Annotated in this window: 54 protein-coding genes (2 of these 54 cut by a window edge); 24 read left to right on the top strand and 30 right to left on the bottom strand. The window is 70.9% G+C overall.

Going from position 1 to position 55,405, the window contains the following annotated elements; all coding sequences use genetic code 11:
* Positions 1-333, bottom strand: partial view of an FAD binding domain-containing protein gene (locus tag MPPM_RS04205; protein ID WP_096483971.1) — the 5' portion only. It extends 684 nt beyond the left edge of the window; 333 of the gene's 1,017 nt are visible here — the first part of the coding sequence; the start codon lies at positions 331-333; its stop codon lies off the left edge, out of view.
* Positions 330-854 (bottom strand): (2Fe-2S)-binding protein, encoded by a 525-nt coding sequence (locus MPPM_RS04200; RefSeq protein ID WP_096487714.1) that lies wholly within the window; start codon positions 852-854, stop codon positions 330-332. Before MPPM_RS04200 ends, MPPM_RS04205 begins: the two co-directional genes overlap by 4 nt.
* Positions 855-1,184: 330 nt before the next feature.
* Between MPPM_RS04200 and MPPM_RS04195 the strand changes: the two genes are divergently transcribed.
* The 6 genes from MPPM_RS04195 to MPPM_RS04170 all read left to right on the top strand — a co-directional run bounded on the left by MPPM_RS04195 (position 1,185) and on the right by MPPM_RS04170 (position 8,697).
* Positions 1,185-2,570 carry a dipeptidase gene (locus tag MPPM_RS04195; protein ID WP_096483970.1) on the top strand — a complete coding sequence of 462 codons (1,386 nt, stop codon included), beginning with the start codon at positions 1,185-1,187 and terminating at the stop codon, positions 2,568-2,570.
* Positions 2,571-2,784: 214 nt separating this feature from the next.
* A complete protein-coding gene (locus tag MPPM_RS04190; protein ID WP_244573466.1) occupies positions 2,785-3,456 on the top strand; it encodes a hypothetical protein in 672 nt (223 codons plus the stop codon).
* On the top strand, positions 3,456-5,498 hold the full coding sequence (locus MPPM_RS04185; RefSeq protein WP_096483968.1) for a glycosyltransferase: 2,043 nt from the start codon (positions 3,456-3,458) through the stop codon (positions 5,496-5,498). Before MPPM_RS04190 ends, MPPM_RS04185 begins: the two co-directional genes overlap by 1 nt.
* Complete coding sequence (locus tag MPPM_RS04180; protein ID WP_096483967.1) at positions 5,495-7,567, top strand: glycosyltransferase; 2,073 nt, start codon at positions 5,495-5,497, stop codon at positions 7,565-7,567. The genes MPPM_RS04185 and MPPM_RS04180 overlap by 4 nt, the downstream gene beginning before the upstream one ends.
* Positions 7,564-8,448: a hypothetical protein gene (locus tag MPPM_RS04175; protein WP_096483966.1), complete on the top strand. Its 885-nt coding sequence runs from the start codon at positions 7,564-7,566 to the stop codon at positions 8,446-8,448. Before MPPM_RS04180 ends, MPPM_RS04175 begins: the two co-directional genes overlap by 4 nt.
* A gap of 69 nt (positions 8,449-8,517) precedes the next feature.
* Positions 8,518-8,697 carry a hypothetical protein gene (locus MPPM_RS04170; protein WP_096487713.1) on the top strand — a complete coding sequence of 60 codons (180 nt, stop codon included), beginning with the start codon at positions 8,518-8,520 and terminating at the stop codon, positions 8,695-8,697.
* Between the two features lie 174 nt (positions 8,698-8,871).
* Here MPPM_RS04170 and MPPM_RS04165 read toward each other — a convergent pair whose 3' ends face one another.
* Both MPPM_RS04165 and MPPM_RS04160 read right to left on the bottom strand, forming a co-directional pair.
* Complete coding sequence (locus MPPM_RS04165; protein WP_096483965.1) at positions 8,872-10,311, bottom strand: acetamidase/formamidase family protein; 1,440 nt, start codon at positions 10,309-10,311, stop codon at positions 8,872-8,874.
* Between the two features lie 118 nt (positions 10,312-10,429).
* On the bottom strand, positions 10,430-12,763 hold the full coding sequence (locus MPPM_RS04160) for an NADP-dependent malic enzyme (protein ID WP_096483964.1): 2,334 nt from the start codon (positions 12,761-12,763) through the stop codon (positions 10,430-10,432).
* Between the two features lie 75 nt (positions 12,764-12,838).
* Here MPPM_RS04160 and MPPM_RS04155 point away from each other — a divergent pair, with 75 nt between their 5' ends.
* Genes MPPM_RS04155 through MPPM_RS04145 form a run of 3 tightly spaced genes read left to right on the top strand, consistent with a single transcriptional unit; the run spans position 12,839 to position 14,307 of the window.
* Complete coding sequence (locus tag MPPM_RS04155) at positions 12,839-13,465, top strand: CatB-related O-acetyltransferase (protein ID WP_096483963.1); 627 nt, start codon at positions 12,839-12,841, stop codon at positions 13,463-13,465.
* A gap of 45 nt (positions 13,466-13,510) precedes the next feature.
* The gene (locus tag MPPM_RS04150) at positions 13,511-13,762 is read left to right on the top strand and encodes a DUF3297 family protein (protein WP_096483962.1); all 252 of its coding nucleotides are present in this window, start codon (positions 13,511-13,513) and stop codon (positions 13,760-13,762) included.
* 44 nt (positions 13,763-13,806) lie between these two features.
* Positions 13,807-14,307: a hypothetical protein gene (locus tag MPPM_RS04145; protein WP_096483961.1), complete on the top strand. Its 501-nt coding sequence runs from the start codon at positions 13,807-13,809 to the stop codon at positions 14,305-14,307.
* Positions 14,308-14,359: 52 nt separating this feature from the next.
* On the opposite strand, the gene ctrA is transcribed toward MPPM_RS04145, so the two are convergent.
* Entirely contained in the window at positions 14,360-15,061 is a 702-nt protein-coding gene (gene ctrA, locus MPPM_RS04140) for a response regulator transcription factor CtrA (protein ID WP_026105963.1), read from the bottom strand.
* Positions 15,062-15,500: 439 nt separating this feature from the next.
* On the opposite strand from ctrA, the gene fliI reads away from it, so the two are divergent.
* From fliI to MPPM_RS28485, 5 genes are all read left to right on the top strand, one after another.
* Entirely contained in the window at positions 15,501-16,862 is a 1,362-nt protein-coding gene (fliI, locus tag MPPM_RS04135; protein WP_096483960.1) for a flagellar protein export ATPase FliI, read from the top strand.
* 92 nt (positions 16,863-16,954) lie between these two features.
* A complete protein-coding gene (gene fliJ / locus MPPM_RS04130) occupies positions 16,955-17,359 on the top strand; it encodes a flagellar export protein FliJ (protein ID WP_012452679.1) in 405 nt (134 codons plus the stop codon).
* 250 nt (positions 17,360-17,609) lie between these two features.
* On the top strand, positions 17,610-18,137 hold the full coding sequence (locus tag MPPM_RS04125) for a hypothetical protein (protein ID WP_096483959.1): 528 nt from the start codon (positions 17,610-17,612) through the stop codon (positions 18,135-18,137).
* A gap of 329 nt (positions 18,138-18,466) precedes the next feature.
* The gene (locus MPPM_RS04120; protein WP_096483958.1) at positions 18,467-19,519 is read left to right on the top strand and encodes a lysylphosphatidylglycerol synthase domain-containing protein; all 1,053 of its coding nucleotides are present in this window, start codon (positions 18,467-18,469) and stop codon (positions 19,517-19,519) included.
* 228 nt (positions 19,520-19,747) lie between these two features.
* Positions 19,748-19,888, top strand: coding sequence for a hypothetical protein (locus tag MPPM_RS28485; RefSeq protein ID WP_173807872.1), 141 nt, complete (start codon positions 19,748-19,750; stop codon positions 19,886-19,888).
* Positions 19,889-20,080: 192 nt separating this feature from the next.
* Here MPPM_RS28485 and flhA read toward each other — a convergent pair whose 3' ends face one another.
* On the bottom strand, positions 20,081-22,225 hold the full coding sequence (flhA, locus tag MPPM_RS04115) for a flagellar biosynthesis protein FlhA (protein WP_096483957.1): 2,145 nt from the start codon (positions 22,223-22,225) through the stop codon (positions 20,081-20,083).
* Between the two features lie 181 nt (positions 22,226-22,406).
* Here flhA and MPPM_RS04110 point away from each other — a divergent pair, with 181 nt between their 5' ends.
* Together MPPM_RS04110 and MPPM_RS04105 are read left to right on the top strand one after the other, a co-directional pair.
* The gene (locus MPPM_RS04110; RefSeq protein WP_096483956.1) at positions 22,407-22,712 is read left to right on the top strand and encodes a hypothetical protein; all 306 of its coding nucleotides are present in this window, start codon (positions 22,407-22,409) and stop codon (positions 22,710-22,712) included.
* A gap of 53 nt (positions 22,713-22,765) precedes the next feature.
* Positions 22,766-23,482, top strand: coding sequence for a hypothetical protein (locus tag MPPM_RS04105; RefSeq protein WP_096483955.1), 717 nt, complete (start codon positions 22,766-22,768; stop codon positions 23,480-23,482).
* 10 nt (positions 23,483-23,492) lie between these two features.
* Here the strand turns inward: MPPM_RS04105 and MPPM_RS04100 are convergent, their stop codons facing one another.
* The 9 genes from MPPM_RS04100 to MPPM_RS04060 form a co-directional block, all read right to left on the bottom strand.
* Positions 23,493-24,737: a KpsE/RkpR family capsule polysaccharide export protein gene (locus tag MPPM_RS04100; RefSeq protein ID WP_096483954.1), complete on the bottom strand. Its 1,245-nt coding sequence runs from the start codon at positions 24,735-24,737 to the stop codon at positions 23,493-23,495.
* A 149-nt stretch (positions 24,738-24,886) separates the two neighbouring features.
* On the bottom strand, positions 24,887-25,540 hold the full coding sequence (locus MPPM_RS04095) for an ABC transporter ATP-binding protein (protein ID WP_017487273.1): 654 nt from the start codon (positions 25,538-25,540) through the stop codon (positions 24,887-24,889).
* A 218-nt stretch (positions 25,541-25,758) separates the two neighbouring features.
* Complete coding sequence (locus MPPM_RS04090) at positions 25,759-28,080, bottom strand: Tex family protein (RefSeq protein WP_096483953.1); 2,322 nt, start codon at positions 28,078-28,080, stop codon at positions 25,759-25,761.
* Positions 28,081-28,181: 101 nt separating this feature from the next.
* Positions 28,182-29,765 (bottom strand): hypothetical protein, encoded by a 1,584-nt coding sequence (locus tag MPPM_RS04085; RefSeq protein ID WP_096487712.1) that lies wholly within the window; start codon positions 29,763-29,765, stop codon positions 28,182-28,184.
* Between the two features lie 14 nt (positions 29,766-29,779).
* Complete coding sequence (locus MPPM_RS04080; protein WP_244573465.1) at positions 29,780-30,379, bottom strand: hypothetical protein; 600 nt, start codon at positions 30,377-30,379, stop codon at positions 29,780-29,782.
* Between the two features lie 41 nt (positions 30,380-30,420).
* Positions 30,421-30,735 (bottom strand): hypothetical protein, encoded by a 315-nt coding sequence (locus MPPM_RS04075; RefSeq protein ID WP_244573464.1) that lies wholly within the window; start codon positions 30,733-30,735, stop codon positions 30,421-30,423.
* 19 nt (positions 30,736-30,754) lie between these two features.
* Positions 30,755-31,180, bottom strand: coding sequence for a hypothetical protein (locus MPPM_RS04070; RefSeq protein WP_096483951.1), 426 nt, complete (start codon positions 31,178-31,180; stop codon positions 30,755-30,757).
* Positions 31,177-31,551, bottom strand: coding sequence for a hypothetical protein (locus tag MPPM_RS04065; protein WP_157914109.1), 375 nt, complete (start codon positions 31,549-31,551; stop codon positions 31,177-31,179). The genes MPPM_RS04070 and MPPM_RS04065 overlap by 4 nt, the downstream gene beginning before the upstream one ends.
* Positions 31,552-31,648: 97 nt before the next feature.
* The gene (locus MPPM_RS04060) at positions 31,649-32,413 is read right to left on the bottom strand and encodes a hypothetical protein (protein ID WP_244573463.1); all 765 of its coding nucleotides are present in this window, start codon (positions 32,411-32,413) and stop codon (positions 31,649-31,651) included.
* A gap of 18 nt (positions 32,414-32,431) precedes the next feature.
* Between MPPM_RS04060 and MPPM_RS27805 the strand changes: the two genes are divergently transcribed.
* On the top strand, positions 32,432-32,581 hold the full coding sequence (locus MPPM_RS27805) for a hypothetical protein (RefSeq protein WP_157914108.1): 150 nt from the start codon (positions 32,432-32,434) through the stop codon (positions 32,579-32,581).
* Between the two features lie 43 nt (positions 32,582-32,624).
* Here MPPM_RS27805 and MPPM_RS27800 read toward each other — a convergent pair whose 3' ends face one another.
* The 14 genes from MPPM_RS27800 to MPPM_RS03995 form a co-directional block, all read right to left on the bottom strand.
* Positions 32,625-32,780: a hypothetical protein gene (locus MPPM_RS27800; protein ID WP_157914107.1), complete on the bottom strand. Its 156-nt coding sequence runs from the start codon at positions 32,778-32,780 to the stop codon at positions 32,625-32,627.
* Positions 32,777-33,766: a hypothetical protein gene (locus MPPM_RS04055; protein WP_096483949.1), complete on the bottom strand. Its 990-nt coding sequence runs from the start codon at positions 33,764-33,766 to the stop codon at positions 32,777-32,779. The genes MPPM_RS27800 and MPPM_RS04055 overlap by 4 nt, the downstream gene beginning before the upstream one ends.
* A 56-nt stretch (positions 33,767-33,822) precedes the next feature.
* Positions 33,823-34,785, bottom strand: a complete 963-nt coding sequence (locus MPPM_RS04050; RefSeq protein WP_244573462.1) for a hypothetical protein — start codon at positions 34,783-34,785, stop codon at positions 33,823-33,825.
* 62 nt (positions 34,786-34,847) lie between these two features.
* Positions 34,848-35,702: an OmpA family protein gene (locus MPPM_RS04045; RefSeq protein ID WP_096483947.1), complete on the bottom strand. Its 855-nt coding sequence runs from the start codon at positions 35,700-35,702 to the stop codon at positions 34,848-34,850.
* Between the two features lie 100 nt (positions 35,703-35,802).
* Complete coding sequence (locus MPPM_RS04040; RefSeq protein WP_096483946.1) at positions 35,803-36,831, bottom strand: trypsin-like serine peptidase; 1,029 nt, start codon at positions 36,829-36,831, stop codon at positions 35,803-35,805.
* An 81-nt stretch (positions 36,832-36,912) separates the two neighbouring features.
* Entirely contained in the window at positions 36,913-38,127 is a 1,215-nt protein-coding gene (locus MPPM_RS04035) for a hypothetical protein (protein WP_096483945.1), read from the bottom strand.
* A 49-nt stretch (positions 38,128-38,176) separates the two neighbouring features.
* Complete coding sequence (locus tag MPPM_RS04030) at positions 38,177-38,680, bottom strand: hypothetical protein (RefSeq protein WP_096483944.1); 504 nt, start codon at positions 38,678-38,680, stop codon at positions 38,177-38,179.
* The gene (locus MPPM_RS04025) at positions 38,677-40,068 is read right to left on the bottom strand and encodes a hypothetical protein (RefSeq protein ID WP_096483943.1); all 1,392 of its coding nucleotides are present in this window, start codon (positions 40,066-40,068) and stop codon (positions 38,677-38,679) included. The genes MPPM_RS04030 and MPPM_RS04025 overlap by 4 nt, the downstream gene beginning before the upstream one ends.
* Before the next feature lie 172 nt (positions 40,069-40,240).
* A complete protein-coding gene (locus MPPM_RS04020; protein WP_096483942.1) occupies positions 40,241-41,329 on the bottom strand; it encodes a DMP19 family protein in 1,089 nt (362 codons plus the stop codon).
* 4 nt (positions 41,330-41,333) lie between these two features.
* A complete protein-coding gene (locus tag MPPM_RS04015; protein WP_096483941.1) occupies positions 41,334-41,627 on the bottom strand; it encodes a hypothetical protein in 294 nt (97 codons plus the stop codon).
* A gap of 46 nt (positions 41,628-41,673) precedes the next feature.
* Complete coding sequence (locus MPPM_RS04010; protein WP_096483940.1) at positions 41,674-43,008, bottom strand: hypothetical protein; 1,335 nt, start codon at positions 43,006-43,008, stop codon at positions 41,674-41,676.
* Positions 43,005-45,095 (bottom strand): caspase family protein, encoded by a 2,091-nt coding sequence (locus tag MPPM_RS04005; RefSeq protein WP_096487709.1) that lies wholly within the window; start codon positions 45,093-45,095, stop codon positions 43,005-43,007. Before MPPM_RS04005 ends, MPPM_RS04010 begins: the two co-directional genes overlap by 4 nt.
* A gap of 245 nt (positions 45,096-45,340) precedes the next feature.
* Positions 45,341-45,601, bottom strand: coding sequence for a hypothetical protein (locus MPPM_RS04000; protein WP_096483939.1), 261 nt, complete (start codon positions 45,599-45,601; stop codon positions 45,341-45,343).
* A gap of 110 nt (positions 45,602-45,711) precedes the next feature.
* Entirely contained in the window at positions 45,712-46,668 is a 957-nt protein-coding gene (locus tag MPPM_RS03995; protein ID WP_096483938.1) for a GlxA family transcriptional regulator, read from the bottom strand.
* A 133-nt stretch (positions 46,669-46,801) separates the two neighbouring features.
* On the opposite strand from MPPM_RS03995, the gene MPPM_RS03990 reads away from it, so the two are divergent.
* Entirely contained in the window at positions 46,802-47,593 is a 792-nt protein-coding gene (locus MPPM_RS03990; protein ID WP_096483937.1) for an SDR family NAD(P)-dependent oxidoreductase, read from the top strand.
* 113 nt (positions 47,594-47,706) lie between these two features.
* On the opposite strand, the gene MPPM_RS03985 is transcribed toward MPPM_RS03990, so the two are convergent.
* Positions 47,707-48,585, bottom strand: coding sequence for a LysR substrate-binding domain-containing protein (locus MPPM_RS03985; RefSeq protein ID WP_096483936.1), 879 nt, complete (start codon positions 48,583-48,585; stop codon positions 47,707-47,709).
* A gap of 226 nt (positions 48,586-48,811) precedes the next feature.
* Here MPPM_RS03985 and MPPM_RS03980 point away from each other — a divergent pair, with 226 nt between their 5' ends.
* From MPPM_RS03980 to MPPM_RS28480, 6 genes are all read left to right on the top strand, one after another.
* Complete coding sequence (locus MPPM_RS03980) at positions 48,812-49,840, top strand: DMT family transporter (RefSeq protein WP_096483935.1); 1,029 nt, start codon at positions 48,812-48,814, stop codon at positions 49,838-49,840.
* 30 nt (positions 49,841-49,870) lie between these two features.
* Positions 49,871-50,887, top strand: a complete 1,017-nt coding sequence (locus tag MPPM_RS03975) for a zinc-binding alcohol dehydrogenase family protein (protein WP_096483934.1) — start codon at positions 49,871-49,873, stop codon at positions 50,885-50,887.
* Positions 50,888-51,062: 175 nt separating this feature from the next.
* Complete coding sequence (locus MPPM_RS03970) at positions 51,063-51,509, top strand: (2Fe-2S)-binding protein (protein WP_096483933.1); 447 nt, start codon at positions 51,063-51,065, stop codon at positions 51,507-51,509.
* A gap of 10 nt (positions 51,510-51,519) precedes the next feature.
* Positions 51,520-53,772, top strand: coding sequence for a xanthine dehydrogenase family protein molybdopterin-binding subunit (locus MPPM_RS03965; RefSeq protein WP_096483932.1), 2,253 nt, complete (start codon positions 51,520-51,522; stop codon positions 53,770-53,772).
* A gap of 30 nt (positions 53,773-53,802) precedes the next feature.
* Positions 53,803-54,810: an SLAC1 anion channel family protein gene (locus MPPM_RS03960; protein ID WP_096483931.1), complete on the top strand. Its 1,008-nt coding sequence runs from the start codon at positions 53,803-53,805 to the stop codon at positions 54,808-54,810.
* A gap of 119 nt (positions 54,811-54,929) precedes the next feature.
* A protein-coding gene (locus MPPM_RS28480; RefSeq protein WP_173807871.1) for a hypothetical protein crosses the window boundary here: on the top strand, positions 54,930-55,405 show its 5' portion. It continues 397 nt past the right edge of the window; the window shows 476 of its 873 coding nt (coding positions 1-476); its start codon is at positions 54,930-54,932; its stop codon lies off the right edge, out of view.

Genomic DNA, 55,405 nt, shown 5'->3' with positions numbered 1-55,405 from the left:
GTTGCCGCCGGTGGAGGCCGCGTTGCGCAGCTGCGCCGAGGCGCCGGCCAGGATTGCGTCCGCCAGCAGCGGGTAGCGCTCGCGGATGCGGGCGTCGTAGGCCAGCGTCGCGTTGGTCACGAGCGCGCCGATACGCAGACCCCCGTCATGCTCCTCGATCTGGTCCAGCGGCAGGCGGGTGATGTCGATGAGCTTGCCCGGCCGCTCGACATCGTACTTCATCAGGTCGATGAGGTTGGTGCCGCCGGCGATTAAGCGGGCCGCCGGGTCGCTGCCCAGCGCCTGCACCGCCTCCGCCACCGTGCTGGGGCGGACGTAATCGAAGCGGTTCATCGGGCGTCTCCCTGCTGCATCACCTCTTCGATGGCATCGACGATGTTGGTGTAGGCGCCGCAGCGGCAGATATTGCCGCTCATCGCCTCGCGGATCTCGTCGCGGGTCTTGGCGTGGCCCTCGTTCATCAGGCCGACCGAGGAGCAGAGCTGGCCCGGGGTGCAGTAGCCGCACTGGAAGGCGTCGTGCTCGACGAAAGCTTCCTGGATCGGGTGAAGGCTGTTCTTGCCCTCGCGCTGGGCGAGGCCGGCGAGACCCTCGACGGTGGTGATCTCGGCGCCGTCCTTCATCACGGCGAGGGTCAGGCAGGAATTGATGCGCGTGCCGTTCACCAGCACGGTGCAGGCGCCGCACTGGCCGTGGTCGCAGCCCTTCTTGGTGCCGGTGAGGTCGAGGCGCTCGCGCAGGAGGTCGAGCAGCGTGGTCCAGGGCGCCACCTGAAGCTCGCGCCGCTCGCCGTTGATGGTGAGTGTGATGCCGATTGTCCCGACGGCTCCGGGCGAACCGCTGTCGATGAGCATGGTTGCATCCGTGATGAGGTGCGCGCCCGACACGGACGAACCGCGAGGCGAGAGGCTTCGCGAGGCCGAACAGGGAGCGCGCCTTGAAAGGGCGCGGGCGTGAGCGCCCGCGCCGGGTCGTGTCGATAACCATTCCAAGGTGGCCCTGTTCCGCTCAGCCCGTGAAGCGGACGGACCATCCCCATCACGGGCCGGCGAGGTTCGGGGGCGCTTCCCGCTCGAGCAGGCGCGAAGGGCAAGGCGGGAAGAGCAGGCGGGGTTACGCGGGGCGAGAAGCTCGGCTAACGCTTGCGCCGCACGCCGACTTCGAGCCGATTTCGAGGAGCCGCCATGGCCGACGCACTCGACCCCGTCCTCAACGACATCGATCGCGATCTGGACAACAGCCTGGAGCGGCTGTTCGCGTGGCTGCGCATCCCCTCGATCTCGACCGACTCGGCCTATGCCGGCCATTGCCGCGAGGCGGCGCAGTGGCTCCAGGGAAACCTGACCGCGCTCGGCTTCGAGACCAGCGTGGAGGAGACCTCGCTCCATCCCGTGGTGCTGGCGCACCGCCCGAAGCCGGGGGCGCCGCACGTGCTGTTCTACGGCCATTACGACGTGCAGCCGGTCGATCCGGAAAACCTCTGGAAGACGCCGCCCTTCGAGCCGCGCATCGAGGAGACGGAGGGCACGAAGCGGATCGTCGCCCGCGGCGCCTCGGACGACAAGGGTCAGGTGATGACCTTCGTCGAGGCCTGCCGGGCGCATCTCGCCATGAACGGCGACCTGCCGGTCGGCGTCACCATTCTGATCGAGGGCGCCGAGGAGAACGGCTCGCAGGGTCTGCCGGAATGGGTCGAGGCCAACCGCGACCGGCTGAAGGCCGACGTGGTGCTCGTCTGCGACACCGGCATGTGGGATCGTGAGACGCCGCAGATCACCACCTCCCTGCGTGGCCTTGCCTATTACGAGGTGAAGGTCACCTGCGCCGACCGCGACCTCCATTCCGGCTTCTTCGGCGGCGCCGCGGCCAACCCGATCCACGTCCTGTCGCGGATCATCGCCGACCTGCACGACGCGGAGGGCCGCGTGACCCTGCCGGGCTTCTACGACGGCGTGCGCGAACCGCCGCCCGAGCTGCTGGAGCAGTGGCGCGGGCTCGGTCTCACCGCGGAGAAGTTTCTCGGCCCGATCGGCCTGAAGGAGCCGGCGGGCGAGCGCGGGCGCCTGCCGATCGAGTTGATCCAGTCGCGCCCGGCCTGCGACGTGAACGGCATCATCGGCGGCTATACGGGCGAGGGGACCAAGACCGTCATCGCGTCCCAGGCCTCCGCGAAGGTCTCGTTCCGCCTCGTCGACGACCAGGACCCGGAGCAGCTCTCGAAGACCTTCGAGGCCTTCGTGCGCGAGCGCGTGCCCGCCGACTGCTCGGTGGAGGTGATCTGCTACAAGGGCTCGCGGGCGGTGGCTCTGCCCTACGACATGCCGCAGCTCGCTGCCGCGCAGGCGGCCCTCTCGGCCGAGTGGGGCCGCGCGGCGGTGGCGGTGGGCGCTGGCGGCTCGATCCCGATCGTCGGCGACTTCAAGCGCATCCTCGGCCTCGACACCCTGCTGATCGGCTTCGGCCTCGACGACGACCGCATCCATTCGCCCAACGAGAAGTACGAGCTGACGAGCTTCCACAAGGGCACGCGCTCCTGGGCGCGGATCCTCTCGGCGCTGGCGCAGGCGTAAGCGCGCCGATGAATGGGACGATTCCCAACCTCTGTCCTCATCCTGAGGTGTCCGCGTCAGCGGGCCTCGAAGGACTCTCCAGATCCCGCGCGATCCCTGGAGGATCCTTCGAGGTCGCTTCGCGGCACCTCAGGATGAGGCTGTGGGCGGGAAGCCCGGAGAGCAGTGCCGCGGATGGCGTGACGGTATGAGCGGCGCTGCCGTTTCCCGGCCGATGAGAGAAGAGACGGCGCCCGTCTCCGGGCAGCTCGTGGAGGCCGCGCCCGGCGCCTATCTGCTGCGCTTCCCCCTGCCGCCCTCGCTGCCGATCCCGCTCCATGTCGCGTCGCCCGAGGGCGTACGGCTGGTGACCTGGGCCCTCGCCGGCCTCGACGCGGACGCTGCGGACGGGCCTGTCTGCCTGCTGGCGCTCGAAGCCGACGGTGCCGCCCTGCGCGGCGGCGTGAGCGTCGCCACGCATTTCCGCGATCTCGCCTTGCGGCCCGAACCCGCGCCGGCCGACGCCCTGAGCGCGGCCGAGCGGGCGCTGCTCGCGCGGGCCTTGCTCTCCGCCGGCACCTCCGGCCTTGGGACGCTCGGAGCGCTGTTCGGCCTCGTCGAGAGATCGGTCGCTGCGCTGCCGGTCGCCGACGATGCACCGGACCTCGCCGACGAGGCCGGCGGCTGGTCGCTCGGCGGCACAGCGATTCCGCTCGGCCTGCTGTTCCGGACCGGCGCGGGCTGGGGCTGCGCCCGGGTCACCCGGTCGGCCCTCCGCTTTGCGGGGCACCCGCGCCAGCACCTCACGCTGGAACCCGTCTGGGGCGCGGCGCCCGCGGGCCTGCCCGAGCGCTCCTTCGCGCTCTACGCCCACGGCTTCACGGCGCTGACGACAAGGACTTCGTGATGTCGTCCGACCCCGCGGAAAAGCCCACGATCCTCGTCCTCGCGCCGATGCCGGCGGCGCCGGTGAGCGCCGGCAACCGGCGCCGGCTCGCCGCCACCTGCGAGGCGCTGACCCGCGGCGGCTTCGCCATCGATCTCGCCTATTACGCCCACGAGGATCAGATCTACCGCCGCTTCGGCCAGCACCCGCCGACCGATCTTTCGGCGATGGAGCGGACGTTCAGACACGTCTTCCTGATCGAGGCGCGGACGGTGATCCCGCTCAAGACGCGTTCCAACGCGTTCGGCATCGACGAATGGTGTCCCGACGAGGTTGGCGACTTCGTCGCGTGGTATTTTTCTGCCTATCCGGCGACCGGCGCCGTTCTTCTGAACTACGTCTTCCTCTCGCGCGCTCTGGAGCGGGTGCCGCCGGGCGTCTTGAAGCTGATCGACACCCACGACCGCTTCGCCGGCCGCCAGACACAGTACCGGCCGTTCCGCGCCGAGCCGAATTTCTTCTACACCGACGCACCCGGCGAGGCGGCGGGGCTGTCACGAGCCGACATCGTATTGGCGATCCAGGCGGCGGAAGCCGGATATTTCGCGGGTCTGACCGAGAGCCGCGTCCTGCTGCTGCCGCCGCATTTTCCCGCGCAGACGACCTTCACGGTACCGGAGCGGGTGGCACGCATCGGCTTCCTCGGCCACGGCAACGATCCGAACCTGTTCTCCATCGGCCGCTTCATCCGCGTCTGGCGCGAGGGCTGGACGCCGGATCGGCCCGAACTCGTCATCGCCGGCGAGATCTGCCGCAGCCTGCCCGGCGTCGAGGGGCCGGGTGTGCGGCTGCTCGGCTATCTCGACCGGCTCGAGGATTTCTACGCGCAGGCCGATGTCGTCGTGGCGCCGATGCTGATGGGCTCGGGGCTGAAGATGAAGGTCGGCGAGGCGCTGTCCTTCGGTCGGCCGGTGATCGGCACCGAGATCGGTCTCGAAGGCTTCGAGCCGGTCGAGCCGGCCCATCGCTGCCGCGACGTGGAGGCGGTGAAGGCGGCGGTGCTCACGGTCGCCCATGATGCCGAGGCCCTGGCGCGGCTGACGCAAGCGAGCGAGGCGCTGTTCAACCGCTACGCCGAGACGGCCTTGGCGGCGGAGGCGGAGCTAATTGAGCTTCTGGAAGAGCACGAACGCGAACGCACGTCCCCCTCTCCCCGCGCGCGGGGAGAGGGTCGCGACGATCTTGTCGTCGTCGCGACGAGCGGTAGCGATGGTGAGGGGGCGGCTCGGAATGAGGCTCCTCCGGCTAAGCCCCCTCACCATCGCCTGCCGGCTCGCTCTGCCGACGACGAGGTCGGCAGAGCCCTCTCCCCGCGTGCGGGGAGAGGGGCCCCAGATCCGGAGGCGGACGAAGCGAACGTTTTCCGAGGCGGCGGCCTCCTGCTCACCTGCGAAACCTCCGCCCGCTCCCTGCCCGCCGCTGACCCCGATCTCGGCGTGCTGGTCGCCACCGAGCGGCGTCCCGGCCACGGCACGGCGGCGGTCTACACCCCGCTGAGGCAGCGCTGGTTCGCCCGTGCGGAGGCGTCCGCCCTCGGTGATCCCCCCGATCTCGGCGCCCTCGACCTCTCCCTCGCGCCCGAATGGGTGCGCGACCGAACCCTGCCGCCGGCCGCGCGCGGGGCGCTTGCCCGCGCGTTCGTCCGCGTCCAGGCGGATTGGGAGACGGAAGGGCATGTCGTCGGCTGCGCGAGGGATCGCATCGAGATCGAGACCCTGTTGCCCGGTGTGCTCGTCAACGGCACCCATCCGGCGGCCGCCTTCCTGATCGGAGGTGAGGGCGCCTGCGAACTGCGCCTGGAGCGAGTTACGCCGCTCCACCGCCGCGTGGCATCGGCCTATGCCGACCGGACCGGGCGCCTGCCCGCACCGCTGCCGGTGAGCCTGTCCTTGCGCGCGGAGGCGACGCCCCCGACGGCCGGGCAGCTCCTGTTCCTCACCGATGACGGGATCGGCCGGATCATCCTGCCGGAGGACGCGGCCCAACCCGTGACCGAGCCATGAGCGAGACTCCCGCCGTTCGCCTTCTCGATACCGTCGATCCCGGCACCGGCCGCCGCGCCGCGCTGGCCGAGGCCGCGCTGATCTTCGACGCGATTCAGCGCAACGGCGTGCGTCTCGCCTTCGCGCCCCATCCCGAGCCGGACGTCTCCATCGTCATCGTCGCCCACGATGCGCGCCACCTCCTGGCCCTCACCCTGACCCGCCTCTGCGCGGGCCAGGTTCTGGCGGGCGTGAGCTTCGAGGTCGTGCTGGTCGACAACGCCTCGGCACCGGAGACCCGCGCGCTCTACCGGCATCTCGACGGTGTGACGCTGATCGAGAACGCTACCAACGCCGGCTTCGGGCCCGCCTGCAACGCGGGCGCGGCGAGGGCCCGGGGGCGCTACATCCTGTTCCTCAATCCCGATGTCGATCTCCTGCCCGGCGCGCTGGCGGCGATGGTCGCAGCCTTCCGCGATCACGAAGGCACCGGCATCGTCGGCGCCCGCCTCGTCTTCCCCGGCGGCGTGCTGCAGGAATCCGGCGCGGGCTTCCGCGACGACGCGCAGCTCACCCATCCGTTCGGCCGCGGCAACGCCGACCCCTTCGCCCCCGAACATGCCGCGACCCGCGATGTCGGCTACGTCTCGGGCGCCGTGCTGATGATCGAGCGGACCCTGTTCGAAAGTCTCGGCGGCTTCGATCCGCTCTTCGCCCCGGCCTATTTCGAGGACACCGACCTGTGCCTGCGCTGCCATCAGGCCGGGCGTCGCGTCATCGTGCAGCCGCGGGCCACCGCGATCCACTACGAGAATGCCACCAGCGCCCGCCGCGAGGAGGTCGAGGCGCTGCTCGATCGCAACCGCGCCCACTTCCTTGACCGTCATCGGGCGAGCCTGTTCGAGCAGGGGCCGCAGCCGCGGGGCGGCTTCCTCGATCACGATCCCTGGCGCCTGCGCGTGCTCTACGTTGACGACCGGGTGCCGCATCTCGATCTCGGCGCCGGCCTGCCGCGGGCCAACGCCATCCTCAACGCCATGGCGCGCCTCGGCTACGCGGTGACCTTCTTCCCGAACTACGAGGCGGATGCGGAGGAGGCGCAGCGCTACCGCGATCTCGATGAGCGCATCGAGATCGCCTATGCCAGCGGCGACGACGGTTTCGCCCGCCTGATCGCCGAGCGGCGCGACCATTTCGACGTGCTCTGGGTCAGCCGGCCGCACAACATCCTGTTCGTCACCCAGGCGCTCCACGCCGCCGGGCTCGACCCGCGGGGCTTCGTGCGATCGAAAGTGATCTTCGACTCCGAAGCCCTGTTCGCGCTGCGCGACTTCGTTACTGGAGCCGCGACCTCCGGGAGCGCGGTCGCCGCCGACTTGGCGTGGCAGGCCGAGCGTGAGACGCGCCTGTTCGGCCTCGCCGACGCCGTGGTCTGCGTCTCGCCGGCCGAGGCGCGGGTGCTCGCCCGATACAGCGCCTGCAACGCCACCGTGCTCGGCCACGCCCTGGCTCCGCCCGAGGCGCCGACGCCGGGCATTTCCGCGCGGTCCGGTTTCGTCTTCGTCGGCGCGCTCGCCCGCGAGGGCCAGCCCAACGTCGATTCCCTCGATTGGTTTTTCGAGAATGTCTGGCCCCTCGTGCGCGCCGCGCTGCCGGAGGCGGCGCTGACGATTGTCGGCGGGATCGCACCGGAAATCCGGGAGCGCTACGCGGGGCAGCCGGGCGTGGCGGTGACCGGCCGGGTGCCGCGGACCGAGCCGTTCCTCGACGCCGCCCGGGTCTTCCTGGCGCCGACGCGCTTCGCCGCCGGCATCCCGCACAAGGTCCACGAGGCGGTGGCACGGGGGCTGCCCTGCGTCATCACGCCGATCCTCGCCGATCAGATCGGCTGGGAGGACGGCGCCGGTTTCCTCGTCCGCGACTGGCGCGATCCAAAACCCTTTGCCGAGGCGCTGGTGGCGCTCCACGAGGACGCCGCCCTGTGGGATCGCGTCCGGGACGAAGGGAGGCGGAGGATCGCCGAGGATTGCGACGCCGAGGCCTTCGCCGCGGCGATCCGGGCTTTGTGCGAGGCGCAGGTCGTCGCATGAGCGCCTCTCCCGTCGCCCGCTTTGTCGGCCTCACCACCGGGCTCCTGCGCCGCGCCGTGGTTGGCCGCGTGCCGAAGCTGTTCGACGCCGCGTACTACCGTGAGCGCAATCCGGGCGTGGCGCGCAGCGGCCTCGACCCGTTCCTGCACTACGCGTGGTTCGGCGCCCGCCGGGACCGCAATCCGAATGCCGATTTCGACACCGCCTTTTACCGCCGCCAGAGCGGCCGCACCCGGCTCGATCCGGTCCGCCACTACCTGCGGGTCGGTGCGCTGCAGGGGCTCGACCCGAGCCCCGCCTTCAGCACCAGCCTCTATCTCGCCCGCTACCCGGATGTGGTCGCGGCCGGGATCAACCCGCTGCTGCATTTTCGCACCGACGGCCGAGCGGAGGGGCGCGAGGCCGCGCCCTCGCCGATCGAGCCCGACCGGCTGCGGGCGCTCGACGGCGTGGCGGAGGACCACATCCTCACCCTGCCCGAGACGGAGGGCGGGCGCTTCGCCCTGACGCTGCTGCGGGAGAGCCCCCTCGACCGCAAGGCCGAGTTCGCCCCGCGCTTCTGCCTCCAGCTCTGCGTCGACGGTGTCGAGTACGACGCCCTGCTCGACGCGTTCCGCGCCTTCGAGACAGGGGGACAGGAGGCCGTGGCGCTGGAGATCGACACCGGCGCCGGTCCGCACCCGCCGATGCCGACGCAACTCTTCGCCTTCGAGCGCTGCTTCGTCACCCGCTCGGGCGACGGCCGGGCGCTGCACCTGCGCTACGCCGAGCTGCGGGCATGGGATCTGCGCCTCAAGCGGCCCGGCGTCGCGGCGGTGTTCCCCGGCGGCCATTTCTCCGCGCGGCGTCTCGCGAAAGGGGAGGGGTGGCCGGCAGCCTGACCCGCATTCGGGGAAACGGAGGCGGCGACGGGGGTTCCTCGGGTGAAGAGCACCAGCAGGATCGCCGCCATGAGCACCGACGACCGCGAGACGCGCGAGGAGCGCCCCGACTCGACCGGGACCAATTCGAGGCCGCGCGACACCACCATCGGCCAGACCGGCGAGGGCATCCCGGACGATAGCGGGCGGCCCGTGCAGGTTGACGAGGCGGAGGCCAAGCGGATCGAGGAGAAGATCCGGCAGTTGTGATCGAGGCTCAGCCCCTGGGTCTTCCCACCCATGGCCTCGTCCTGAGGTGCGCAGCGAAGCGGAGCCTCGAAGGATCTTCCAGGGCTTGCGCGGCATCTGGAGGATCCTTCGAGGTCGCTTTCGCGGCACCTCAGGATGCGGGCGGCAGGTTGGAGGATCGGCCGCTCGACGTCGTTAGACACCGCGCTCCGAAAAGATCGCCTTCTTGACGATGGCGTGGACGCCCCAGTTGCCGTCGACCACCTGGGTGATGCCGAAATCCACCGCCACCGACATCAGCGAGATCGCCTCGTCCTCGGTCAGCCCCTTCGCTTGCATCAGGAACTGACGCATCTTGCGGAAGGCGTCGCGCATGGCGAGATCGATGGAGGATTTCTGGAAGATCGCGTTCTGCGCGTCCGGCCCGAGATCCTTGAGGTAGTTCGGGTAGCTGAAACCCGAGAGCACCCAGTCCTCGCTCGTCTCGATCATCGGAAAGTCGAGGGCCTCGAGCGAGGTGCCGGCGAGATCCGCCCGCTTGTGCAGGATGAACTGGAAGGTGCCGGTGAGCGAACACTCGATCGCCGTGCCGCACAGCTCCGAATCGCCCTGGCTCGCATGGGGGTCGCCCACGGAGAACAGCGCGCCCGGCACCGCGACCGGGTAGTACAGCGTCGCGCCCTTGCCGATGCGCCAGTTGTCGATGTTGCCGCCGGTGTAGCTCGGCGGGATCGAGTTCACCATGTCGGCCTCGGACGGCGCCAGACCCATCGTGCCGAAATGCGGGCGGATCGGCACGCGGATGCCCTTCAGCACGTCGAAGCGGCGCTTGGTTTTGGTGTGATCGACCGGCAGGCCGGGATAATCGATCGTCGGGTGGTCACGTCCGTCCGGATCGGTCACGCCGGGCCAGGGGAAGCTGTAGACGGCCTTGGCCCAGTCGCGCTCGCCGCTGGCATCGACCTCGTAGATCGTGACGACCTCGCGCTTCTTTCCCTCCAGCATGTCGTTGTAGTGGTAGCCCCACCACGCCGCGGCGTTGCTGCCGAAGGTCCGGCCTCTGAACTTCGGGTTGGCGGAGGGGCGCGGTGCCACGTCGAGGATGCGCACCTCCAGCACGTCGCCCGGCTCCGCCCCGCGGATCGCCACCGGGCCGGTGCAGATATGGACGCCGAGCCCGCCCCCGGGGCCGAGCTTGGAATCCTCCGGCCCCGCGCCGCGGCGGGCGACGCCCTTCCGCTCCTTGGTCCAGAGGAACACGCTCTCGGCGCCGGGATCACCCGTCACCATGCGCTCGGCATCGTCGTTGGCGTGGTGGGTCAGGGTCTCGATGGTGACGAAATCGCCCGAGTCGATCTCGACCTGAGGCTTCAGGTTCTTCGAGAAGTAGCCCCAGTGGACGGTCTCGGCATTGGCCGGCAGGTGGTAATGCGCCGTCTGCTTCAGCCGGCCCGCGCTGCTCTGCGCCAGCGCCGGGCTCACCAGGGTCAGCCCGCCCGCAGCCAGGGCCGCGGCCCCGCCGGTGGCGACGAAGCCGCTCTTCAGGAAGGCGCGCCGCTCCGGCTCCATGTCGCGCCGGTAGCGCAGCCGATGTTCGGCAAAGGCGGCACAGGTCGGATCGTCACCAAGGCACATTGCAGACTCCAAGCGTGTTCAACGCCCGAACCTGAATGCAAAATCACAGCCAAGCTTGAGCCCCCCTACCCGGATCGGGAAGCGGGGCTCAAGGCACCGGAGGCTGCTTCGGACGCCGCTACTCCGAGACGGGCCCGACGCCCGGTTCGGCCTCCGGCGCGGTGTCCTGCTCGGCTCCGGCTTGAGCTTCCACCACCGCGGCGGCGGTGACGTTGACGATGCCGCGCGCCGTCACGGAGGGCGTGAGGATGTGCGCCGGCTTGGCCGGTCCGATCAGCAGGGGACCGACCGGCAGGGCGTCGGCGAGCACCTTGGCGAATTGGAAGGCGATGTTGGCCGCATCCAGGTTCGGGAAGACGAGGATGTTGGCCGCGCCCTTCCAGTTCGAGCCCGGCAGAACCCGGTCGCGCACGAGTTCGGACAGGGCCGAATCCGCCTGCATCTCGCCGTCGGCCTGGACGTCCGGCGCGCGGGCCTGGATCAGTTCGAGGGCGCGACGCATCTTCTTGGCCGAGTCCGAGTCCGACTGACCGAAATCGGAGTGGCTCAGGAGAGCGATCTTCGGGGTGAGGCCGAAGCGGCCGACATGGCCGGCGCAGGCGATGGCGACGTCGGCGATCTCCTCCGCGCTCGGATTCTGGCGCACATGCGTGTCGGCCAGGAAGTAGGCGCCCTTCTTCGTGACGATCAGGCTCATCGCGGCGAAATCGAGGAGATCCGGCGAGAGCCCGATGATGTCGCGGATGACCCGGAGCCGGGTCTCGAACCGGCCCTCCAGGCCGCAGATCAGGGCATCGGCCTCGCCGCGGCGCACGGCCAGGGCGCCGATCACCGTGCTGTTGGTGCGCACCAGCGTCCGGGCGAGATCCGGCGTGATGCCGCGCCGCCCGGCGACCTCAAGGTAGGTCGAGACATAGGCGCGGTAGCGCGGATCGTCTTCCGGGTCGATCAGGTCGAAATGCTCGCCGTGGCGAAGGTCGAGGCCGAAGCGCTTAATGCGGGTCTCGATCACCCGCGGACGACCGACCAGGATGGGGCGGGCCACCTTGTCCTCGACGACGACCTGGGCCGCGCGCAGCACCCGCTCGTCCTCGCCCTCGGCGTAGATGACGCGCTTGGGGTTGTCCTTCGCCTTGGAGAAGATCGGCTTCATGATGAAACCGGAGCGGTGCACGAACCGGTCGAGCGATTCCGCGTAGGCCTGGATGTTCTCGACCGGCCGCCCTGCGACGCCCGAATCCATCGCCGCCTTGGCCACCGCGGGCGCGATGCGCAGGATCAGCCGGGGATCGAATGGGCTCGGGATCAGCGAGTGGGGCCCGAACGGCCGGGCCTCGCCGCCATAGGCGCGGGCCACGACGTCGGAGGGCGCCTCGCGGGCCAACGCGGCGATCGCCTTCACCGCCGCCTTCTTCATCTCCTCGTTGATCGCGTGCGCGCCGACATCGAGGGCGCCGCGGAAGATGTAGGGGAAGCAGAGAACGTTGTTGACCTGGTTGGGGAAATCCGAGCGCCCGGTGCAGATCATCGCGTCGGGCCGCCGCTCCTGGGCGAGGTCCGGCATGATCTCGGGATACGGATTGGCGAGCGCCATGATCAGCGGCTTCTCGGCCATCTTCTCGAGATATTCGGGCTTGAGCACGCCGCCGGCCGAGAGGCCGATGAAGACGTCGGCGCCGGGGATCACCTCGGCCAGGGTGCGCGCCTGCGTCTCCTGCGCGTAGACCTCCTTCCACCGGTCCATCAACTCGGACCGGCCCTTGTAGACCACGCCCTTGATGTCGGTGACCGTGATGTTCTCGCGCTGGGCGCCGAGGGAGACCAGCAGGTTGAGACAGGCGAGCGCCGCCGCTCCCGCGCCCGAGGTGACGATCTTGGCGTCGGAGAGCTGCTTGCCGGCGAGTTCCAGGGCGTTGAGGACGGCCGCCGCGACGATGATCGCCGTGCCGTGCTGGTCGTCGTGGAAGACCGGAATGTTCATCCGCTCCCGGCAGCGCTCCTCGACCTCGAAGCACTCGGGCGCCTTGATGTCCTCGAGGTTGATGCCGCCGAAGGTCGGCTCCAGCGAGCAGACCACGTCGACGAGCTTGTCGACGTCCTTCTCATTCACCTCGACGTCGAACACGTCGATCCCGGCGAACTTCTTGAACAGGACCGCCTTGCCCTCCATCACCGGCTTCGATGCGAGCGGGCCGATATCGCCGAGACCGAGGACCGCGGTGCCGTTCGAGAGCACGGCGACGAGATTCTGGCGGATGGTGAGGGTGGCGGCCTCCTGCGGGTCGTCGTGGATCGCCATGCAGGCGGCGGCGACGCCGGGGGAATAGGCGAGGGCGAGGTCGCGCTGGTTTCCGAGCGGCTTGGTGGCCTGGATCTCGAGCTTTCCGGGTTTCGGCAGTCGATGGTAGACGAGCGCCCCGGACTTCAGATCCTCGGACATATTGTCGGCCATGGCGATGCCGTCCTCTTCCGCTCGTTTTTGCGCGCCCGCACCCTCGTCGTTCGGGGGGCGCTGTTGAGGCATCTGTTGCAACGGCTGAAGCGGGGGCGCAACCCGCACAACGAGACGCGACTTCATCTCGAAAAGCTGTCGCGGCGCTGGAATTTTTCAATCGGCGCATATTCTTACGGGCGACCGAAGGTGCGCTTCCCGGAATCGGGGCGTCGGCTGACGATCGGCCGGTATTGTTCCATCGCCGACCGGGTCGAGATTCTGCTCGGCGGCGATCACCGCCTGGATTGGGTCTCGACCTATCCGTTCGCGGCGATGTCCGGGCTCTGGCCGCGTGCGGAGGCACCGCAGGATTACCACGCCTCACGCGGCGACGTGACCATCGGCCACGACGTCTGGCTCGGATCGGGCTGCATGATCCTGTCGGGGATCACCGTGGGGCATGGGGCGGTGGTGGCCGCCCACGCCGTCGTCACCCGCGACGTGCCGCCCTACGCCGTGGTGGCCGGCAATCCGGCCCGGATCGTGCGCCGCCGCTTCGACGAGGCCACCGCCGCGGCGCTCGTCGAGGCGGCGTGGTGGGAGTGTCCGCACGAGGCGGTGACGCGCTTGATCCCGCTGCTCCAGAGCGGCCGGGTCGAGGAACTGATCGCCGCGGTGAGGGCCGAGCGCGCCGTTGCGGGACCGCCCCGATTGCCGTAACCGGCCCGCAAGAGCGACAGCAGGATTGCCAGGAAGTCACGACCGATGTCCGACACGCCCCCCGACCGCCTCTCGGTGAACCCGAACAGCCCCTTCTACGACGAGGCGGTCCTCGCCCGCGGCGTCGGCATCCGCTTCAAGGGCGTCGAGAAGACCAATGTCGAGGAATACTGCGTCAGCGAGGGCTGGGTCCGGCTGTCGGCCGGCAAGGCGCTCGACCGGGCAGGCAACCCGATGACGGTCAAGCTCAAGGGCGCCGTCGAACCGTATTTCCGCGAGGAGCCGGCCGAGGCCTGACCGGACGGATCGGGCTCTCGGAACGAGGTCAGAAAGGGGCCGGAATGCGAAGAGTCGCCTTTGCCCTCCTCCTCGGCCTCGCCCCCTTGCCGGCCGGCGCCGAGGGGTTCGCCGTCCGTGACCTCGGCACGCTCGCCGCGGATGCGAAGGCGGTGCTGGGAGGCCGGTACGCGGCGCGGGCCGAGGCGGCCCGGCTGACGCTGATGTGCCCCGAATGCGAGGGCGCTCCGATGATTGACGTGCTGCTCGGCCGCCAAGCCGACGGCACCGAAGAGCGCGTGCGTTCGGGAGCGACGCCCATCGCCCGCCTGGAGGCGCTCTGCCGGCAACGCAATCCGGAATGCCGCCTGACCGGATTGTCCGTCGCGCCGGCGGTCGGCTGGATCAGCCTCTACCGGATGGGCGCGATGTCGGGCGCGACGGCGGTCGTCCTGCGCGACGGCGATCTCTTGACGATCCGCTCGCTCGCCAGCGAGGAGGCCACGGCCTCGCGCAACGCCCGAACCCTCGTCGAGACTCTCGCGCCCCGGATCGTCGGACGCTGAAACGAGAGAACCCCGCCGGAGCGGGGTTCGTGAGTGGTCAGACCCGAGCGGATCAGACCGCCATGCGGTCCTCGCCCTCGAGCGGCTCGCGCAGCACGTAGCCGCGGCCCCACACGGTCTCGATGTAGTTCTTGCCCTCGGAGGCGTTCGCGAGCTTCTTGCGCAGCTTGCAGATGAACACGTCGATGATCTTCAGTTCCGGCTCGTCCATGCCGCCGTAGAGATGGTTGAGGAACATCTCCTTGGTGAGCGTGGTGCCCTTCCGCAGGGAGAGGAGTTCCAGCATCTGGTACTCCTTGCCGGTGAGGTGGACGCGGGAGCCCGACACTTCGACAGTCTTCTGGTCGAGGTTCACGATCAGGTCGCCGGTGGTGATGACCGATTGGGCGTGGCCCTTCGAGCGGCGCACGATGGCGTGGATGCGCGCCACCAGTTCGTCCTTGTGGAACGGTTTGGTGAGGTAGTCGTCGGCGCCGAAGCCGAGGCCCTTCACCTTGTCCTCGATGCCGGCCATGCCCGACAGGATCAGGATCGGGGTCTTCACCTTGGCGACGCGGAGCGAGCGCAGCACCTCGTAGCCCGACATGTCGGGAAGGTTCAGATCCAGAAGGATGATGTCGTAATCGTAGAGCTTGCCGAGATCGACGCCCTCTTCGCCGAGGTCCGTCGTGTAGGTGTTGAAGTTCTCGGACTTGAGCATCAATTCGATGCTCTGCGCCGTGGCGCTGTCGTCCTCGATCAGAAGTACGCGCATCGTGATCCCCACCGGACAGGCCGTTTCGGGGCGCTTGAGACAAGCCGCCGCCGGTCGTCCGCCGACGGCCCCGGCGGACGCTCCCTCATTCCCACTTTCGAAACGCTATTCCTTAACCGTTAACAAAAGCCGAATCCCGCTTGCAAGGGCTGTCTCTTTCGAGTCCGGCACCGATTCTCACCACGGTTGGCGATCTGTTCTCCATCAGCAGGGGCTTTCCCGAGGCGGAAAATCAGCCTCGCTGGCTAACCCCTTCAATTCCCTGGTGTTGGCAGGCCTGTTGCCGAAAGGAGACGGAGACCATTCGTCGCCTTTTCATTTCGCCGGGACCGGCGGTGGCGGCGGCGAGGCGGTGACGCGAAGCCTTGGCGGGAGGTCCCGCGGTGTTAAGACATCGGCCGGTTCGGTGACGGATGGCGGTTAACGGGATCGAGGGCCCATGACGCAGGAGCGCGGCTCCGGAGGATTGGCGACGGCGCTCGCCGCGCTCTCGACCGTCGAGACCCTGGAGACCTTCGGCCGGGTGACGGCGATCCGGGGCCTTCTGGTCGAGGTGGCCGGGCCGGTCTCCGCCATGCGGCTCGGCGGTCGCATCGATGTTGTGGTGGAAAGCGGCGGGGCAGCGACAGCGACAGCGACCGTGCCGTGCGAGGTGATCGGCTTTGCCGGCGACCGCGCGCTCGCCATGCCGTTCGGCTCCCTGGAAGGTGTGCGCCGCGGCTGTCCGGCCCTGGTGCGCGACGAGGCAGCAGGCGCCATCCGTCCCTCCGATGCGTGGCTCGGGCGCACGGTCGACGCCCTCGGGCGCCCGATCGACGGGCTCGGCCCTTTGGCGCAGGGACCCGCGATCTATCCCCTGCGCGCCGATCCGCCGCCGGCCCACGGACGCAGGCGGGTCGGACCGCCGCTCGATCTCGGGGTGCGCTGCATCAACACCTTTCTCACCATGTGCCGTGGGCAGCGCATGGGCATCTTCGCCGGCTCCGGCGTCGGCAAGTCGGTGCTGCTGTCGATGCTCGCCCGCTACACCGCCGCCGACGTGGCGGTGATCGGCCTCGTGGGCGAGCGCGGCCGCGAGGTGCAGGAATTCCTGCAGGACGATCTCGGCGCGGCCGGGCTTGCCCGCTCGGTGGTGGTGGTGGCGACCTCCGACGAGCCGGTGCTGATGCGCCGCAACGCGGCCTACGTGACGCTGGCGATCGCCGAGTATTTTCGCGATCAGGGGGCGCAGGTGCTGTGCATGATCGACTCGATCACGCGCTTCGCCATGGCGCAACGCGATATCGGGCTGGCCGGCGGCGAGCCGCCGACCGCCAAGGGCTACACGCCCACCGTCTTCTCCGAATTGCCGCGCCTCCTCGAACGGGCCGGGCCCGGCGTGGGGGAGGGGGCGATCTCCGGGCTGTTCACCGTTCTGGTCGAGGGCGACGACCACAACGAACCGGTGGCGGACGCCGTGCGCGGCATCCTCGACGGCCATATCGTCATGGAGCGGCGCATCGCCGAGCAGGGGCGCTACCCGGCGATCAACGTGCTGCGCTCGGTCTCGCGCACCATGCCGCGGGCCTGCGACCCGGCCCACCTCCCGACGGTTCGCCGGGCGAGGAAGGTGCTCGCGACTTATGCCGACATGGAGGAATTGATCCGGCTCGGCGCCTACCGGGCCGGATCGTCGCCGGAGGTGGACGAGGCGGTGGCTTTGATGCCCGATCTGACGGCTTTTCTGGGGCAGGGTAAGGAAGAAGCAACCTCCATCGGCGAGGGTTACGCCCGGTTGGCCGCCATCGTCGGCGGCGGGTGAGGCGGCTTCGAAAGCGCGTCGGGTCACGGTCCGGAAGGATCGCGGCGCCGATCGGGCCGCTTTCCAGCGTAGCGTGGAGTGGATGGCCCGACATGAAATCGCGTGACACGCTGATCCGGCTGCGTCGGTTCCAGGTGGACGAGAAGCGCCGCCGGGTCGCCCAGATCGAAATGATGATGGCCGACTTCAACCGCATGGCGGCCGAGCTCGACCGCGAGGTCGCGCAGGAAGAGGCCCGTGCCGGGATCTCGGATCCCGCCCATTTCGCCTACCCGACCTATGCCCGCGCCGCGACCGGCCGCCGGGACAACATGCGCCAGTCCGCCGCCGCTCTTGAGGGGCAGCTTGCCGAGGCCAAGGCCGAACTCGGCGAGGCGTTCGAGGAGCTGAAGAAGGTCGAGATCCTCGAGGATCGCGAGCGCTCCGCCGAGCGCGCGGCCGAGGCTGCCCGTGAGCAGGCGGAGATGGACGCAATCGGGCTGCGCGCCCGCGCCTGAGCGGGCGCGATTGCGGCCAAGTCGGTGAAGGCATCGCGGGCTGCGAGCCCGTGAATGGCTTCGATCGCGAGCCCGGATGTCGGCCGGATCGGACGCCCGCTGCGGAGCGCGCCTCGACGGCCGTCGATGACTTCGTCTGGGCGCCCGCCGAGTGGGCGCTCCGGGAACCACGAAGCGGAGGCCAAGTTCTAACCTATGTCGTCGGCATCGGGCCGCCTTCGCGCGCGCTCGGCTTCTTCATAGGTGCGGCATGCTGCAGTCCGGAACCAGGATCCTGCTCGCGGCTCTCTTCGCCGGTGTCGCTCCCACGGCCGCGTTTTCGCAGACCATCATCCCGCTGGACGGCAGCGGCTCGCGCGCGACCGTGTCCGCTGCGGGCGACGTGACCTCGACGGCCACAACCCGGAACGTGATCACGCCGGACGGCATGGGCTATCGGGTCGATGTCTTCGGCGCAGCGCCCGGTTCGCGGGTCGTCGTTGCCCAGAACCTCGTGACCCCGAACGGGGCGGCCCCCGTCCCGAATGTGAATGATTGCACTTTCATCCGGGATCCGATCGCTCTGCGCGATTGCATCAATCTCTACGAGGGCCAGCGCCTCGCGCCGGGTCCGCGTGCCGGTGCGCTTCGACCGAGTCTCATCACCGACGAGGGGCTGATCGAAGCTGCGGGACCGATCCCCGGCTCGAACAGGGGACGGTCCGGAAGCCGGGACCGAGTGAGTGCCCCGGACGCGGGTCGGGCCAACCCCGTCTACATCCAGCAGGTCGCGCCTTAGCGCCTGACGGCCCACTCACGAGGGTCGGACCCCGGTCCGCGAAGGTGCGCCGGCCGACATGGGATCGGGGTCGAGGCCATGTTTCGGCAGCCGCCCCCGCACCGCGCGCCTGCGCAGCGCCGTTTCATCTGTTTCCCCTGTAAGTTGTTGTTTGCGATCGACACGATGTTGGGCTGCGCATAATCCTCCGTGACCGCCCCTTCTCGGCATGAAACCGTCATGATCGGGGGGCAAGACCCGGTTGCATCGAGACGGTCGCCCCGGTTCCGCTTGCGATGCGTGCGGCCGTGGCGCAGGAGAGACCGCTCCCGAGGAGGCGGCCGGCATCCATGAAAAAAGTCAGTGAAATCTTCTGGGGGCTGGTCGGCCTCGCCGCGGTGGTGGGGTCCTGCTACCTGCTCTGGGGCGAGTTGAAGACCCTATCCTGGGCTAGCATCGAGGCGGCCTTCGCCGCCATCCCGATCCACCACTTCCTGCTCGCGGCCCTCTCCACGCTCGTCGCCTACGCCGCGCTCGCCTGGTACGACCGGATCGCGCTGCTGCATCTGGGCGTGCGCCACATCTCCTGGCTGTTCGTCTCGGTCTGTTCCTTCACGACTTACGCGCTTTCCCACAATATCGGCGCCTCTGTGTTCTCCGGCGCCCTGGTCCGCTACCGCGCCTACACCTCGAAGGGGCTGTCGGCGGCGCAGGTCGCGGTGCTGGTGGCGCTGTGCTCCTTCACCTTCGGTCTCGGCACGATCCTGCTCGGCGGCTTCGTGCTGGTCTACGATCCGGGCCTGCTGGCGCGGCTCGACAACCTGCTCCCCGCCGCGCTCACCAACCCGGCCACCTCGCGGCTGGTCGGTTTTGGTCTGCTCGCCTTCGTCGCGCTCTACGTCATCGGCTCGGTGCTGCGCTTCCGCCCGCTGACGATCCGCAACTTCAAGATCGAGTATCCTCGGCCTGGCATCATGGTGCGCCAGCTCATCGCGGCGCCGCTCGAACTGCTGGGGGCCGCCGGCATCATCTACTTCGCCCTGCCGGACGCGTTGAATCCCGGCTTCATCGCCGTTCTCGGCATCTTCCTGGCCTCGTTCTCCGTCGCGCTAGCCTCGCACGCGCCGGGTGGGCTCGGCGTGTTCGAACTCGTGTTCTTCACCGCCATGCAGCTTCAGACCGATGCCGAGAAGGCCCCGGTCCTCGCCGCCGTACTGATCTTCCGCCTGTTCTACCTTCTCATCCCCTTCGCGATCGCGATCGTGGTGGTGCTTCTCTTCGAGCGCTCCCGGCTCTCGAATGCTCTGGGCAAGAACACCAAGGCAGCGCCGGAGCCGCCGCTGGTCGCACCGGGCCTCGACAACCACGTGATCGAGCAGCGGTTGGAGAAGAAGGCGGTCTGATCCGCCTCCCAGCGCGACTTCCGGCGGTCGTCTCTCGGGGAGGCGGCCGCTCTCTACGTTGTGCGATACGGAGAGTTCCGTGGGCACTTCGTCGCAGTGACGAGCGGGGTGCCGATCCTTACGTGACGTCGCCGCAGTGGACGAATGGGACGCGTGGACTTGCCGGCCTTTCAGGAACGGTTAAGCTTCGCTCGATTGGGGGACCATCCCGGCCCCCGGATGGACATCATGGCTTCGATCAAGATTAGGGTTGCCGAAGACGGCACCTGCTCGATCTGCCGCAACGGCACGATCATCAGCAGCGGACTCACGCGTTCGCAGGCCGACCAGATGGTCGCCGTCCTGCGCGCCATCGAGGGACACGCCTGACCGGCCGCTGACCCGAAGCGGACCGTCGCTGGTCCGGACGGCTGGAAGCCCGATCCGACCTTCCAAAAAACATCGCCGCACGATTCGGAGCCGAGCCCGCCCTTGCCTGAGGGTGGGCTCGGCTCTTTGCCGTACGTGCCGGGGTGGGTCGCGTCATCGCGCCCGCTGGCGGCAGCGCGACCCTGACGTCCATCACACCGAACCGACGGTTCGCAGGCGGGCACGGGAATGGATCTCCGCCTGGCTCATCACCGGGGTCTCGCGGCGGAAGCGCTCGATGATCGAGCGGACGAACGGCCGGGCCTGGACCGAGGTGACGAGCACCGGCATCTCGCCCATGCGCGCCGCCTGCTCGAAGCGGTCCCGCACCGTGTTCACGAACTCCGTCAATCTCGAGGGCTGCATCGCGAGGTAGCGCTCTTCCCGCTCGCCGACGATCGATTCGAGGAAGGCCTGTTCCCAGGCCGGCGACAGGGTGATGATCGGCAGCGTCCCGTCCGGCCCCTGATACTGCGCGCAGATCTGGCGGCCGAGACGGGCGCGAACATGCTCGACGATGTCGCGCGGGTTCTTCACATGCCCTGCGACCTCGGCGATGCCCTCGACGATGGAGCCGAGATCGCGCACCGAGACCCGCTCGGCGAGCAGCAATTGCAGCACCCGCTGGATGCCGGTGGTGGCGATCTGCGAGGGCACCACTTCCTTGAGCAGTTCGGTGTGATCCTTGGGCAGCTCGCGCAGCAGCTTCTGCACCTCGACGTGGTTCAGGAGCTCCGAGACGTGGGCCTTGATCAGCTCGGTCAGGTGCGTCGAGATCACGGTGGCCGCATCGACCACGGTGTAGCCCTTGAGCTGGGCCTGATCACGCAGGCCGGCATCGATCCAGGTCGCGGGCAGGCCGAAGGTCGGCTCGAGCAGGTGCTGGCCGGGCAGCTGCACCTGCCCGCCCATCGGGTCCATCGCCATGAACTGGCCTGGGAAGACCTGGCCGGTGCCGGCCTCGATCTCCTTGACGCGCACCACGTAGGTGTTGGCCTCGAGACTGACGTTGTCGAGGATGCGCACCGAGGGCATCACGATGCCGAGTTCCGACGCGAGCTGGCGGCGCAGGGCCTTGATCTGGTCGGTGAGCCGGTCCTGGCCCTCGCCGTTGACGAGGGCGAGGAGCGCGTAGCCCATCTCCAGCTTGAGGTCGTCGAGCTTGAGCAGGTCGGTGACGGTTTCCTCGGCCGGCGCCGCGCCGGGAGCGGCGCCGGCGCCGGGCGTGCCCTCGGCTGCCGCTGGCGGGTTTTCCCGTTGCGTCTTGGCGATGCGCCACGCCGCGTAGCCGGCGGCGCCGCCGAGCGCGAGGAAGGGCAGCATCGGCATGCCGGGCAGCAGCGCGATCAGCAGCATGACCCCGGCCGACATGCCGAGCGCCTTGGGATAGTTCGCCATCTGCTTGCCGAGCGCCTTGTCGGCCGAGCCCTTCACGCCGGCCTTCGAGACGAGGATGCCGGCGGCCGTCGAGACGATCAGGGCCGGCACCTGGGAGGCCAGCCCGTCGCCGATGGTGAGCAGCGTGTAGGTCTTGGCGGCCTCGGCGAAGCCGAGTCCCTGCTGGGCGACGCCGATGATGATGCCGCCCACCACGTTGATGCCGGTGATGAGCAGCGCCGCCACGGCGTCGCCGCGCACGAATTTCGAGGCGCCGTCCATGGCGCCGAAGAACGAGGATTCCTCTTCGAGCGCGGAGCGCCGCGCCTTGGCCGTCTTCTCGTCGATCAGGCCGGCCGAGAGATCGGCATCGATCGCCATCTGCTTTCCGGGCATGGCGTCGAGGGTGAAGCGGGCGGCCACCTCGGCGATGCGGCCGGAGCCTTTGGTGATGACGACGAAGTTCACGATGATCAGGATCGCGAAGACGATGATCCCGATCACGAAGTTGCCGCCCATCACGAAGTGCCCGAAGGCCTCGATGACGTGGCCGGCCGCCGCCGTCCCCTCGTGGCCGTGGCCCAGGATCAGCCGGGTCGATGCGAGGTTGAGCGCCAGCCTCAGCATGGTCGCGATGAGGAGCAGGGTCGGAAAGACGGTGAATTCGAGCGGATTGTCGATGAACAGCCCGGTCATCATGATCAGGACCGAGATGATGATCGAGACGGCGAGCAGAAGGTCGAGCAGGAAGGCCGGCAGCGGGAAAATCAGCACCACGAGGATGCCCATCACCGCGGTGGCGAAGAACAGGTCCGAACGTTTCGACAGCGCCTGCAGGTTCGACCGGCTCGGCATGCGCAGGGATGACAGGCCGCCGAGCCCGCCTGCACCCGCCGGTACGGCCTTGGCCGCTTCGCTCATCGCGTCGAGTCCTCGAAGTCGAATCGCGCGGCCCATCCGCAGGTCCGCACCCGGCAGGATTTGCCGGGTCTACGGTTAGCGAGGCGTTAACGCCGAGAGGGCGGAACCTCGGCCGGCGACAGGGTTTGGTCAGGCAATCGGTCTGGCGCTCGGCTCCGGACCCCGCGGACGGGCCTCGCTCATGCGTCTCCTTCCCCTTGTCTGTGTTGCCCTGCTGGTGCCGGTATCGGTCCAGGCCGCGCCGGAGCCCGCGGCACCGGCCGTGAGCCCGGCCGAGCGCGCGCACGGGGCGGTGGGGGCGCGGCTCCAGCCCGGTGCCAACAGCTTCACGGCCGCGCAGGTGCGAGCCCGGCTTGCCGAAATGGGATTTCCCGACGTCGCCGACCTGCGACTCGACGAACAGGGCATCTGGCGCGGGCGGGCCGAGCATGCCGGCCGTACGCTGCGCGTCGGCATGGATTACCGGGGCGAAGTCGCCGCCGAGTGAGGCACGCCGGGTTTTGGCCCGTCGAGCCCTGAGACAGACGAGAGGAACGATCTATGGCAGCACGCGCCGTCACCGCCCTGTTCGACAGCCAGGAGGACGCCGCCCGCGTCATCGACCGCATCGAGGCGGCGGGCGTGACGCGGGCGGATATCGGCATCGTGTCCCTGGACGCGGCGGATCGGCCGGCCGGCTCGCTGCCCGGTCCCTCGGCCGACGCGCCGGATGCGGCGACCTCTGTTGCCGGCGGCGGGCACGAGAGCTCGGCGGCGGAAGGGGCGGGCGCCGGTGCCACCGTCGGCACCGTGCTCGGTGGTGGCGCCGGACTGCTCGCGAGCCTCGGCCTTCTGGCGATCCCCGGCGCCGGTCCGGTCATCGCCGCGGGATGGCTCGTTGCGGCTCTGTCGGGCGCCGGCGTCGGAGCGGCCGCGGGCGGCTTGATCGGCGCCCTGACCGGTGCCGGCCTAAGCGGCGCCGATGCCGAAACCTATGCCGAGGGGATCCGCCGCGGCGGCACCCTGGTCACCGTTCGGGCCGACGGGGACATCGCCGACCGGGTCATCGCGCTGATGCAGCGCGGCGGAGCCATCGATCTCGATGAGCGTGCCGAGGGATGGCGGGCGCAAGGATGGACCGGTGGCACCACCGGGGCACCGCCGGCCACCGCAACGCCCGCGCCGGTTCCGGAGCCGGCCCTGGCGCCCGAGCCGGGCACCCCGGCCGATCCCACGGCGCCCCACCCGACCCGCCGTCCCCCGAGCGAGATCGCCTGAACCGGCCGGATCAGCTGTAGAGATACTTCCGGATCACGACGCTGAAGCCGAACACCGCCATCGCCACCAGCGCGACGATGCTGGTGATGAGATGGCGGCGCGGCTCGATCGCCGAGATGGGAACCACCGGGTTGACCACGGGCGTGAAGAATTCGATCTGGCGGTTGGCGATGATGCGCGCCTGCTCGCTCGCGGCCAGTACCTTGTTGTAATAGAGCTGCGCGTTCTTGCGCTCGTTCTCCAGCCCCTCGAACTCCGTCATCGCCTCCGACAGCAGGCGACGCTGCTCCGGATCGGTGCTGGTCATCTGCCGTTCGATCTTCTCGATGTTGTCGTCGAGATCCTGGATCTGTGCCTTCAGGTCCTGGATCTGCCGCCGTTCGGGGGCGAGGTCGCGCAGGCTCTGATTGAGCTGGACGGAGAGCTCGATGCGCTTCTTGCGCAGCTCCGCGATGACCGTGAGATTGTTCTTGTTGGCCGATTGCGCATCCAGAACGCCGGCGCGGTTTCGCAGGTCGCGCATGGCGCGCTGCACGGTGAGAAGGCGTTCCTCGGCATTCTTGAGCTCGCGCGTGCTCTCGGCGAGGGCGGCGTTGCGCGCCCTGACGCTGAGCTCGTTCACCATCCGCTCGCTCTCTTCCATTAAAGCGCGGGCGAGCCGGTAGGATTCCTCCGGATCGAAGGCGGCGACATTCAGGGTGACGATGCCGCCGTTCGAGTCGACCTTCGTCGTGACGCGCTTGTGCCAGTAGCGCAGGAACAGCTCGATCGGCTCGTTGGCGTCGAAGCGCGAGAAAAAGTCGATGCCGTCGCGCGAGAACATCTCCCGCAGCGGCATCTGCCGCTCCATCGCCTCGACCATCTGCCGGCTGGCGATGTAGCTGATCGTGATCAGCGTGTCCTGAGCGATCATCTGCTTGGACATCGAGCTGTTGCTGCCCGTCTCGTCGCTCTGGACCTTGTCGACGCTGCCGAGCGCCGGCCGCAGGGCGAAGCGGGCCTCGGTGATGTAGCGGTCCGAGGCGATGAGATAGTAGTATCCGGAAGTAACGAGCGTCGGCAGCAGGAACAGGACGACGAAGAGGACCGGGATCCAAGGATCGCGCCGGATATGCGTCTGGTAGGCGCGGATGCCCTTCTTGTGATCGGATTGCCGCGCGATGCGTGCGAACCGCTTGAGCGATTCCGCGACGGCGGTCGAGCGGTCGGCGGTGGTCAGCGGTGCGCCGCTCGGACTGCTGATCTCGGTGCTCATGGTCTCGGTGCCCGCACGCCCCAGGCGGTCTGCCGCGCGGCGTCGGGAGCCGCGGCGGACCGCACGATTTCGTCTGTGACCCGCCCTCGCGGCGAAAGCGTGTCCGATCCGCTGACGAGAGCGGCCCGGAAGGCCGAAGCGGCCGTCCTTTAGCTGTTCAGGCGGCGATAGGCCGTGATCGCCTCGTCGACGTCGTCGTACACCACCGCCTGCCCGTTGATCAGGATGAGGGCCTGACTGCAGTATTCGCGGATCTGCTCCATGCTGTGGGAGATCAGGATCACGTCCGCGGTCTCGCGCCGCTTGTTGAACACGTCCGCGCAGCGTTTCTGGAAGCGCGCATCGCCCACCGAGAGCGTCTCGTCGATGAGGTAGGTGTCGAAGGGGATCGCCATGCTCATCCCGAAGGCGAGCCGCGAGCCCATACCGGAGGAGTAGGTGTTCACCGGCATGTTCAGGTAGCTGCCGAGCTCGGAGAAGTCCTCGACGAATTCGAGCACGCGGCGCGGATCCTCCCCGTAGATCCTGGCGACGAAGATGACGTTGTCCCGTCCCGTCATCCTCGGGTTGAAGCCGCCCGCGAAGCCGAGCGGCCAGGACACGCGCAGGCCCCGGGAGATGCGGCCGCGGGTCGGTTCCTCGACACCGGAGATGAGCTTCATCGTCGTCGATTTGCCGGCACCGTTGATCCCCATGATGCCGTAGCTGATGCCGGGCTTCAGGGTGAAGTTCACCCGGTCGAGGATCGTGCGCCGCCGCCCGTAGGTGGAATAGACCTTGGTGACGTTCTCGAAGCGGATCACGGTTCGATGGGCTCCGTCGGCGAACGATGCGGGCCGGCCCCGCAGCATCGGAGCCCCCCCGCCGAACACCCGCCGCGCCGCCGCCGACAACTGGCGCGAGAGACGAGGCCCGGCACCTTGCGCCGGGCACAAAGCCGGAAAAAGCGGCGAATCTGCGGATGCCGTCCGCGTCTGTCACCGGATGCAGGCGGCTCGACTGCCGGATCGCCGTTCGTCGCTCACGAGCGCTTCGGCGACGCGACGCCGGCGCGCCGGAGCGCGTCGGCGAGGGCACCGTCCTGCGGTGGCGCTGCGGGCGCGGGGCGCGGCGGCCGCGTCTCGGAGCGGGCAGCGCCGCTACGCGGTGCCGATGCCGGTGTCCCGTCGATGGGGTCGTCGAGCCGCATCGAGAGCGAGATGCGCTTGCGCGGCACGTCCACGGCCAGCACCAGCACGCGCACAACATCGCCGGTCTTCACCACCTCGGACGGCGAGGCGATCCGCTTGCGGGCCATGGCCGAGATGTGAACGAGCCCGTCCTGGTGCACGCCGATATCGATGAAGGCGCCGAAGGCGGCGACGTTGGTGACGACGCCCTCCAACTGCATGCCGGGCTTGAGGTCGCCGATGGTCTCGACGCCCTCCTGGAAGCTCGCCGTCTTGAAGGCGGGGCGCGGATCGCGGCCGGGCTTCTCCAGCTCGGCGATGATGTCGCGCACCGTCGGCACGCCGAAGCGCTCGTCGGCGAAGGCGGCCGGCGAGAGCGGGCGCAGGGCCGCGGCATTGCCGATCAGCACCCGGATGTCGCTCTTCGTCGCCTCCAGGATGCGCCGCACCACCGGATAGGCCTCGGGGTGGACGCCGGAGCGGTCGAGCGGGTCCTCGCCGTCGGGAATGCGCAGGAAGCCCGCCGCGAGCTCGAAGGTCTTGGCGCCGAGGCCCGGTACCTTCTTCAAACTGGCGCGGGTGCGGAACGGACCGTTGGCGTCGCGATGGGCGACGATCTTGTCGGCCACCGATGCGCCGAGCCCCGAGACCTGGGCGAGCAGCGGCGCGGAGGCGGTGTTCACGTCGACGCCGACGGCGTTCACCGCGTCCTCGACCACCGCTTCGAGGGAGCGCGACAGCTTCTGCTCGGTGACGTCGTGCTGGTACTGGCCGACGCCGATGGATTTCGGATCGATCTTCACCAGTTCCGCCAGCGGATCCTGCAGGCGCCGGGCGATGGAGACGGCGCCGCGATGCGACACGTCGAGGTCCGGCAATTCGCGGGTGGCGATGGCCGAGGCCGAGTAGACCGAGGCGCCGGCCTCCGACACCGTGACCTTGGCCATCTTCAGATCCGGGTTGGCGGCGAGGATCTCGGCGGCGAGCCGGTCGGTCTCGCGCGAGGCGGTGCCGTTGCCGATGGCGATCAGCTCGACGCCGTGCTGGCGGCAGAGCCGGGACAGCGCGGCCACCGCCTCCTTCCAGCGCCGCTGCGGCTCGTGCGGGTAGGTGGTCTCGACCGCCACCACCTTGCCGGTGCGGTCCACCACCGCCGCCTTCACGCCGTTGCGGTAGCCGGGATCGAGCCCGAGGGTCGCGCGACCGCCCGCGGGGGCGGCCAGCAGCAGGTCCTTGAGATTGCCGGCGAAGACCTTCACCGCCGCCTCCTCCGCCCGCTCGAACAGGCGGGCGCGCAGATCCGCCTTGATGCCGGTGCGGATCTTGGAACGCCACGCGATGCGGACGGTCTCGAGCAGCCACGCATCCGCCGGCCGTCCCCGTGCGGCGACGCCGAACCGGCGGCAGATCGCGAGTTCGAACGGCCCCGGCACGCCGGCCGGGGAGTCCTCACCCTCGACGGTCAAGGCGAGATCGAGCACCTCCTCCTTCTCGCCGCGGAACAGGGCCAGCACCCGGTGCGAGGGCATGCGCTCCAGCCGTTCGCGCCAGTCGAAGTAGTCGGAGAACTTCTGGCCCGCCGCCTCCTTGCCCTTGCGCAGCTTCGACACCGCCTCGCCGCCGCGCCAGACATCCTCGCGCAGGCGGCCGATCAGGTCGGCATCCTCGGCAAAGCGCTCGATCAGGATCGCCCGGGCGCCTTCCAAGGCTGCCTCGATGGTCTCGATCCCCTTGCCCGGATCGACGAAGCCCTGCGCCGCCCGCTCCGGCACCGTCTCCGGCCGCGCGAGCAGGGTCTCGGCCAGCGGCGCGAGCCCAGCCTCGCGGGCGGTCTGTGCCTTGCTGCGGCGCTTGGGCCGGAACGGCAGGTAGATGTCCTCCAGCCGCGCCTTGGTGTCGGCGCTCGCGATGGCGGCGGCGAGTTCCGGCGTCAGCTTGCCCTGGGCGCGGATGCTCTCAGTGACGCTGGCGCGCCGATCACGCAGCTCGCGCAGGTAGCCCAGCCGCTCCTCCAGGCTGCGGAGCTGCGCGTCGTCGAGCGAGCCGGTCGCCTCCTTGCGGTAGCGGGCGATGAACGGAACGGTGTAGCCGCCGTCGAGCAGGTCCACGGCGGCGGCCACCTGCGCCTCGCGCACGCCGAGTTCCTCGGCGATCAGGAGGTTCACGCTCTTCACGGGATCGGGCCTCGATCATGGTGGCAGGGATGGTCGGAGCGGCCGTCCTTCTCCGATTGAGACCGACGGCGCAAGCGGCGTCGGCCCCACCGAGAGCGGGCTCAGTCGTCCGAGCTGAAGACGCTGTCGCCGATGAAGAGCATGTCGCGATCGACCTCGGGCGGGTCTTTCTGCGAGCCGAAGGCGAAGAACAGGCGCCGGCTGCGCCCGTCGGCGCCGGTCAGCGTCAGGGTATGGCGGTCGAGCCGGTACTGCCCGCCCTCGGGTGCGCGGCGCCGGCCCATTGCCGTGCCGACGCCGGTGCTCGCCCCGGAATTGACCGCGCCGACGGAGCCGCCGCGCCCGTAGCGGCCGTCCGCCTTGAAGTCGTAGCGGCTCTCGACCGCCACCGCGACGTCGCCGCCCATGGCGCTGTTGCCGCCGCCCGACAGGCGCCGGTAGGAGCGCGCCACGCGCTCGTCGGCCCCGGCCGGGAAGGCCCGGAAGAAGCTGCCGTCGCCCGGGGCGTAATCGACCGGCTTGCCGTCCACGCCCGTCAGCACGAAGCCCCGGCCCTTGCGGGTCCAGCGGCCGAAGCGGCGGGGCTTCGCGCTTCGCTCGGCGGCGAGATCGACATCCTCCAGCGCCGTGTCGTCGATCTCGTAATACGTCCCGTCGGTGAGGACGATCAGCGGCTCGAAATCGATCGTCACCATGCCGCCGACACCGACGCCCGTGGTGGAACGGAAGTACACGCCCTCGACGGCATCCCAGTTGCCGGCGTGGCGCGGCGGGGTCGAGGCATCCGCAAGCGCTCCGGCAGAGAGCGGTGAGGCCGGCCGGGGATCGTTGGGGGGCGGGGCCGCGTCCGTCGAGACCGTCGGCGGCGATGGCTCCGACGGCTCGCGCGACGGCCGGGCGCCCGCCGGCCCCGTCGACCGCCCTTTGGACACCAGACCGTCCTCGGTCAGCGCGAGCGCCTGCAACTTCGCGGCTGGAATGAACTCGTTCGAGAGGGTGGCGAGGAAGCGGGGCATGACGCCGAGCTGCCGCGCCGCCTTCCAGCCGGCGTGGTGCAGCACCGCGCGCAGCTTGACCTGCTCGGCGAAGGCGGCCCGGTTCGCCGGCTGCGACAGCGGCGGCTTGTCCGCCATCGGCAGCACGAAGCGGCGGCGGATCGCCTGAAGCGCCGCCGGGCTCGGCTCGGCGGTCGCGTCGTTGGCGACCATCCATTGCAGGACGATGAAGGCGGTGAGCACGTCGCCGGCATCCTCCGAATCGAGGCCGGTGCCGTCGAGGAAGCTGCGGAAGATCGCGTCGTAATCGTACTTCGCGAGTTCCCGGCCGGCCTCGGCCGCCGCGATCGGATTCGTCGCGCGCAGGCTCCGCAGGTGCCGCTCCACCGTCGCCCGGCGCAGGTCGGGTGAGGAAGCGAAGGGCAAGCGCCGGTCCGTCGCGCCGGTGTCCGATTCCTGCGCCGGCGAGGCGGTCTCGCGCAGCGACCGCGTGTCGATCCCGGGCCCGTCCGCCTGCGCCTGCCGCTGCGGGAACCCTCCGGGGATGCCGGCCCCGGCAACCTGCGCGCCGGCGGGCGCCGCCAGGAGCAGAAGCGCACCGAAGAGGCAGGTCCGCGTCCCGGACTGGTGCGTCGGTAGCCGTAGCCGCGCGGGGACAGGCGCGGCGAGGTCGGGATGGTGAGGGCGCATGATCAATCTCGGGATCAATCTCGGGTCGGCTGCGGCCCGCAGGCGGAGAGGGGCAGACGGGTGAGGAGGAAGACGCGGTTCTGCGCATCCGGCGGCACGAAGCGGCCGCTTCCCCGGCAGGTCGCGTCCGGACTGAAGCCGGGCGCGCCGACCACCGGCCGGTCGAGCCGCGACTCCGCATCGTCGTTGACGATCCTCAGCCGGCCGTCGGGGAGGAGATCGACGGCGAAGCTGCCCGCGCAGCTCGCGCCGCGCCCGCAGCGGCGGATGCGTCCGCCGGTCTCGACGCAGCCGATCTCGCCCTCGGCCCGTCCGCCGTCGGTGAAAGCGATGCGGAGCGTCAGGTCGAGCTCCGGATCGATCCGGTCGGCCTGCGGACGCAGCCTGATCAGTCCGCGGGACGAGCCGGAGAGATGGATCGCGCTCACCACCTGCCCCGGGTGGCGGGCGATGTGGTCCGCGTCGTAGCGGCGCCCGTAGCAGGCGCCCGCCACGGGGAAGGCGCGCTCGGCGGCAAAGCCGCTGCCCTCGGCGTTTGCGCCGCCGGTGGGAAGCAGGGCGAGGACCGCCAGGAAGCGGGCAAGCTGCGGCATCGAGAGCCTCGGACCCATCATGTTCCATTCACTCGGGGAGCGCGGGCGTCGCGGCAGCCGCGTCACGACAGCCACGCGCCGATGAGCGCCCGCAGGCCGATGCCGAGCCAGATCACGAGCGTCAGCAGCATGAAGGGCAGCAGCAGGATGACCAGCCAGCCCATCACCAGAAGCGTGTAGAGCAGCCCGCCGATATCGATGCCGGCGACGAGGCAGGGATGCGCGCTCCCCTCGTCGACCCGGCAGCCGGTGAGATGGGCCAGCGCGAACCCGAGGGCGAACAGCAGGGCCGGCGTCCAGACGAGGACGGTCACGGCGAGCATCATGCGCCGGCCCCATCGCGGCAGCGGTAACCGGTAGGGCTTCCTTCCATCCATGGTGTGCCTCCGCCGCCGATCACAGGGTGAAGCTCGCGACCCAGATCCGCCGCCAGCCGGGTCCGGCCGGCGCGACGACGACCTTCACCGACCGCCGCCCGTCGAACTGTTTCTTGCCGCCGAAGCTTCCCTCCGGCGGTGCCGAGATCCAGCCCTCGAACGACGTGCTCATCAAACCGAGCCCCGGATCGGCGCCCGCTTCGAGACCATCCGGTACGAGGCGCGCGGCGAAGGCGTCGGCCTCCGCCTCCGGCGCATCGAGGCGCAGCAGGACCAGGCGGTCGATTCCCGCCTCGGTATAGGTCCGCAGGTCGCGGCGGCCGGGCGGCAGGGGCGTTTCGAGAAAGGCCTCGACGGCCTCTGGCGTCATCGTCGTCGGCGGCAATGAGCAGGCCGCGAGCGCCGGCCCGGCGGCGAGGGCGACGAGGAGGGCGCACCGGATCATCTCTCGCTCCGCCGGCCGCTAGAGCCGAGGATGCGCAAGCCCTGCTCCGTCTCCTCAAGAGGGAAGCGGCCGAGGGCCTCCAGCACTGCGCGGGCGTGCGCCATGTCCTGCGGGACGGTGGGTACGGGGCGTCCGTCCCCGCTGGGCCAGCGGGCGAGGGTGGGCAGTTCGAGCCACGTGATGGCGCGCAGCTCGAGCGGGCCGACCGTAATCGAATCAGCGTAGGGCCGCGGCGGCCAGAGGTCGGCCCGCTTCGGCAGAGTCATGACCCGCGGCTCGGGACGATCGATGAACCGCACGACGATCCGCGCCCGGCCGAAGCCGGCCTCATCGAGGGCGGACAGGAGCTTGCGCCACTTCGTGTCCGACATGTGGGCGTGCGAGACGTCTCGCCGCGTTTGGGTGCCGAGGCGGCGAAGGGTTTGCCGGCCGTGTTCCGTCATGCCGGGTCCCATCGCTTTCGCCCCGTCACGGTTCGCGCCGGTAGACGCCGCGGAAGGTGACGTTCATGCCGCCGCAGGCGAGGTTGTCCTCCACCACGAGCCAGGGCCCGAGCCGCCGCAGCCAGACCTTGCAATCGTACTCGCCGCCCTTCGTGACCGGCAGCGTGTCCTTCTCACCCATGGCGAAGCTGGCCCCGTCGCCTGCAGCCGTGACCGTGCCGGAGATCTCGCCCATGTTGACCCCGCCGCGCTTCACCCGCTCGGGGTCGCCCAGGCCCCAGGTCGCGTCGCCCGTGACGGAGAGGGTGCCGGGCTTGTCGCCGGGCTTGATCCGGATCTGTCCCTCGGCCTGGCTCCAGGTGCCGAGCCAGTCCCCGGGGGCGACCGGAGGCGGAGGCTCCGTCGTCACGGCGTCCGCCGGGATCCAGCCGGTCCGGGCCAGATCACCCTTCGCGCCGCGATAGCTGGCGCAGACATAGCCGCCGCGGCGCTCTCCCAGGATCACGGGGTCGCCGGCGACGAGATAGGCCCGCTCGCGACATTCGGCGCTCGCATCGGGGCAGCCATTCTGCGCAAGTCCATCCTTGATGAAAGCGGTGCGGCCCGCTGCGACGATCCGACCGAAGCCGAGAGCCGGCCCCTCCGAGAGCGAGGGCGTGCGCCGGCACTCGTTCTTCGTGGGCGACGGGCGATCCTGCGCTTCCGCCGCCCCGGTGGCGGCCAGAAGCGCGACCAGGACGAGGCCGCGTGACCCGCGGCTCGGCCGGGGGATAGAATGGGAATGGATCAAGGGAGCGCTCTCGTCCGAATGGTGCGAAAGGGAATCAGGCGAGGGATCGTGGCGGCACTGGTGCTGGCCGTCGTCGCGGCAGCCGGTTGGCACCTGCACGATGTCCTGGCGCAGGATGCCTGTCTCGATGCGGGTGGCGCGTGGCGGGACGGCGCCTGCCGGCGCTGATGGTCCCTCGTGCCGCGAGGCGTCGGCGGGCTCGCCCGCATCCTCAATCCATCCCTGCCAGGTCGGTGAGTTCGGCGGTGCTCCGGCCGGCCTGGACTAGCAGGCCGATCAGAACAGCCGCGTTGCGGCCGGTGCCGCCGGTGAACGAGACCGCCACCTCGCCCTCGCAGCGGGCGCGGCGATAGACGCGCCAGCTCACCGCATCGCGACCGAGGCGGCGACGCGCTCGGCGCGGGCCAGCGCGTCGGTGCGGTCGATATCGGCGAAGCCGATCGCCCGCAGGTAGCGCCCGCCCTCGAACACCGTCATCTGGGTCAGGCCGAGCGTGCGTCCGGTCTTGGCGTCGGTGCCGGTGCCGCGAAGGCGGACCACGACCGCGTCGCCCCGGGTGCTGCGGTCCTCGTCGGTGACGACGACGTTCGTCAGGTCCTTCTGCGCGGCGAAGAGCCGGCGGGCGTAAGTCGTCTCCGCACCCGCCGGGACCGGCGCCTGCCCCAGCGACGGCGTGATGACGACCACGGGCTGCTCGCGCTCGGGATCGACGTCCTTCGGCCCCTCGGTCAGGAGCAGGCCGTTGCCGGCAAAGACGCCGATCGGGCGAAAGCCGGCGGTGTCGCCGACGGTGAAGGGCAGGGCGGCGACTTGATCGGCGAGGCTCGCCTTGGGCCTGAACGCGATCGTGCGCAGCGCTGCCTCGACCGTAGGCGCCGGCACCTGCTTGGCCGCCGCCTCGGGCACTTGGACGGTCACGAGCCCGGTGCCCGCGGCGCCGCGGATCACGGCGACCCACTTGGCGTAGGTCAACCCGTTGGCGCCCTGCGTGCCGCGCAGGACGAAGCCCTCGCCGCCCGCCGTGCTCAGCGGTTCGGGCCCGCTTTTCACCCGGAAGCCGGATGGCGCCAGCGCCTCGGGCGTGAACTTCCCGTTGATCTGGTCCCAGGCTTCCGGCGGCATCTCCACGAGGACGATCGAGGCGCCCGAGCGGTGCTCGAAGCCCGCGAAGCTCGCGGCCGGCTTCATGCCCGGCGGCGGCGCGAGGCCGAGCGACCCGGCGGGCGGGAAGACGGGCTCGGCCGCGAAGACCGGCGCGGCGGAGGCGACCAGTCCGGCGAGCAGGCTGCGCAGCGCCCACCGGCTGGGAACGAGGCGGGCGAACCGGCGGCGAAGAGGGATGCGATCGGTCATGGCGTCTCTCCGAAGGCTGCGTGCGGAAGGGCGTCGCTGGGGATCCGGCACCGGGATCAGCGGGTGGCGACGCGGCTGACGACGAAGGTGTTGCCGGAGAACTGGACCTGCCCCGGCGCGCTCATGTGCTCCAGCATCAGGCGCAGGTTGCGGCCGAGCCGGGCGGAATCGGAGCGGGTCTCGTACCAGTACTCGGCGGTGGCCCCGCCCGAGCGCACCGGGCGGTGGTGCTCGTAGCAGCGGAAGGCGGCCATGTACTCCTCGGCCGCCTGCACCTCCTGGGGCGAGAAGCCGTTGAGGCGCACGACATAGGCCGTCGGCAGGCCGCCGCAGGATTCCCCGACGGCCGCGGCGGGCGGAGGCTCGGCGCCGGGCAGGGCGTTCGGAAGTCCGGCCGGCGGAGCCCCGGTATCGGCGGCTCGGCGGGGGGCGATCACGCCGTCGAGCTTGGCCGTGAGCGCGGTAGCGACATCGGCGGCGATGCTCTTCGCCTCCGCGCCGACCCGTTCGAGCAGGCATTCCCGGTCGCAGCCCTGCGGCAGGGGCGGAAGCTGCAGCCCCGCCACCTCGAAGGCGCCGAGCGATTGCCCGGTGCGCACGTTGAGGAGCCGGCCGGGGATGCGCACCTCCGGCCGCACGATGTCGGAATAGGCCGATTTCGAGGCCGAGGCGTAGACCTGGAACACCGCCACCACGTCGAGCGGCGGGTTCTGGACCGCGCGGGCGACCTCGATCAGCTCCGCGTCGCGGCGGCGGACCCGGTTGGCCTGGGTGATCCCCATCGCCACCGCCGTCTCGTCGTAGACGTTGTAGCCGCGCAGGTTCATCGTCTCGGAGAGTTCGGCGATGACGCGCTGGAAGATGCGGTTGCCGCGGGGCACCGAATCCTCGTCGGCATCCTCGCCCATCACGACGATGTTGGGCCGGGTCTGCGCCTGCACCTGGGCGGCGAGGCCGAGGAGGGAGCCGCCGATCAGAGCGAGGGCGAGGAGGCGGTCACGCGTTCGGGTACGCAGCATCGGTGTCATCCTGTGTGTCGGGCTGTGTGTTGGGCCGTTGGCCGGCGGTGGTGTGGCGCGGTTCACTCGGTGCAGGGCAGGGGCGTCGGTGCCGCGCCGAAATCGTCGAGGTCGAGCGTGACCCGGCGGCGGGGATCGTCCGGCGCGTCGGCCGCGCAGGTTCGCTCGGAGGCCGGCAGGATGAAGCGCAGGGCGCCGCTCGGCGCGGGCGCGATCAGGCTGACCTCGACCCGCCGGTTGATCCGCGCGAAGGGCTGGGACGGGTCCTTGGGGCGCACGGGTCCCCAGCCGTGGATGCGCAGACGGCGCGGATCGATGCCGTAGGTCTCGACGAGATGGGCCTTCACGCTGCGGGCGCGGGCGAGCGAAAGGCGCCGGTTGTAGCCGAGCCCGCCCGCCGCATCGGTGTGCCCCGCGATGAGGAAGCCGTGGCCGGAAAGCTCGCGGGCCTGCAGCGCCTGGCCCAGCGGTTCGAGCTGAATGCGCGCCTCCGGCGTCAGGCGGGCACTGTCGTAGGCGAAGAACACGGTGAGATCGACCGAGCGGGCGGGATCGACCCGCAGACTCGGGCCGCCGTCGCCGGGCGAGACCGCGACCGGCGCGGCGGGACGGCCCGGATTGCCGTCGGCGAAGGGCGCGAGCGAGCGGATGATCGCGTTGGCCGAGGGGTTCACCGCCCCGGCCTCGGCCCGCTCGGCGGCCTCGTCGCGGGCCGGGGGCACCTCCGCTCCGGCTTCCCCCTCGGCGGCAGGCGGGCGAGTGCCCGGTACCTCGGTCAGCGGGTTGGCGCGGGCGGGCGCGAGGGCAAGCGCCGCGCTCGCCGCCAGCATCAGCGCGAGGCGCGCAAGCCGCGCCGTCGCTACGTCGATGACCGCTGTTCCGCCGCGCGCGGGCGCGCTCCGTTCGATTGCCCCCATGGCGTCCGTCTCCGTCTCACGGGCCTTGCCGCGGCCCCGTCCCACTCATCCCTGGACTCCGCAGAGCGGTTTTCGCCGTCTGCTCACGAAAGAACTTTGCTCAGCGCCCGCGCAGGATCGCGTTCATGCTTGCGGGATCGAGGGGCCCATCCGCGGGCGGTCCGGCGGAGGGTTTCGCGGCGGGGGTCGCGCCGGTCTTCGGCCCCGCGCCCGCCGGAGGCGGCGTGTCCGCCGCAGCGGCGACCGGGCGGCCCTGGGCGGCGGCGATCCCGGACAGGATGCGGCTGCGTTCGAGGATGGCCGAGAGCCGCGTGGCCTTGTTGAAGCTCGACGGGTCCTTCGGGTCGAGGCCGCCCTCCTTGTGCAGGGCGATGCCGGCGACGGAGGCATCGAACATCAGCGAGCCGGAGGAACCGCCCAGCGTGTCGCAGCGGTGGCGCAGGTCCGGCCCCTCGGCCTGATCCTTCATCGCGAAGCAGCGGAAGCGGCTCATCACCTTCGGCCGCCCGAGGGGGTGGTGGATCACCAGCATCGAGCGGTTGCCCGGCACGGCCTCGCCCGAGAGGCGGACGGTGCCGTAGGCGGCGCTCGGGTTCCCGGCGACGCGAGCGAGCGCGTAGTCGAGGCGGGCGTCGTACTCGACCGGCTTCGGGTCGATTTCGAAGCGGCGCGCGCCTTTGCCGTCGAGCGTCAGGTAATCCATCAGGATCGACGCCTTGACCGGAGCGAGGTCGCCCGATTGCGGCAGGCAGTGATGGTTGGTCAGCACGTAGTCGCCGGGCAGCAACGCGCCGGTGCAGGAGGCGCCGACCTGCTGCCCGGTGCGGGCGTTCCGCAGGACGATATCGACGCGTCCGATCGGGCGGGCCAGCGCGGCGAGCCCGTCCTTCGGGTCGAGCTCGCTGATCGGCTCGAACGCGCCCTTGTTCTGGTCGACATAGGCCGCCGCGTCGCCGGTGGTTTGGCGCAAGGGAAGCTGGGCCCGGCCGTAATCGGCGGGGTCGAAGCCGAGGCTCTGTGCGAGCGCGGAATCGGCCGCGCCGATGACGGCCGGGCCCAGCGCGAGCAGCAGGGCGGCGGCGCTCGAGGCCGATCGGGCGGGCCGGCGTCTCCGGCGAATCGGGGTCATCGTCTCCCTCCTCTCCGTCAGGGTTGTATGCCCGGCCGGTACGGCTGGGTCAAAAGTCTCAGGGTGCGGACTGCACACCCATCAGCGTGTCAGGGCATGGACGAGCCGCTCGCCCGGCGGCGCGGCGCCTGCCTCCGGCCGCGCCTTGGCCTCCGGCAGGGCATGGACCGCGTAGACGAGGTTATGCCGGCCGCCCTCGCGGAGGTAGAAGCCCTGCGCCCCGTCCGCGAGCCGGACCGGAGGCAGGGCGGCGGCGCGCAGCTCCGGCCCGATTTCGAGGCGCAGGCCGGGCGCCGCCGCGATGGCCAGCCCGCACAATTCGGGCACGAGCCGGGTCGGAGCGAGGCGCTCTGCGCCCTCCGGTGCCACGGCGCGGCGCTCGGGCGGGTCGGCGCCGAAGGCCACGCGGCGGCAGGACGAACCGGGCGGGGCCCGCAATTCCTCGACGCGGATCGCGGCCGGCTTCTCGGCCGCCGTCTTCTCCGCGATCGGCTTCTCCGACGCGGACGGGGAGGGCGGGTCGGTCTCCGCCGTCCGCACGGGTTCGGCCGACACGGCGACGGCCGCCGGATCGCTCGCCGACTTGATGACGGGAGCCTGCCGCCCCGCAAGAGCCATGAACCCGGCCAGTCCGACGAGGCCGGCCGCCGCGGCGGCGCCCGCCGGCAGGGCGACGCGCCGCCAGTGCCGGCGCGGGTCCGGCCGGTCCGCGCCTTTCGGCCCGGTCAGCGCCTCCACGGCGGCCGGCACATGTCCGGCGGGCAGGATCTGCGGCGTCTCGGCCCGTGCGAGGGAGAGGAAGGCCGCCTCGGCCGGCGCCCGCTCCGGCCCCTCCGGCAGCAGAACCGCGAGTGGTACCTCCGGTACCTCGGCGAGCAGGGTGCGGGAGCGTTCGATCTTGTCGAGGAGCGCGTAGTCGCCGGGCAGCACCGCGAGATCGCGATCGACCGCGCCCGTCGCCCAGAGGATCAGGTCGGCCTGCACCGGCTCCGCGACGAAGCGATGGCCGCGCGCCGCGAGGCCGTGGGCGAGGCAGACCGGAACCTCCCACGAGCGGCCGGCGTCGAACGAGCCGGACAGGCGCAGTTCGTGCGGCGCTCCCGCCTCCGCGCCGAGCCGGGCGACGGGCCCGCCCGGCGCACAGAGCCGGGCGTAGTCGGCCGACCAGGGCAGCGGGCGGTAGTCGCCGTCGGCGAAGGCGGCCGGCGCCGGGAGGCCGGGGCGCGGGCTCAACCCGCGCAGGCAGAGCGGCCCCCGCGTGGTCGGGATCACGACGAGGATCGCAGTCCCGCTCATGCGCGGGTCGTCCGCCGGGGCGCGGCCCGTCTTCGCACAACCTGTCCGCTCACAACAGAAACACCGCGCAGGCGGGGTCGCGCAGCATCTGCCCGAGCCGGTCGGCCTCGGCCACGGCCGGATCGAGGGCGAGCAGGATCGCGCCGTCGAACGGCGCGCCGAGATCGAGCCGCACCGCCTCGTCGCCGAGCCAGGTCTCGATCCGCCGCGGCATCCGCTCGTCCGGCCCGCGCAGGATCAGGAGCGGGGGCGTGCCGTCGAGGATCTCCAGCTCGAACGGGCCGACCCGACGCCGGGTCAGCGAGCCGTCCGAGGCCGCCGCGGCGAGGGGAGCATGGGCAACGGCCTGCGCGCCGAGCAGCGTGCGGTAGCGCCGGGCGGTCTCCGGGTCGGAGCGGATCGCCCGGACCACCGCGAGATCGACGGGGCTTCCCGGATCCCGGTTGACATGCTCCCAGAGGGCGGCGTGGCTCGGTCGAGCCGCGGAAGGCGGCGCCCGCATCAGGGCACGGGCAGCGTGAATCTCGGCGAGCAATCGAGCGTCTTCACTCACGCGGCGGCCTCCCCGGCATAAGCCGCAGCGAAGGCTGCCGCGAAGACGGACCGGTCCGCCGCGAAGGCCGCGTCGAGGGGGCGCTGGCGGGCGAGCGCCGCGAGCGCCCGTTCCAGCCGGCCGGCCTCCTCCGCCAGGCGCAGGAGCGCCGTCTCGGCGGAGGCGAAGCCCGCGGCCAGGGCGGTACGTTCCTCGAAGCCGGCCCGGCGCACCCGGCGCAGATCTGCCTCCGCGGCTTCCAGCGCGTCGCGCGTCGCGGGATCGAGACCATCGCGCTCGCCGATCCGCAGGGCCGCCGCGATGCGCAGCATCCGGGCGAGGTGGGCCGCCAGCGTCCCGGCCCGCTCCTGCAGTTCCGCGTAGCTCCGGGCTTCGGCGCAGGTCGCCCGCTCGGCGACTTCGCCGCCGCCCCCGCCCCGGCGCAGGCGGTTGGCGATGCCCGATTGAACCTGCCCGAAGCTCGCGGCCCGCAGCGTCGTCAGCGGGCGGGTGCGGTGGAAGGGTTCCAGGCGCAGGAAATCGGTCAGCTCCTCGCGCTCGGCGCCGGTGAGGATCTTCGGACCCTCCGGCCAGTCGGCGAGAAGGGTCACAAGGGTCTCGGCCGGCTCGGAGGCGGCGAGATCGCCGAGGGCGGCGTCGAGCCGTTCCTCCCAGCCCGCATGGGCGTCGAGGGAGACGGGGGCGGACAGCCCCTCCAGGCCGCCGACGAGATGCGCACCCGCCTCGAAGGTCACGAAGTGCTCGGCGACGGTGCGGAAGCCCGGCCGTTCGCCCGCCTCCATCTCGCCGCGCCAGAAAGAAAGGATGTCGTCGTCGGTGAAGGCTTTGCGCCCGGCCAGGAAGCCGAGGATCGCGCGGAAGCGGCGCTCCAGCGGTGCCAGCGGCAGGTGGGCGTTGCGGTAGGCGGAGAGGTGGCGGGCGAGGCGCTTGGCCAGGAAGGCGGCCCCCTCGGCATCGGGCGCGGCGGCCAGGTCGTCGAGCCAGCCCGTCACGGTGGCGAACTGCGCCAGATCCTCCGCCGTCAGCACGAACTCGGCCAGGGCGAGCAGCCGCGCGAGGCCGGCCCAGCTCGTGCGCCACGCCTCGCCGAGGACCGGGCCGCGGCTGTCGGCGGCGACCGTGCCGGAAAAGCGCGCCTCCGCGGCTCGGCCGGTCGCGAGGCCGGGGTCGAGCGCCAGGGTGACGAGGTCGCGCCCGCTCCCGGCCTCCGTCGCGCGGGCCAGGGCGGCGAGGGCGTGGGCGAGGTCCCAGAGCGGCTTGTCGCGGTTCGGGCGCACGGCGCCGGTGACGACCCGGGCGAGCCAGACGCGATCCTCGCGCGGGAGGTCGCGGCCGTCGCAGACTGCGGCCAGATCGGCCGCGCAACGCTCGTCGTACCCGCCGGTCATGCGCCTCCCGATACCGGGGCGCCGTGCAACCCCTTGCGATTCCTCGATTCGCCGTATGGTTATCCCGAGCCCGGCCATCCGTCACCCTCCCGCCCCGCGCGAGGCGCGACGCAGCTCCCCCATGGGCCGGGCAGAGCCCGATCGGGATCGGGCGCGTACGAAAGCGCGATCGTCATTTCGGCAGGATGTCGGCGGCGCGGGCCGTGGCGATCATCGCCGCGTGCATCGCCCCGTCGTCCACGTCGCCGGTCAGGTTGCCGAGGGCCGTGTCGAACGCCTCGTTCTGCCGCCCCATGAAGGCGCGCCGCTCCTGCGTGTCCCGGGGATAGGGCTTGGGAAACAGGGCGATGCCGCGCTCCACCGCCGCGGCGTGGCCGGGCAGTCCCATCGCCTTCAGCGCCTCGGCCACGTCGGGGGCGAGCACGCCGGACGAGTTGAAGAAGGCTTGGTGCACCGAGCCGTTCAGCATCTCCGCCTCGAAGATCCGGACGGCGATGATCCGGGCGTGGGGCGCGGGCAGGGCGGCGAGACGGGCGGCCACCGCGGCGGGCGCGTCGTAGTGGTTCAGGCACTGCCAGAGCCCGCCGGTGAGGAAGCTGAGCCGGTCGTCTTCGTCCGCCCCGGCTCGCAGGGGCTCGTAGATCGCGGTCAGTTCCGGCGAGCGGGCGATGCGCGCGACCGCCTCATCCAGGGGCCGCGGAAGGGTCCGGAAGCGCTCGGACAGGCGGTCCAGGGCGGCATCGAGCCTCTCGTCGCGGATCTCGCCATGCCCGTCGCTCCAGCGGGCGTAGCGCTGGGCCTGCGTGCCGCCGAAATCCGGGCCGAACAGGGCCGTTCCCTCGCGCAGCAGCGCGGCATGGGCGGGCAGCCCCTCGGCATCGAGAACGTTCAGGACTTCGTCGAGGAAGACGCTGTCGGTGAGAACGAAGAAGCCCTTCAGCCCGGTTGCGCCACTGGTCCAGTGATCGAGCGCGGCCAGAAGCAGGACCGGACGCTCGGCCTCGCCGAAGGTCCTGAGTCCCCGGGCGAGGGCGGAGCGCATCGTCGCGGCGCCGGCTGCGTCGAGGGAGAAGCGGTCGAAATTCCGCTTGTTCGGCCCGGGGAAGAAGAGGTCGGGCATGCGCAGCGGCACGGCCCGGCTCTCGACGGCCTGTGCCATCGGATAGTGCCGAAGCGCGTCGAGGTCGCAGCCCCGGCTCTGCGTGCAGGCGCCGAGGACAACGAGGCAGGCCGCCGCGAGGGCGTGGCGCCAGGACATCATCGCCTCACGCGCCCGCCTTGCCGGCCGCTCCCTTGCGCCGCCCGGCGGTCAGCCAGAGCAGCGCGAAGGCGAGAGCGCCTCCGGCGAGGTTAAAGGCCAGGAAGGCAGCGCCCCGGTCGAACGGAGCGGGCGGGACCGCACCGGCGAATGCGTAGACCCCTGTCATCGCCGCCGTGCCGACCGCGTAGGAGGCGACCAGGGGAATCGGCAGAGCGCGTCGCAGGATCCAGGCGAACAGCGCCCCGAGCAGCGCGGAGCCGAGGACAAGGCCCAAAAAGCTTCCCGCCAGAACCGCCATGTCGACCCCTCTCTTCTCGCGCTGCCCCCGGCCGTCGGGCGGAGCGTCAGCGCACCACAATCCGCGCCGTCGCCTCGGTCACGCCGGGCGTCGCCCGGATCTTTTCCAGAAGATCGAGCATGTCGGAGGGCTGCAGCAGCCGCGCCTCTCCATCCTTGCCCGGTGCCGCCGCGAGCCAGCGCCCGGCGAGATCCGGCGGCAGGCCGCCCTCGACGCCGAAACAGGCGAACAGGTTCTCGAAGGGTTCGCCCGCGACGATCTCGTCGAGGCCGTAGCCGCGCGGGTAGCGCCGCGCCTCGCCGGCTTTGAGGGCTTCGAGCGAGGCGGCGTTCCCGCGAACGGGGAGGGCGACGAAGGCCGTCTCGTCGGGGGCGACCACCCAGCAATAGAGATTCTGCCGAGCCCGCGACTCGATGCGCATCTCCAGCCGTTGCCCGGCGGAGAACGGCGTGGCGGTGGCGGCGACCGTGAGCCGCCCCGCATCGGTGCGGGCGGTGGCCGCGAGATGGTCGAGGAAGGGCCGCGGGGTCGGATCGCAGCCAAGGCCCTCGACGCCGATGCGGCGGCGCCCCGTCGGGGCGAGCACCGCGCCGTCGCGCTGGAATTCCAGCTCCATCCAGGATTGCCGGCTCTGATCGGTGAGGAAGCGGCCGTGCGCGGTGACCGGCCCGGCGCAGGCGGTGCCGGGCGGGCTGCGGCGCACGTCGAGGCGCGCGCCCTTGAGGATGCGGTTGGCCGAGCGCGCCTCGGCATCGAGGGCGATGAGGAGGCGGTCGGTGAGCGCGCCGGCGCAGGTCGAGTGCCCGCCCTCGGCCACGAAGGGGCAGACCTCGATGGCCTGCACGTTCGGTGCCGCCGCGGCGAAGGCCTTCACGGCGCCCTCCATCACCGCGTCGATATCGGCGACGGCCGCCCCGACGCGGATCGGCACGATCAGGGGCTCGCTCGTCGCCTTGCAGGCAGCGGTACGGGTGATGGCCTGGAGCCGCAGGGCCGCAGTCTCGCCGGCCCGGCGCGCCTCGACCAGGAAGACGCTGGCATCGCCCGCGAAGGCGGCGCGGATCTGCGCCTCGGCCTCCACCCCAGACAGGCCGGACGTGCCCTCGCGCAGCGCCTTGATCCGCACCACGTCGGCGGCGGCGGCGAGCCGCACGCGGCCGGTCGCCTGGAGCCGGCTCTCGACGGCGAGGCGCACCTCCTCCGCCTGCTCGCGCGAGAGCGCCGTCTGGCCCGGCTCGACGCCGACCACGGCGAGCGTCAGGTCGGGCCGTCCGGTGCAGGCCGCCACCGCGTCGAGGAACGGGGCGAGGGTGGCGGTGGTCGGATCGGCGCGGGCGGCCGTGGGAAGAACGAGGAGAGCCGCGAGGAGGAGCGATCTCATTCCGCCTCGTTGGCCCGGGCGTACTGGTCGAGGGCGCGGACGAAGACCGGGTTGAAGCGGCCGTCGAGGGCGCCGGAATAGTAATCCGCCTCCTTGACCGCGCGCTGGACGGTGCGGATCGTCTCGGGCTTCAGCTTCTGCGCCGCCGTGTCGGTGGCCGAGACGGACGCCGCGCCGAGTTCGCCCCGCTTGAGCGCCCGCAGCACCATGTCGGCGGAGCGCATTCCGGGGAAGTAGCGGCCGAAGCCGTTGTCGATCAGCGTCGCCATCGTCGCCATCGCGACCGGATCGCCCTTGTCCGCCGCCCGGCGGAACAGGTCGAAGCCCTGGCGCAGGTCCTTCGGGAAGCCGTGGGCGCCGGTGGCGTAGTGCGGCACCAGCTTCGAGATCGAGGGCACGTCGCCGCCCTCCACCGCGCGCTTGTAGAGCGCCACCGCGCCGGCCTCGTCCTTGGGGATGCCGTTGCCGTATTCGAGCATCCGGGCGGCGTTGGCGAGCGCCACCACGTTGCCGGCCTCGCCCGCCTGCCGATAGAGCCGGTAGGCCTCAGCTTGCCCGCGCTTCACCCCCTGGCCGTTCTCGTAGAGCGTGGCGAGGTTGTTCATCGCCGCGATGCTGCCGGCTTTGGCCGCCCGATCGTAGGCGGAGAAGGCCTCCTTGGAGCGGTCGGCCCGGTCGTAGGCGCGGCCGAGCTGGTAGGCGAGGCGGCGCAGCTGCGGGTAGGCCGCCGACGCCCCGCGGCAGGCCTCGATGGCCGCGGACGCCTCGATCCGTCCGAGCTTCACCCCCGGCACGCCCTTCGGCCGGTCGGGATCGTCGGTGCCGGCGGCGAGCTCGTCGCAGCGCTTCACCCGCGGATCGGTGCTGGGGTTCGTGCCGCCGAGATAGCCCTCCGCGAGGCTGCGATAGGCGCAGACCTCACCGCAGGAATCGAGATAGGCCTGATACTGCCGCGCCGCGCCGAACTTTGCCCAATTCTCCTGGTCGATCGCCGCCGCATCGCGCTTGCGGCCGGCGAGCAGGCGGTCCATCGCCTGGGAGCGGTAGGCGCAAGCCTCGCCGCAGGTGCCGACATAAGCCTCGAACGCCTCGCGGGTGCCGAGCGTCTCGGCGCGGCGCCACGCCGCCTCGTCGCGGATCGCGGCGACGCCGCCGGCCACCGCCGCGACGGGGAGCGAAGCCTTCAGCACGATCGGCGCGTCGTCGATCTCCGGCACCTGTTCGCGGCCCGAGGCGCGGCGCGCCGCCTCCTCGACCTCGCGGCGCAGGTAGCTCTTCAGCTCCGGCCAGCGGATCAGCCCGTCGCTTGTCCCCTCCGCGCCCTCGGCATCGGCGAGCCCCGAGACGCCCATCAGGAAGCGGCTGGTGAGAAGGCCGAGCCGGTTCGGCTCGTCCCAGTTCGCCGGCGTCGCGCCGGAGGTGGCGACGAGGCGCACGATCCCGCTCTCCGCCTTCGGCCGGGCCGGGGCGAAGCCGGGGGCGGAGACCGCGAGCAGGCTCTCGCCCTTGCGGCCGGTCTCGCCGGTGAAGCAGGCATCGACCATCACCACGAGCTGGCGTTCCGGCCCGATCTTGCGCTTCACGAGGTCGAGGTTGCGGTAGAGGGTCTCCAGGGCATAGCCGCTCTCGCCCTGGTTCGGGTTGCCGTCCTCCGGCAGCAGGAAGGGCTGCTTGCTCGCCAGATCCGGCACGCCGTGGCCGGAATAGTAGACGAAGACGTTGGAGCGGCCCTCGCGCACGCTGCGCCAGAGCCGGCCCGATTGCGGATTGCGCTCGGTGCCGAAGACTTGGTTGAACTCGTTGAGGGTCGCGTCCTTCAGGAGGAAGACGTTGCTCTCGCGGTAGCCCAGGCGCTCGATCAGGTAGGCGCGGATCGCCTCGGCGTCGTTATGGGCGAAATCGACCGGCACCGTCTGCTTGTAGCTGCGGTTGCCGATCACCACCGCGACCGAGTCGGCGTTGTCGGCGAACGGCGCCGCCTCCGGCGCGGCGCGGGCCGGTGCGGCGAGGACGAGGCAGGCTGCCAGGAGGAACGCGGCCTCGTGAAAAGCGCGGCGCGCGGCGGAAACCAGGCCCTGTCTCGGCATGCGGATCGTCCTCTTCTCGGCTCGCGGGCCGAGTCTGAATTCCTTGGGAAGCGGGGCGCCCGCCTCGGGCGCCACCCAGGGTTAGCCGCTCGATGGCTGGGAAACAATGTCGCGTCGGGGGAGCGCCGTACGGGCGAGGAGGCGGGTTCGGACATCGGCCCTCAGCCTCCGGTGAACAGCACGAGGATGAGGCCGAAGGCGGCAAGGTGGAGCGGGCACAGGGCGGTCAGCATCGCGTCGCCCCCTTACGGCAGGTAGAGGCCGCGGCCGCAGCGGCGCACCCGGCGGGCTTCGACGTAGCCGGTGTAGCGGTTGAACACCTCGACAGTGCGGTAGAGGCAGTACCGGCCGGAATTGCGCCCGTTGTAATAGACGCCGCCATTGTCGAGATCGACGCCGAGGAATTCCTGGTTGCCCGTCCGCGGCGCGTCTTCCTGGGCGAGGGCGGAGGGAGCGGCGCCGAGAAGGCCGGCGCCGACGAGGGCCAGGATCATCATCTTGTTCATGTCGCATCTCCCTGATGGGGCGGTGTGCATCCGCCTTCGCCAGGGGCATGGGAGCGACAGACCGGTTTTCGCGCGGACGGCCCGAAAATAAGTGGGGCCGACGGATCGGCTCATGCCACGGAGGATTCGGGCCCCTCGATCAGGCGCAGGCTGCGGCGCAGGCTCTGCGGCGGGTGGCCGAAGGCGCGCAGGAAGGCGCGGCGCATCCGGTCGCGGTCGGCGAAGCCCGCGTCGCGGGCGACCACGTCCAGGGAGTGGCGCCCCTCTTCGAGCATGGCTTTGGCCGCCTCCAGGCGCAGCCGCTCGACCGCCTTGGCCGGGGATTGCCCGGTCTCCTCGCGGAACAGGCGGCTGAACTGGCGCGGGCTGACGCGCGCGGCCTCCGCCAGCTCCTCCACGGTCAGCGGGTTGCGCAGGTGCTCCTTGGCGTAGACGAGGGCGCGGCGAACCCGGTCCGAGCGCGGCTCCAGTTCGAGCAGGGCCGAGAACTGCGACTGGCCGCCGGGGCGGCGGTGATAGACCACGAGCTTGCGGGCGATGGCGCGCGACAGCTCGGCCCCGTGGTCGTCCTCGATCAGCGCCAGGGTCAGGTCGATCGCCGCGCTCATCCCGGCCGAGGTCCAGATCGGGCCGTCGGAGACGTAGATGCGGTCGTCGTCGACGCGGATCAGGGGGAAGCGCTCCTGCAGGTCGCGGGCATGGGCCCAGTGCGTCGTCGCCACCCGCCCGTCGAGCAGGCCGGCCTCCGCCAGGGCGAAGGCGCCGGTGCAGAGGCCGGCCACGCGCCGCGAGGCCCGGCCCGCTCCTGCGATGTAGTCGCGCAGCCGCGGCGTGAGCGGGCGCGGCAGCAACTCGCCGACCACCATCAGCGTGTCGGGGGCCTCCGCCAGCGGCACGGTCTCGATGCCGATGCCGAGGGAGGAGCGGACGGTGCCGCCCCGCTCCGACATCACCGTCAGCCGGTAGGCCTCGCGTTCGAGATGCACGTTGGCGAATTCGAAGGCCGACAGGGCGGCAAGCCCCATGACTTGGAAGCCGTCCTCGAGAATGAACCCGACCTGTCGCATCGGTCACGCCTCACTCATGTCCTGATTTGACGGTTATACGTCATTCCGGACATCGCGGTCCAGGGCTAGGGTCCTGACATCGCCGCCGACGGGCAAGCCGCCCGCCGGTCGGACCTCGGAAGGACCATCGATCATGACCCAAGGAACCGTCCTCATCACCGGCGCCTCCTCCGGCATCGGCGCCGTCTACGCCGACCGCTTCGCCGCGCGCGGTCACGACCTGATCCTCGTCGCCCGCAACCGGGCGCGGCTCGATGCCGTGGCCGAGGCGCTGACCCGCCGCCACGGCGTCGCGGTGCGCGCCGTCGAGGCGGACCTGACGGACCGCGCGGGCCTCGCCGCGGTCGAAGAGATCCTGAAGAGCGATGAGAGCGTCACGCATCTCGTCAACAATGCCGGCTTCGGCAGCGCCGCGCCGCTCGCCGCGGCGTCCGTCGACGAGATGGAGCGGATGATCGCCATCAACGTCACCGCGCCGATGCGCCTGACCTACGCGGCGGTACCGGCCTTCACCGCGCGGGGCCGGGGCACGATCATCAACATCGCCTCGATCGTCGCCATCGGGCCGGAGGTGCTGAACGGGGTCTATGGCGGCTCGAAGTCGTTCGTTCTCGGCTTCAGCCACAGCCTGCGCAAGGAACTCGCCGGCACCGGCGTGACGGTGCAGGTGGTGCTGCCGGGCGCGACCGGAACCGAGTTCTGGGACGTGGCGGGGCTCCCCGCCAGCAACCTGCCCAAGGACTGGGTGATGTCGGCCGAGGATCTGGTCGATTCGGCTCTGGCCGGCCTCGACCGGGGCGAGTTCGCCACCATTCCCTCACTTCAGGACGCCGCCGAGTGGGAGGCCTGGGAGGCGGCGCGCCAGACCATGCTGCCTCACCTGTCGAGCGCCGTCCCCGCCGCGCGCTACCGCACGGTGCGGTAACAGGTTTCGAAAGGACAGGTCCTTTCGCGGGTCCAGGGCGGAGCCCTGGAAGAGGGCCGGGGTGCTGCCCCGGTGCCCCGCCAAAGGGATGATCCCTTTGGGAACCCCGGACATCACGCTGCGAGGTTCAATCCGTCGCGGCCGGCGAGGCTCTCGCTCAGGAAGGTGATGAGCGGCTGGACGAGGTCGGCGGCGCGCTCCTCGCCGAGCACCATGACTTCGGTCATCGGCAGGGCCGGCCAGATTTCGGGGGCGCGCAGAATCTGCATGCCCTCCTGCAGGAAGGAGCGGCCGAGCAGCGTCACGCCGAGGCCGCCGGCCACCGCCGCCTGCACGCCGGAGAGGCTGCTGGCGGTGCATGCCGCGTTCCATTCCCGGCGCACCGAGTCGAGCGCCGCGATCATCATCTCGCGGTAGCTGCAGGGCGGGGCGAGCATCACCAGCCGGGCGGGCTTGGTGAAATCGAGCTCGTAATCGGCGGAGGCGAGCCACACCAGCGGCTCGCGCCAGATCACCCGGCCGCGGGGATGGCTGCCGCTGCGCTTGGCGATCACCGCGTCGAGGCGGTCGGCGTCGTAGGCTTCGAGCAGGGTGCAGCTCAGCCCGGTCATCAGGTCGATATGCACCCCCGAATAGAGCCGGCTGAATCGCGCGAGCAGCTTCGGCAACTGGCCGGGGATGAAGTCCTCCGACACGCCGAGCCGCAGGGTGCCGCTGGCCGGCGGCTCGCGCCATTCCCGCATCAGCTTGTCGTTGAATTCGAGCATCTGGCGGGCGGCGACGAGCAGCCGCTCGCCGTCCGGGGTCAGGCTGAGGGTGCGGCTGGTGCGGTCGAAGACGCGCCGCCCCAGGATCTCCTCCAGCCGCAGCACCTTCTGGCTCACCGCCGATTGCGAGCGGTGCACGACATCCGCGGCCGCCGTGAAGCTGCCGGTCTCGGCCACCGCCACGAAGGCGCGAAGCAGATCGAGTTCGAGGTCGGGATGGCGCATGGCCCGTTCGCTTCGTCGATGAGGGCGGCGGACGCTCCGCGCCCGCCGCCTGCCCCGCATCTTCGCGACCCGGACGCTGACCATCAAGTAGAAAATCTGATCGCATCGATCAGAACTATGCGTTTCCCAACTTCACCAGTGCGGCGCATCCTGCCTCTCGCCGGTCACGACGACCGGCCGGACGGGCCTTCGAGCCCGCTTCCGCTCCGCACCGAAGAGGCCCGTCATGTCCGCCTCGGCCGCCGTCCCGACGCCTTCCGCCTGCCGTGCTCTGCCGGCCGCGACCGCGCTCCGGCGCGGCGGTGCCGCTGTAGGCACGGCCCCGGCTCTTCTGCTCGGCGGTGCGATCCTGCTCTGGGGCGCGAACTGGCCGGTGATGAAGCTCGGGCTCGGCCATGTCTCGCCGCTCTGGTTCTCGGCGCTCCGCTTCGCCACCGGCGCCGCCTGCCTGTTCGCGTGGCAGGCCGCCCGCGGCACGGTGTGGCGGCCGCGGGCCGCGGACCTGCCCGTCATCGCCTCCATCGGCCTGCTGCAGATGATGCTGTTCACCGCGCTCGGCGCGCTGGCGATGACGCATCTGCCGGCCGGGCGCTCGGCGATCCTGAGCTACACCACGCCGATCTGGGTCGTGCCCGTGGCGGTCTTGGTCTTCGGCGAGCGGATCGCGTCCCGGCAATGGGCCGGGATCGGGCTGGCGGCTCTCGGCGTCGCGATCCTGTTCAACCCGCACGCCATCGATTGGCGCGACGGGACCGTGCTCGGCGCCCACGCGATGCTGCTGGCGGCGTCGGCCGCCTGGGCCGCCTGCATCCTGCACCTGCGCTACGGAGGCTCCGAGGCGTCCGCGGCGCAGCTCGCGCCCTGGCAGATGCTGCTGGCCGCCGCCGTGCTGCTGCCGCTCGCCCTCGCGCTTGAGGGGCCATTTACCGGCGACGGAACGACGACGTTCTGGGCCTGCCTGATCTTCGTCGGGCCCATCGCCACCGCCTTCGGCTTCTGCGCCGTCAACGCGGCGAGCCGGCTCGTGCCGGCGAGCCTGATGTCAACGCTGATGCTCGCGGTGCCGGTCACCGGCCTCGCGATCGCGACGGCGACCCTGCACGAGACGCCCGGACCCGACCTGATCCTCGGCGCCCTGGCGATCATCCTCGGCATCGCCGCGAGCGCGGTGCCCGCGCGCATCGCCTCGAAAGGCGGTCGCCGACTCTCGGAAAAAGATGTTGCGGAAACAAGACTTGGTACACGCCGCGACTGACGCGGTCTTCGACTGACAAGGAGCGATCCCATGCGTGCCGTCGGATTTCACGAGCCCCTGCCGATCGAGGACGATCGGTCCCTCCTCGACCTGACGCTGCCCGATCCGGTGCCGGGTCCGCGCGACCTGCTCGTCCGGGTGCGGGCGATCTCGGTCAACCCAGTCGATACCAAGGTCCGCATGCGGGCCAGTCCCCAGGAGGGACAGCCGCAGGTTCTCGGCTACGACGCTGCCGGGGTCGTCAAGGCGGTCGGCCCGGAGGTGACGCGGTTCAAGGCGGGGGACGCGGTGTTCTACGCCGGCGCGCTCGGCCGGCCCGGAACCAATGCGGAGCTTCACCTCGTCGATGAGCGGATCGTCGGCGCGAAACCCGCGACCCTGTCCTTCGCGGAGGCGGCGGCGATGCCGCTCACCACGATCACCGCCTGGGAAGCGTTGTTCGACCGGCTCGACCTGCGCAAGCCCGTGCCGGGGGCGGCGCCCGCTGTGCTGATCGTCGGCGGGGCCGGCGGCGTCGGCTCCATGGCCACGCAGCTCACCCGGCAGCTGACCGACCTGACGGTGATCACCACGGCCTCGCGACCCGAGACCGCGGAATGGAGCCGGACGCTCGGTGCGCACCATGTCGTCGACCACACCAAGCCGCTCGCGGCGGAGGTCGCGGCCCTCGGCCTCGGCGCGCCGGGCTTCGTGTTCTCGACCACCCACACCGACCGGCATCTCCCGGAGATCGGCAAGCTGATCGCGCCGCAGGGCCGGTTCGCGCTGATCGACGATCCGGAATCCCTCGACGTGCTGGCGTTCAAGCAGAAGAGCGTCTCGACGCATTGGGAGTTCATGTTCACCCGCTCGATGTTCGCCACCGCCGACATGGACGAGCAGGGCCGCCTGCTCGACGCGGTGTCGCGCCTCGTCGAGGCCGGCACCGTGAAGACGACGGTGGCCGAGCATTTCGGGGCGATCTCGGCGGCCAACCTGCGCCGCGCCCACGCGCTGCTCGAGAGCGGGCGCGCCAAGGGCAAGATCGTGCTGGAAGGCTGGGCCTGACCGCGGCGCGGCTCCGGCTGACGTCCGCTGGGGCCGCGCGGCATTGCCTTACGGGCCGTCACGTCGAACACCCAATTCGGCGGATGTCCGAAATCGCCGCCTTTATGGCGTTGCGGTCGTCGAAGCCATCGAACAGCATGACCGTTGCGGGGTGAAGGCTCAGGGGAGTCGTGCGATGATCAATCTCACGGTCAATGGTCGGCAACATGCGGTCGAGGCCGATCCGGATACGCCGCTTCTCTTCGTCCTGCGGGACACGATCGGCCTGACCGGCACCAAATACGGTTGCGGCATCGGCCAGTGCGGTGCCTGCACCGTGCTCCTCGACGGGCAGGCGACCCGCTCCTGTCAGGTGCCGCTGGAGAGCGTCGGCACGCAAGGCGTCACCACGATCGAGGCGATCGAGGCGGATCCGGTCGGCGCCAAGGTGGTGGCGGCCTGGGTCGGCATCGAGGTGCCGCAATGCGGCTACTGCCAGTCGGGCCAGGTCATGGCCGCGACGGGGCTGCTCAAGGAAACCCCCAAACCCTCCGAGGACGACATCGCCGCGGCGATGACCAATCTGTGCCGCTGCGGCACCTACAACGCCATCGCCGCTGCCGTGCGGCAGGCCGCGGCCTGAGGAGGCGGCGATGAACGATCTCACGCCGCTCCACCGCCTCGGCGCCCGGCCTGCCCGCGAGCCGGTGCGGAACCTCTCGCGCCGCGGCTTCCTCGGCATCGCCTCGGGCGCCCTGCTGCTCGGCATCGACCTGCCCGGCGGGGCCGCCGCGCAGACCCGCGCCGAAGGGCCGGCGGCGGTGGCGCCCAAGCCCGGCACCCGCGTGGCCGCCTTCCTCGAAATCCGCCCCGACAGCTCCGTGCGCCTGCTCAGCCCGTTCGTGGAGGGCGGTCAGGGCATCAATACCGGGCTCGCCCAGACCATCGGCGAGGAACTCGATCTCGACCCCGCCCGCTTCGCGGTGGAATGCGCCCCACCCGGTCCCGATTACGCCGTCGTCAACGGCCTGCGCATGACCGGCGGCAGCTTCTCGACCCGGTCGAGCTTCGAGGCGATGCGTCGTCTCGGCGCCACCGCCCGGGAGATGCTGCTGCGCGCTGCCGCCGCCCGGCTCGCCGTCGCCCAGGACAGCCTGACGACCGAGGACGGCCGCGTGATCCACGCCGCCACCGGCCGCACCCTCGGCTACGGCGAACTGGCGGAGGCCGCCCTCGCGCTCCAGCCGCGGGACGACGTGCCGCTGAGGGACGCGAAGAGCTTCCGCTGGATCGGCAAGCCGGTGGCCCGGCTCGACCTGCGCGACAAGGCGACCGGGCGGGCGACCTACGCCATCGACATCCGCGTGGAGGGCATGCTGCACGCGGCGGTCACGCATGCGCCGCATCTCGGCACCGAGCCGCAGGCGGTCGCCAACGAGGCGGCGGTCCGGGCGATGCCGGGCGTCCACTCGGTCCACCGCCTGCCCGGCGCGGTGGCGGTGGTGGCCGATTCCTGGTGGCGGGCGCGCAAGGGCGCGGAGGCGCTGCAGGTCAGCTGGACGGAGGCCGCGCCGGACGGGATCGCCACGGTCTCGCAGGGCTTCTCGTCGGCGGCGATGCTCGCGGCACTGAAGGGCTCGACCGAGCCCGGCATCCCTGCCGAGCAGGAGGGTGATCCGGCCGCCGCCTTCGCGGGCGCCGCCAAGGTGATCGAGGCGGAATACGACGCGCCCTATCTCGCCCATGCCCAGCTCGAACCGCCCTCGGCGGTCGCCCGGTTCACGGCGGATGGCAGCCTCGATCTCTGGCTGCCGAACCAGATGCCGGAGCTGTTCCAGCAGATCGCCGCGAAGACCGCGGGGCTCGATCCGGAGCAGGTGCGCATCCACTCGCCGATGCTCGGCGGCTTCTTCGGGCGCCACTTCGCCTACGGCCCGGCCAATCCCTTCCCGCAGGCGATCCTGCTCGCCAAGGCGACCGGCCGGCCCGTGCGGGTGCTGTGGTCGCGCGAAGAAGAGTTCGGCATGGACGCGGTGCGTCCCTTGAGCTTCGCCCGCTTCAAGGCCGCCCTCGGGGCCGATGGAATGCCGGTGGCGCTCCAGACCACGGCGGTCGGCGAAGGCCCGATCGGCCGATGGTTCGGAGCGCTGTTCAAGTCGCCGGTCGATTCCTCGGTGGTCGAGGGTCTCGACAAGAAGCCCTACGCGATCCCGAACAGGCGCCTCGACTTCGTGAAGGTGCCCCATCCCGTCACGATCGCCTTCTGGCGCTCGGTCGGCCACTCGATGAACGACTACTTCTACGAGAGCTTTCTCGACGAGGTCGCCGAGGCCGGCGGCAGGGATCCGTTCGATCTGCGCATGGCGCTGCTGAGGGACAGCCCGCGCCACCGCACGCTGCTCAAGGCCGTCGCGGATCTCGCCGGCGGATGGCGGCGCGGCCCGTTCGCGGCGGAGGACGGCACCCGCCGGGCCCGCGGCGTCTCGATGGCCTCGCCCTTCGGTTCCGAGACCGCGACCATCGCCGAGGTCTCGCTGAAGGATGGCGAGGCACGGGTGCACGATCTCTGGATCGCCATCGATCCGGGCAGCGTGGTCAACCCGGCCATCGTCAAGCGTCAGGTCGAGAGCGCGGCGGCGCTCGGCCTCTCCTCCACGCTGCTGGAGCAGGTGGTCTACGAGAACGGGCAGCGGCAGGCGAAGAACTACGACGCCTACCCGATCCTCGATCGCGAGCGCATGCCGCGGGTCCACGTCACCATCGTCGAGAGCGGGGCACCGATGGGCGGCATCGGCGAACCCGGCCTGCCCGGCGTGCCGCCCGCGGTGGTCAACGCCGTCGCCGCCCTCACGGGCCAGCGGGTACGCAGCCTGCCGCTCGCCAAGACGCCCTTGTCCGGCGTCTGACGGCCGGTGTCGGAGGGAGGAGACGGGATCATGGCCACGGTCGCGGCGAACGAGGTGCCGCCGGTTCGCGCGGGCCTCGCGCCGCGCTTCGAGTACCTGCCGGTCGCCCTGTTCGGTTCCGTGATGGGGCTGACGGGCCTCGGCGTCGCGTGGCGTCTCGCGAGTGCGCGCTACGGCCTGCCCGCCCTCATTGCCGACGCGATCGGCTGGGGCGCGCTCCTCACCTTTTTCGCCCTCGCGCTGGCCTACGGCGCGAAGGCGGTGACGGCGTGGCCGGTGGTGCTGGCGGAGTTCCGCCATCCCATCGCCGGCAACCTGTTCGGCACGGTTCCGATCAGCCTGATGCTGCTGCCCTTCGTGCTCGGCGGCCTGAGCCCGACCCTCGCCGCGGTGGCCTGGGTCGTCGGGGCGGCGGGCATGGTTTTGTTCGCTCTCCTCATTGTCAGCCGCTGGATGGGAAGCCGTCAGCAGCTCGCCCACGCGACGCCCGCCTGGATCGTGCCGGTGGTCGGCCTGCTCGATATCCCGCTCGCCGGCCCCTTGCTCGGCCTGCCGTACACCCAGACGCTGATGATGTTCGCGCTCAGCGTCGGCCTGTTCTTCGCCGTCCCGCTCTTCACCCTGGTCTTCGCCCGCCTCGTCTTCGAGGAGCCGCTGCCCGCCGCCCAGCGGCCGACCCTGATGATCCTCGTGGCGCCCTTCGCCGTCGGCTTCTCCAGCTACAGCGCGACCTTCGGACGGATTGACGCCTTCGCCGAGGCGCTGTTCCTGATCGGCCTGTTCGTCTTCGCGGTGCTGGCCGGTCGCCTGCGCGACCTGCCGCGCTGCTGCCCGTTCCGCGTTTCGTGGTGGGCGGTGAGCTTTCCCTTCGCCGCCATGGCGGTGTCATCCCTGCGCTACGCCGAGCATGTCGGCGCGCTTCCGGCTGATATCCTGGCCCTGGCCCTGCTCGCCGCCGCCACGGCGACGATCGCGGCCCTCGCCCTCCGGACCCTCCTCGGCATCGCGCGGGGCGAGCTGCGCCGGCTCGCGGGCTGACCGGGGAGCGGGGAGGGCACCCGCGGTCTCCCGGGCGAACGGCGAACAATCCGCCCGGCCTCGGGTTTGCCGGAGAGACGCGCGCCGCGCCTCGCTTCCGCGAACCTTTGAGGACCTTCATGACCGGCGACAGGACTCGGACCGCCCGGCCTCGGCACCAGCCGCGCGCGCAAGCGGATTTCGGGACGACGCTCGTCCGGGGGCTCGTCGCGGGCGCCGCCGGCGTCGCCGCGATGACGCTCGCCGAGAAGGTCGAGCAGAGCCTCACCGGCCGCCCGAATTCCTTCGTGCCCGCGCACACCCTGCGCCGCGTCCTCGGCCTGCCGCCGCGGCCCGATCGCGAGCGGGTTGGCTTGAACTGGGCGATGCATTGGGGCCAGGGCATCGCCCTCGGGCCGCTCCGGATGCTGATGGCGGAGCGTGGAATGCGCGGCTCGGTCGCCTCGTTCCTGTTCCTGAACCTTCGCCTGCTCAACGATCAGGCGCTGGAAAACGCCACCGGTGCCGGCGCGCCACCCTGGACTTGGCCGCGGGACGAGCAGCGGGTCGATCTCCTGCACAAGGCGATCTACGCCTTCGTCACCGGCTACGTCGC

Origin of the sequence: Methylorubrum populi, assembly GCF_002355515.1 — a bacterium.
GTDB lineage: Bacteria > Pseudomonadota > Alphaproteobacteria > Rhizobiales > Beijerinckiaceae > Methylobacterium > Methylobacterium populi_A.
Note: the sequence above shows the minus strand (reverse complement) of the source record. Positions and strands in the feature narration are given on the sequence as shown.

Excerpts from the sequence above, each read along its gene's own strand:
- MPPM_RS04200 (WP_096487714.1), bottom strand. The coding sequence starts at position 854 with ATGCTCATCGACAGCGGTTCGCCCGGAGCCGTCGGGACAATCGGCATC.
- MPPM_RS04195 (WP_096483970.1), top strand. The coding sequence starts at position 1,185 with ATGGCCGACGCACTCGACCCCGTCCTCAACGACATCGATCGCGATCTG.
- MPPM_RS04190 (WP_244573466.1), top strand. The coding sequence starts at position 2,785 with ATGAGAGAAGAGACGGCGCCCGTCTCCGGGCAGCTCGTGGAGGCCGCG.
- MPPM_RS04185 (WP_096483968.1), top strand. The coding sequence starts at position 3,456 with ATGTCGTCCGACCCCGCGGAAAAGCCCACGATCCTCGTCCTCGCGCCG.
- MPPM_RS04180 (WP_096483967.1), top strand. The coding sequence starts at position 5,495 with ATGAGCGAGACTCCCGCCGTTCGCCTTCTCGATACCGTCGATCCCGGC.
- MPPM_RS04175 (WP_096483966.1), top strand. The coding sequence starts at position 7,564 with ATGAGCGCCTCTCCCGTCGCCCGCTTTGTCGGCCTCACCACCGGGCTC.
- MPPM_RS04170 (WP_096487713.1), top strand. The coding sequence starts at position 8,518 with ATGAGCACCGACGACCGCGAGACGCGCGAGGAGCGCCCCGACTCGACC.
- MPPM_RS04165 (WP_096483965.1), bottom strand. The coding sequence starts at position 10,311 with ATGTGCCTTGGTGACGATCCGACCTGTGCCGCCTTTGCCGAACATCGG.
- MPPM_RS04160 (WP_096483964.1), bottom strand. The coding sequence starts at position 12,763 with ATGGCCGACAATATGTCCGAGGATCTGAAGTCCGGGGCGCTCGTCTAC.
- MPPM_RS04150 (WP_096483962.1), top strand. The coding sequence starts at position 13,511 with ATGTCCGACACGCCCCCCGACCGCCTCTCGGTGAACCCGAACAGCCCC.
- MPPM_RS04145 (WP_096483961.1), top strand. The coding sequence starts at position 13,807 with ATGCGAAGAGTCGCCTTTGCCCTCCTCCTCGGCCTCGCCCCCTTGCCG.
- ctrA (WP_026105963.1), bottom strand. The coding sequence starts at position 15,061 with ATGCGCGTACTTCTGATCGAGGACGACAGCGCCACGGCGCAGAGCATC.
- fliI (WP_096483960.1), top strand. The coding sequence starts at position 15,501 with ATGACGCAGGAGCGCGGCTCCGGAGGATTGGCGACGGCGCTCGCCGCG.
- fliJ (WP_012452679.1), top strand. The coding sequence starts at position 16,955 with ATGAAATCGCGTGACACGCTGATCCGGCTGCGTCGGTTCCAGGTGGAC.
- MPPM_RS04125 (WP_096483959.1), top strand. The coding sequence starts at position 17,610 with ATGCTGCAGTCCGGAACCAGGATCCTGCTCGCGGCTCTCTTCGCCGGT.
- MPPM_RS04120 (WP_096483958.1), top strand. The coding sequence starts at position 18,467 with ATGAAAAAAGTCAGTGAAATCTTCTGGGGGCTGGTCGGCCTCGCCGCG.
- MPPM_RS28485 (WP_173807872.1), top strand. The coding sequence starts at position 19,748 with ATGGCTTCGATCAAGATTAGGGTTGCCGAAGACGGCACCTGCTCGATC.
- flhA (WP_096483957.1), bottom strand. The coding sequence starts at position 22,225 with ATGAGCGAAGCGGCCAAGGCCGTACCGGCGGGTGCAGGCGGGCTCGGC.
- MPPM_RS04110 (WP_096483956.1), top strand. The coding sequence starts at position 22,407 with ATGCGTCTCCTTCCCCTTGTCTGTGTTGCCCTGCTGGTGCCGGTATCG.
- MPPM_RS04105 (WP_096483955.1), top strand. The coding sequence starts at position 22,766 with ATGGCAGCACGCGCCGTCACCGCCCTGTTCGACAGCCAGGAGGACGCC.
- MPPM_RS04100 (WP_096483954.1), bottom strand. The coding sequence starts at position 24,737 with ATGAGCACCGAGATCAGCAGTCCGAGCGGCGCACCGCTGACCACCGCC.
- MPPM_RS04085 (WP_096487712.1), bottom strand. The coding sequence starts at position 29,765 with ATGCGCCCTCACCATCCCGACCTCGCCGCGCCTGTCCCCGCGCGGCTA.
- MPPM_RS04080 (WP_244573465.1), bottom strand. The coding sequence starts at position 30,379 with ATGATGGGTCCGAGGCTCTCGATGCCGCAGCTTGCCCGCTTCCTGGCG.
- MPPM_RS04075 (WP_244573464.1), bottom strand. The coding sequence starts at position 30,735 with ATGGATGGAAGGAAGCCCTACCGGTTACCGCTGCCGCGATGGGGCCGG.
- MPPM_RS04070 (WP_096483951.1), bottom strand. The coding sequence starts at position 31,180 with ATGATCCGGTGCGCCCTCCTCGTCGCCCTCGCCGCCGGGCCGGCGCTC.
- MPPM_RS04065 (WP_157914109.1), bottom strand. The coding sequence starts at position 31,551 with ATGTCGGACACGAAGTGGCGCAAGCTCCTGTCCGCCCTCGATGAGGCC.
- MPPM_RS27805 (WP_157914108.1), top strand. The coding sequence starts at position 32,432 with ATGGTGCGAAAGGGAATCAGGCGAGGGATCGTGGCGGCACTGGTGCTG.
- MPPM_RS04055 (WP_096483949.1), bottom strand. The coding sequence starts at position 33,766 with ATGACCGATCGCATCCCTCTTCGCCGCCGGTTCGCCCGCCTCGTTCCC.
- MPPM_RS04050 (WP_244573462.1), bottom strand. The coding sequence starts at position 34,785 with ATGCTGCGTACCCGAACGCGTGACCGCCTCCTCGCCCTCGCTCTGATC.
- MPPM_RS04045 (WP_096483947.1), bottom strand. The coding sequence starts at position 35,702 with ATGGGGGCAATCGAACGGAGCGCGCCCGCGCGCGGCGGAACAGCGGTC.
- MPPM_RS04040 (WP_096483946.1), bottom strand. The coding sequence starts at position 36,831 with ATGACCCCGATTCGCCGGAGACGCCGGCCCGCCCGATCGGCCTCGAGC.
- MPPM_RS04035 (WP_096483945.1), bottom strand. The coding sequence starts at position 38,127 with ATGAGCGGGACTGCGATCCTCGTCGTGATCCCGACCACGCGGGGGCCG.
- MPPM_RS04025 (WP_096483943.1), bottom strand. The coding sequence starts at position 40,068 with ATGACCGGCGGGTACGACGAGCGTTGCGCGGCCGATCTGGCCGCAGTC.
- MPPM_RS04020 (WP_096483942.1), bottom strand. The coding sequence starts at position 41,329 with ATGATGTCCTGGCGCCACGCCCTCGCGGCGGCCTGCCTCGTTGTCCTC.
- MPPM_RS04015 (WP_096483941.1), bottom strand. The coding sequence starts at position 41,627 with ATGGCGGTTCTGGCGGGAAGCTTTTTGGGCCTTGTCCTCGGCTCCGCG.
- MPPM_RS04010 (WP_096483940.1), bottom strand. The coding sequence starts at position 43,008 with ATGAGATCGCTCCTCCTCGCGGCTCTCCTCGTTCTTCCCACGGCCGCC.
- MPPM_RS04005 (WP_096487709.1), bottom strand. The coding sequence starts at position 45,095 with ATGCCGAGACAGGGCCTGGTTTCCGCCGCGCGCCGCGCTTTTCACGAG.
- MPPM_RS04000 (WP_096483939.1), bottom strand. The coding sequence starts at position 45,601 with ATGAACAAGATGATGATCCTGGCCCTCGTCGGCGCCGGCCTTCTCGGC.
- MPPM_RS03995 (WP_096483938.1), bottom strand. The coding sequence starts at position 46,668 with ATGCGACAGGTCGGGTTCATTCTCGAGGACGGCTTCCAAGTCATGGGG.
- MPPM_RS03990 (WP_096483937.1), top strand. The coding sequence starts at position 46,802 with ATGACCCAAGGAACCGTCCTCATCACCGGCGCCTCCTCCGGCATCGGC.
- MPPM_RS03985 (WP_096483936.1), bottom strand. The coding sequence starts at position 48,585 with ATGCGCCATCCCGACCTCGAACTCGATCTGCTTCGCGCCTTCGTGGCG.
- MPPM_RS03980 (WP_096483935.1), top strand. The coding sequence starts at position 48,812 with ATGTCCGCCTCGGCCGCCGTCCCGACGCCTTCCGCCTGCCGTGCTCTG.
- MPPM_RS03975 (WP_096483934.1), top strand. The coding sequence starts at position 49,871 with ATGCGTGCCGTCGGATTTCACGAGCCCCTGCCGATCGAGGACGATCGG.
- MPPM_RS03970 (WP_096483933.1), top strand. The coding sequence starts at position 51,063 with ATGATCAATCTCACGGTCAATGGTCGGCAACATGCGGTCGAGGCCGAT.
- MPPM_RS03965 (WP_096483932.1), top strand. The coding sequence starts at position 51,520 with ATGAACGATCTCACGCCGCTCCACCGCCTCGGCGCCCGGCCTGCCCGC.
- MPPM_RS03960 (WP_096483931.1), top strand. The coding sequence starts at position 53,803 with ATGGCCACGGTCGCGGCGAACGAGGTGCCGCCGGTTCGCGCGGGCCTC.